This is a genomic window from Sorangium sp. So ce834 (assembly GCF_051521425.1).
GTDB classification, from domain to species: domain Bacteria; phylum Myxococcota_A; class Polyangia; order Polyangiales; family Polyangiaceae; genus Sorangium; species Sorangium cellulosum_D.
This window is the reverse complement of record NZ_CP150351.1, coordinates 11,221,411-11,278,489: the sequence shown is the minus strand read 5'-3', so window position 1 is coordinate 11,278,489 and position 57,079 is coordinate 11,221,411. Positions and strand designations below refer to the sequence as shown.

47 protein-coding genes (2 of these 47 running past the window's edge) are annotated in these 57,079 nt (G+C 73.5%); 28 read left to right on the top strand and 19 right to left on the bottom strand.

Annotated features, from left to right (window positions below):
* Both WMF20_RS41490 and WMF20_RS41485 read right to left on the bottom strand, forming a co-directional pair.
* A protein-coding gene (locus tag WMF20_RS41490) for a universal stress protein (RefSeq protein WP_437607208.1) crosses the window boundary here: on the bottom strand, positions 1-350 show its 5' portion. It extends 100 nt beyond the left edge of the window; 350 of the gene's 450 nt are visible here — the first part of the coding sequence; it begins with the start codon at positions 348-350; the stop codon falls past the left edge of the window.
* Positions 325-2,517 carry a DUF2079 domain-containing protein gene (locus tag WMF20_RS41485; protein ID WP_437607207.1) on the bottom strand — a complete coding sequence of 731 codons (2,193 nt, stop codon included), beginning with the start codon at positions 2,515-2,517 and terminating at the stop codon, positions 325-327. The genes WMF20_RS41490 and WMF20_RS41485 overlap by 26 nt, the downstream gene beginning before the upstream one ends.
* A gap of 116 nt (positions 2,518-2,633) precedes the next feature.
* Between WMF20_RS41485 and WMF20_RS41480 the strand changes: the two genes are divergently transcribed.
* On the top strand, positions 2,634-3,272 hold the full coding sequence (locus tag WMF20_RS41480) for a hypothetical protein (RefSeq protein WP_437607206.1): 639 nt from the start codon (positions 2,634-2,636) through the stop codon (positions 3,270-3,272).
* A 40-nt stretch (positions 3,273-3,312) separates the two neighbouring features.
* On the opposite strand, the gene WMF20_RS41475 is transcribed toward WMF20_RS41480, so the two are convergent.
* Both WMF20_RS41475 and WMF20_RS41470 read right to left on the bottom strand, forming a co-directional pair.
* Entirely contained in the window at positions 3,313-4,296 is a 984-nt protein-coding gene (locus tag WMF20_RS41475; RefSeq protein ID WP_437607205.1) for a lysylphosphatidylglycerol synthase transmembrane domain-containing protein, read from the bottom strand.
* 111 nt (positions 4,297-4,407) lie between these two features.
* Entirely contained in the window at positions 4,408-5,469 is a 1,062-nt protein-coding gene (locus WMF20_RS41470; RefSeq protein ID WP_237244585.1) for a glycosyltransferase family 2 protein, read from the bottom strand.
* Between the two features lie 207 nt (positions 5,470-5,676).
* Here WMF20_RS41470 and WMF20_RS41465 point away from each other — a divergent pair, with 207 nt between their 5' ends.
* Positions 5,677-6,480 (top strand): DUF434 domain-containing protein, encoded by an 804-nt coding sequence (locus WMF20_RS41465; protein ID WP_437607204.1) that lies wholly within the window; start codon positions 5,677-5,679, stop codon positions 6,478-6,480.
* A 72-nt stretch (positions 6,481-6,552) separates the two neighbouring features.
* On the opposite strand, the gene WMF20_RS41460 is transcribed toward WMF20_RS41465, so the two are convergent.
* Positions 6,553-7,500, bottom strand: coding sequence for an NAD-dependent epimerase/dehydratase family protein (locus WMF20_RS41460; RefSeq protein ID WP_437607203.1), 948 nt, complete (start codon positions 7,498-7,500; stop codon positions 6,553-6,555).
* Positions 7,501-7,848: 348 nt separating this feature from the next.
* On the opposite strand from WMF20_RS41460, the gene WMF20_RS41455 reads away from it, so the two are divergent.
* Positions 7,849-8,919 (top strand): sulfate/molybdate ABC transporter ATP-binding protein, encoded by a 1,071-nt coding sequence (locus WMF20_RS41455; RefSeq protein ID WP_129579430.1) that lies wholly within the window; start codon positions 7,849-7,851, stop codon positions 8,917-8,919.
* Between the two features lie 55 nt (positions 8,920-8,974).
* Positions 8,975-9,940: a cysteine synthase A gene (cysK, locus tag WMF20_RS41450; RefSeq protein WP_129579429.1), complete on the top strand. Its 966-nt coding sequence runs from the start codon at positions 8,975-8,977 to the stop codon at positions 9,938-9,940.
* Here cysK and WMF20_RS41445 read toward each other — a convergent pair.
* Positions 9,937-10,689 carry a hypothetical protein gene (locus WMF20_RS41445; RefSeq protein WP_437607202.1) on the bottom strand — a complete coding sequence of 251 codons (753 nt, stop codon included), beginning with the start codon at positions 10,687-10,689 and terminating at the stop codon, positions 9,937-9,939. The genes cysK and WMF20_RS41445 overlap by 4 nt on opposite strands.
* A 244-nt stretch (positions 10,690-10,933) precedes the next feature.
* A complete protein-coding gene (locus WMF20_RS41440; protein WP_129579427.1) occupies positions 10,934-11,479 on the bottom strand; it encodes a hypothetical protein in 546 nt (181 codons plus the stop codon).
* A gap of 237 nt (positions 11,480-11,716) precedes the next feature.
* Here WMF20_RS41440 and WMF20_RS41435 point away from each other — a divergent pair, with 237 nt between their 5' ends.
* The 7 genes from WMF20_RS41435 to WMF20_RS41405 all read left to right on the top strand — a co-directional run bounded on the left by WMF20_RS41435 (position 11,717) and on the right by WMF20_RS41405 (position 22,506).
* A complete protein-coding gene (locus WMF20_RS41435) occupies positions 11,717-12,781 on the top strand; it encodes an AAA family ATPase (protein WP_129579426.1) in 1,065 nt (354 codons plus the stop codon).
* Complete coding sequence (locus WMF20_RS41430; RefSeq protein WP_437607201.1) at positions 12,778-14,913, top strand: hypothetical protein; 2,136 nt, start codon at positions 12,778-12,780, stop codon at positions 14,911-14,913. Before WMF20_RS41435 ends, WMF20_RS41430 begins: the two co-directional genes overlap by 4 nt.
* A complete protein-coding gene (locus tag WMF20_RS41425; RefSeq protein ID WP_437607200.1) occupies positions 14,910-16,109 on the top strand; it encodes an ABC transporter ATP-binding protein in 1,200 nt (399 codons plus the stop codon). The genes WMF20_RS41430 and WMF20_RS41425 overlap by 4 nt, the downstream gene beginning before the upstream one ends.
* A complete protein-coding gene (locus WMF20_RS41420; RefSeq protein ID WP_437607199.1) occupies positions 16,106-17,857 on the top strand; it encodes an ABC transporter permease in 1,752 nt (583 codons plus the stop codon). The genes WMF20_RS41425 and WMF20_RS41420 overlap by 4 nt, the downstream gene beginning before the upstream one ends.
* Before the next feature lie 228 nt (positions 17,858-18,085).
* Positions 18,086-19,339 carry a serine/threonine-protein kinase gene (locus tag WMF20_RS41415; RefSeq protein WP_437607198.1) on the top strand — a complete coding sequence of 418 codons (1,254 nt, stop codon included), beginning with the start codon at positions 18,086-18,088 and terminating at the stop codon, positions 19,337-19,339.
* 961 nt (positions 19,340-20,300) lie between these two features.
* Positions 20,301-21,503 carry a hypothetical protein gene (locus WMF20_RS41410; RefSeq protein WP_437607197.1) on the top strand — a complete coding sequence of 401 codons (1,203 nt, stop codon included), beginning with the start codon at positions 20,301-20,303 and terminating at the stop codon, positions 21,501-21,503.
* Positions 21,504-21,558: 55 nt separating this feature from the next.
* Positions 21,559-22,506, top strand: coding sequence for a hypothetical protein (locus WMF20_RS41405; protein WP_437607196.1), 948 nt, complete (start codon positions 21,559-21,561; stop codon positions 22,504-22,506).
* Between the two features lie 23 nt (positions 22,507-22,529).
* Here WMF20_RS41405 and WMF20_RS41400 read toward each other — a convergent pair whose 3' ends face one another.
* The 5 genes from WMF20_RS41400 to WMF20_RS41380 all read right to left on the bottom strand — a co-directional run bounded on the left by WMF20_RS41400 (position 22,530) and on the right by WMF20_RS41380 (position 32,105).
* Positions 22,530-24,383 (bottom strand): hypothetical protein, encoded by a 1,854-nt coding sequence (locus WMF20_RS41400; protein ID WP_437607195.1) that lies wholly within the window; start codon positions 24,381-24,383, stop codon positions 22,530-22,532.
* 181 nt (positions 24,384-24,564) lie between these two features.
* Positions 24,565-25,077, bottom strand: coding sequence for a hypothetical protein (locus tag WMF20_RS41395; RefSeq protein WP_437607194.1), 513 nt, complete (start codon positions 25,075-25,077; stop codon positions 24,565-24,567).
* 345 nt (positions 25,078-25,422) lie between these two features.
* On the bottom strand, positions 25,423-26,580 hold the full coding sequence (locus WMF20_RS41390) for an alcohol dehydrogenase catalytic domain-containing protein (protein WP_437607193.1): 1,158 nt from the start codon (positions 26,578-26,580) through the stop codon (positions 25,423-25,425).
* 255 nt (positions 26,581-26,835) lie between these two features.
* A complete protein-coding gene (locus WMF20_RS41385) occupies positions 26,836-27,678 on the bottom strand; it encodes a hypothetical protein (protein ID WP_437607192.1) in 843 nt (280 codons plus the stop codon).
* A gap of 413 nt (positions 27,679-28,091) precedes the next feature.
* A complete protein-coding gene (locus WMF20_RS41380; RefSeq protein ID WP_437607191.1) occupies positions 28,092-32,105 on the bottom strand; it encodes a protein kinase domain-containing protein in 4,014 nt (1,337 codons plus the stop codon).
* A gap of 227 nt (positions 32,106-32,332) precedes the next feature.
* On the opposite strand from WMF20_RS41380, the gene WMF20_RS41375 reads away from it, so the two are divergent.
* Complete coding sequence (locus tag WMF20_RS41375; protein ID WP_437607190.1) at positions 32,333-33,760, top strand: serine/threonine-protein kinase; 1,428 nt, start codon at positions 32,333-32,335, stop codon at positions 33,758-33,760.
* A 119-nt stretch (positions 33,761-33,879) separates the two neighbouring features.
* On the opposite strand, the gene WMF20_RS41370 is transcribed toward WMF20_RS41375, so the two are convergent.
* The gene (locus WMF20_RS41370) at positions 33,880-34,620 is read right to left on the bottom strand and encodes a hypothetical protein (RefSeq protein WP_437607189.1); all 741 of its coding nucleotides are present in this window, start codon (positions 34,618-34,620) and stop codon (positions 33,880-33,882) included.
* Between the two features lie 839 nt (positions 34,621-35,459).
* On the opposite strand from WMF20_RS41370, the gene WMF20_RS41365 reads away from it, so the two are divergent.
* Entirely contained in the window at positions 35,460-36,218 is a 759-nt protein-coding gene (locus tag WMF20_RS41365) for a DNA methyltransferase (protein WP_408022450.1), read from the top strand.
* 45 nt (positions 36,219-36,263) lie between these two features.
* The gene (locus tag WMF20_RS41360; protein WP_437607188.1) at positions 36,264-37,223 is read left to right on the top strand and encodes a gluconeogenesis factor YvcK family protein; all 960 of its coding nucleotides are present in this window, start codon (positions 36,264-36,266) and stop codon (positions 37,221-37,223) included.
* A 21-nt stretch (positions 37,224-37,244) separates the two neighbouring features.
* On the opposite strand, the gene WMF20_RS41355 is transcribed toward WMF20_RS41360, so the two are convergent.
* Positions 37,245-39,131: an APC family permease gene (locus WMF20_RS41355; RefSeq protein ID WP_437607187.1), complete on the bottom strand. Its 1,887-nt coding sequence runs from the start codon at positions 39,129-39,131 to the stop codon at positions 37,245-37,247.
* A 796-nt stretch (positions 39,132-39,927) separates the two neighbouring features.
* Here WMF20_RS41355 and WMF20_RS41350 point away from each other — a divergent pair.
* Together WMF20_RS41350 and WMF20_RS41345 are read left to right on the top strand one after the other, a co-directional pair.
* Positions 39,928-40,314 (top strand): hypothetical protein, encoded by a 387-nt coding sequence (locus WMF20_RS41350; protein ID WP_129579410.1) that lies wholly within the window; start codon positions 39,928-39,930, stop codon positions 40,312-40,314.
* A 179-nt stretch (positions 40,315-40,493) separates the two neighbouring features.
* On the top strand, positions 40,494-41,117 hold the full coding sequence (locus WMF20_RS41345) for a hypothetical protein (protein ID WP_437607186.1): 624 nt from the start codon (positions 40,494-40,496) through the stop codon (positions 41,115-41,117).
* Here the strand turns inward: WMF20_RS41345 and WMF20_RS41340 are convergent.
* Entirely contained in the window at positions 41,050-42,336 is a 1,287-nt protein-coding gene (locus WMF20_RS41340; RefSeq protein WP_437607185.1) for a multidrug effflux MFS transporter, read from the bottom strand. The two genes, WMF20_RS41345 and WMF20_RS41340, sit on opposite strands and share 68 nt — an antisense overlap.
* A 99-nt stretch (positions 42,337-42,435) precedes the next feature.
* Here WMF20_RS41340 and WMF20_RS41335 point away from each other — a divergent pair, with 99 nt between their 5' ends.
* Complete coding sequence (locus WMF20_RS41335) at positions 42,436-43,092, top strand: alpha-ketoglutarate-dependent dioxygenase AlkB family protein (protein WP_437607184.1); 657 nt, start codon at positions 42,436-42,438, stop codon at positions 43,090-43,092.
* Positions 43,093-43,159: 67 nt separating this feature from the next.
* On the opposite strand, the gene WMF20_RS41330 is transcribed toward WMF20_RS41335, so the two are convergent.
* Positions 43,160-44,134, bottom strand: coding sequence for a hypothetical protein (locus WMF20_RS41330; protein ID WP_437607183.1), 975 nt, complete (start codon positions 44,132-44,134; stop codon positions 43,160-43,162).
* Complete coding sequence (locus WMF20_RS41325) at positions 44,131-45,033, bottom strand: SPFH domain-containing protein (RefSeq protein WP_437607182.1); 903 nt, start codon at positions 45,031-45,033, stop codon at positions 44,131-44,133. The genes WMF20_RS41330 and WMF20_RS41325 overlap by 4 nt, the downstream gene beginning before the upstream one ends.
* A 125-nt stretch (positions 45,034-45,158) precedes the next feature.
* Here WMF20_RS41325 and WMF20_RS41320 point away from each other — a divergent pair, with 125 nt between their 5' ends.
* Positions 45,159-46,559 carry a serine/threonine protein kinase gene (locus WMF20_RS41320; RefSeq protein WP_437607181.1) on the top strand — a complete coding sequence of 467 codons (1,401 nt, stop codon included), beginning with the start codon at positions 45,159-45,161 and terminating at the stop codon, positions 46,557-46,559.
* A gap of 34 nt (positions 46,560-46,593) precedes the next feature.
* On the opposite strand, the gene WMF20_RS41315 is transcribed toward WMF20_RS41320, so the two are convergent.
* Both WMF20_RS41315 and WMF20_RS41310 read right to left on the bottom strand, forming a co-directional pair.
* The gene (locus WMF20_RS41315) at positions 46,594-47,316 is read right to left on the bottom strand and encodes a polyprenol monophosphomannose synthase (RefSeq protein WP_437607180.1); all 723 of its coding nucleotides are present in this window, start codon (positions 47,314-47,316) and stop codon (positions 46,594-46,596) included.
* A 127-nt stretch (positions 47,317-47,443) separates the two neighbouring features.
* Positions 47,444-48,058 carry a hypothetical protein gene (locus tag WMF20_RS41310; RefSeq protein ID WP_437607179.1) on the bottom strand — a complete coding sequence of 205 codons (615 nt, stop codon included), beginning with the start codon at positions 48,056-48,058 and terminating at the stop codon, positions 47,444-47,446.
* Between the two features lie 241 nt (positions 48,059-48,299).
* On the opposite strand from WMF20_RS41310, the gene trxA reads away from it, so the two are divergent.
* The 10 genes from trxA to ychF form a co-directional block, all read left to right on the top strand.
* The gene (gene trxA / locus WMF20_RS41305) at positions 48,300-48,623 is read left to right on the top strand and encodes a thioredoxin (RefSeq protein ID WP_129579402.1); all 324 of its coding nucleotides are present in this window, start codon (positions 48,300-48,302) and stop codon (positions 48,621-48,623) included.
* Positions 48,624-48,941: 318 nt separating this feature from the next.
* On the top strand, positions 48,942-49,967 hold the full coding sequence (gene gap, locus WMF20_RS41300) for a type I glyceraldehyde-3-phosphate dehydrogenase (protein ID WP_129579401.1): 1,026 nt from the start codon (positions 48,942-48,944) through the stop codon (positions 49,965-49,967).
* A gap of 4 nt (positions 49,968-49,971) precedes the next feature.
* The gene (locus tag WMF20_RS41295) at positions 49,972-51,207 is read left to right on the top strand and encodes a phosphoglycerate kinase (protein WP_437607178.1); all 1,236 of its coding nucleotides are present in this window, start codon (positions 49,972-49,974) and stop codon (positions 51,205-51,207) included.
* Positions 51,204-52,046 carry a triose-phosphate isomerase gene (tpiA, locus tag WMF20_RS41290; protein WP_129579399.1) on the top strand — a complete coding sequence of 281 codons (843 nt, stop codon included), beginning with the start codon at positions 51,204-51,206 and terminating at the stop codon, positions 52,044-52,046. Before WMF20_RS41295 ends, tpiA begins: the two co-directional genes overlap by 4 nt.
* A gap of 118 nt (positions 52,047-52,164) precedes the next feature.
* Complete coding sequence (gene secG / locus WMF20_RS41285) at positions 52,165-52,437, top strand: preprotein translocase subunit SecG (RefSeq protein ID WP_129579398.1); 273 nt, start codon at positions 52,165-52,167, stop codon at positions 52,435-52,437.
* Positions 52,438-52,443: 6 nt separating this feature from the next.
* Positions 52,444-54,096 carry a hypothetical protein gene (locus tag WMF20_RS41280; RefSeq protein ID WP_437607177.1) on the top strand — a complete coding sequence of 551 codons (1,653 nt, stop codon included), beginning with the start codon at positions 52,444-52,446 and terminating at the stop codon, positions 54,094-54,096.
* Positions 54,093-54,767, top strand: a complete 675-nt coding sequence (locus WMF20_RS41275) for an acyltransferase (RefSeq protein ID WP_437607176.1) — start codon at positions 54,093-54,095, stop codon at positions 54,765-54,767. Before WMF20_RS41280 ends, WMF20_RS41275 begins: the two co-directional genes overlap by 4 nt.
* Positions 54,764-55,876 carry a DegT/DnrJ/EryC1/StrS family aminotransferase gene (locus WMF20_RS41270; protein WP_437607175.1) on the top strand — a complete coding sequence of 371 codons (1,113 nt, stop codon included), beginning with the start codon at positions 54,764-54,766 and terminating at the stop codon, positions 55,874-55,876. The genes WMF20_RS41275 and WMF20_RS41270 overlap by 4 nt, the downstream gene beginning before the upstream one ends.
* Positions 55,877-55,970: 94 nt before the next feature.
* Positions 55,971-56,921, top strand: a complete 951-nt coding sequence (locus WMF20_RS41265) for a LysR family transcriptional regulator (protein WP_437607174.1) — start codon at positions 55,971-55,973, stop codon at positions 56,919-56,921.
* Positions 56,922-57,015: 94 nt separating this feature from the next.
* Positions 57,016-57,079 carry the beginning of a redox-regulated ATPase YchF gene (gene ychF / locus WMF20_RS41260; protein ID WP_129579393.1) on the top strand. It continues 1,028 nt past the right edge of the window, so the window shows 64 of its 1,092 coding nt (coding positions 1-64); the start codon lies at positions 57,016-57,018; its stop codon lies off the right edge, out of view.

Genomic DNA, 57,079 nt, shown 5'->3' with positions numbered 1-57,079 from the left:
CCGCGCGTGTGCGTCCCGATCACGATCATGTCGGCGCCGATCTCGTCCGCGAGCCGGCAGATCTCCTCGTCGGGGACGCCGGCGCGCAGCGTGCCCGAGATCTCGACGTCGGTCACGGCGCGCCGGCGCTCGAGCACCTGATCGAGGCTCCGCTGGGCCGCCTCGGCGAGGCGCGCCGCGTCCTCGGCCGAAGGGATCAACGACGAGCCCTCCGGGAAGGTGTAGACGGGCACGCTGTACACGTGTGAAACGACGACCTTCGCGGGGAGCTTGCGGGCGAGCTCGATCGCCGTGTCGAGCGCGCGCTCCGAGGTCTCGTCGAAGTCATGGGCCAGGAGGAGGGTCTTCATCTTGCTCCGCGGTGCTGGTGGGCTCGGGCGGCGCGCCGCCGTCTTTTCTGTCCTGCTTTCGTAGCTCCGGAGCCGGGCCTTCGGTAGGGGGCTCGTCGCGCTCGGCCGGAGCTTTCGGCGGCTGCTTCGCCGCCGGCTTCACCCGCTTGAAGAGCGCCATCTTCTTCAGCCGGCCGAGCTCCGTGAGCTCGCCGCGCTTCACGGCCGCGTTGTGGCGCTCCAGGTCCTTGCCCTTGAGCTCCCCCTCGTCGAGGAACACGTACTGGACGATGGCGGCGCGGTCGCCCGGGTAGAAATAGGCTTCCTTCCGGTTGGACACGTGCGGCCCCATCTTGCTCGTCGCGCCGACGATCGCCCCGGGCGGGATCGACTCGACCTGCTGCCTGACCCACGCGTAAGTCGCCTCCTGCTCGGGCGTCAGCGTGCGCGCCACGCGGTGGAAGCCTCCCCTGAACGAGGCATTCTCGACGAGGCCGCCGAACTTCCACGACACGAGCGCGCTCGCCACGAGGGTCGCCGCGAGCAGCGCGCGCGAGAGCCGCCGCCCGTCGAGCCCGAAGTACGCCGCCGGCGCCGAGTCCTCGGCCCGCCTGAGCGCGATCGGCGTCAGCGCGAAGGCGATGGGGAAGAGGATCGACGAGTACTGGAAGTGGATCGAGAAGACCGCGTCGCGCGAGGCGAGCAGGCAGAACAGGAGCCCGTAGGCGAGCATCCACCGCCCGGGCTTGGCGAGGAAGGGCAGGAAGCAGAGGGGGACGAAGAGCTGGAGCAGGAAGAGGATCTTCGGCTCCTCGAGCATGACCTTGAGGGCGAAGACGGGGTTCGTGAGGAGGGAGACGACGAGGCCGCCGAGCCCGCTCCGGTTCGGCATGAGCTCCTCGTAGTAGTACGCGAACGAGTACGCGTCCTTGCCCGACATGATGATGCCGGCCGACGTCATGAAGAACAGCTTCACGATGACGAAGTAGACGAGGCTCGTCGCGATGGTCACCCAGCCGAGGCGCGTCCGGCCCGCGCGCCGGTCGAAGATGGCGTAGAGCCCGATGAAGCACATCAGGAGCGAGACGTCCTCGCGGCAGAGCAGCAGCGCGGCGAGGGTGACCCAGTACCACCGGTCCCTGCCGGTCTCGTAGAAGTAGAGGAGCCAGACGACGAGCGGCGAGATCAGCGCGAGCGAGTGGAACTCGTACATGTTCGCGCCGTGCAGGGCCGGGTAGAGGGCCCACACGGCGGCGAGCAGGACCGCCTTGCCGCGGTGCTCGAGCTTGTCGAGCGCGAGCAGGTACACCGGGATCACGCCGGCGCCGAGCCACACGGACTGGAGCACGAGGAGGAGCTCCGCCCGCGGGTAGATGAGGTAGAGCGGCGAGAGCAGGACGAGGATGGGATCGAAGTGCGCGGAGCCGTGGTAGCCGGCGCGGAGCCAGGAGCAGCCGAGCGGCCGCCCGTGGATCGACTGATAGAAGATGTTGTCGTAGTACCCGAGGTCCGGCGTCCGCGTGTGCAGCGCGTGGTGGTTGGTGATCGCGAGCCGGGAGAAGAAGAGGGCGTAGCCTGCCCACAGGGCGAGGACGGCGAGCGGCGCGAGCCACCGGCCGGCGCTGGCGAGCGGGCCGCCGCTTGCGGGCGGGTTGCCGCTTGCGGGCGGGTTGCCGCTTGCGGGCGCGTCGTCGAGGGCGGGCGAGAGCCGCGCGCTGCGGCCCCAGGCGTAGACGCCGGCGCCCACCGTCGCGGCGGCGAGGACGGCGTAGAAGATCGCGGTCTTCGGGCTGTCCTTCTCGATGTTCGGCAGCTTGAGCGCGGCGACGAAGGGGAGCGCGAGCAGGGGGGCGAGGGCGCGGTTGAGGCGGCCCACCGTGCCCACGACGTCCCACGAGCGGGTCAAGACGCGCCTCGCCAGCATCACGAAGAAGTAGGCGAGGCCGACCCCCACGATGGCGGCGACGGCGCCGCCGGCCATCCAGCGGCGCTCCAGCTCGGTCAGCTTGTTCGTCGAGAGCAGGGCGACGCGGCTCGGGTGGGTGAAGACCCACGCCGACACGGCGATGCTCATGCCGAAGAGGATCGGCCACGGCGCCAGGGTCACGGCGGCGCGCGCGAGCCGCTCGAGGGTGCCGTCGAGCTTCGCGAGCGCGCTGCTCAGCCTGGTGCGATGGGGCTCTAGCATGGAGGAGGCGGGTCCTCGGCTACTTGACCCTACCCCCCGCTGTCAAGGAACGGCAGGAATCGCGCGGGGGCGTGGGAAGGGCAGGCGCCGCGCGCGGCCCGCGGTAGAATGGGCCCATGTCGCACTACCGGGATCATCTCGATGCGGCTCGCGCGCGCATCGAAACCCTCGAGGCCAAGCTGAAGGAGCGGGAGGCGGCGCTCGCCGCACGGGACGCGGAGCTCGCGGAGGTCCGCGCCGAGGTCGAGCGGCTGCGCGGCGGCTCGGGCGACGACGGCCCGCTCGACGGCCCTCACGGCCGGGCCGGCGGGCAGCGCGCCCTCCTGGTGGCGCTCGCGGTGTGCGGCTTCGCCACCGCGACCGGCTACGCGATGGTGCGGCCTGTGCACTGCCCGCAGCGCGGCGCCTCGTACCCCGCGTCGGCCGAGGTGCTGCCGCGGTCGCACGACGGGCACGACGCCTGGTCGAGCCGGGTCGACGCCGCGCGGCTGCGCGTGGGCAGGGCCGCGGGCGCCGCGCTCGAGCACGGCCGGGTGCGCGCGCAGCGCTGCTGGCAGCCGGACGGCCCGAGCGGCGAGGGGAGCGTGACCGTGACCTTCGCGCCGGGCGGCGACGCCCAGGTGGAGCTGGACGGGCCGCCCTACGCCGGCACCGAGGTCGGCGAGTGCGTGGTCGACGCCTTCCGCGCGGCGGCCTCGCGGGTGCCGTCGTTCGACTGGGAGCCGCTCACGCTCACGACGCGGTTCTCTCTCTAGTCCAGGGTGACGCGGTATTGCGTGGCTCGAGGCTCGGCCGTCACGGCGGAGCCGGGGTCTGCGGAGCGGGGGCGGTGGGCGGGGGCGCCAGCTGCCAGCTCACGAAGCCCAGGGCGACGACGTTGAGGTAGATGACCGCGAAGACGAGGAGGCCGAAGCTCACGCCGTGCTCGGCGGTGAAGCCGAGGGAGGGGAACACCAGGGAAAAGAAGAGCTCTCGAACCCCGACGCCGGCGATCGAGATCGGCAAGAGGCCGAGGAGGTTCGCGATCGCGAGCAGGCAGGTGACGTCGAAGAGCGAGAGCGAGATCCCGAGGGCGCGCGCGATCAGATAGCCCTGCACGAAGTTGACGACGAACGTCGCCACCGTGACCGGAAGCGTGAAGAGGAGCCCGCGCCCGACGTGGGCCCGAAGCGCCACGAGGAACCGGCTCGCCGCCCCAGGCTCGGCGGAGTCTCCGGGGTCCTTCGCGATCTTGCGCGAGAAGGCGAGGAGGATGCGCTCGGCGAGGCCAGGGATGAGCAGCACCAGCGGGGCGAGGACCGTGAGCGCGATGCCGCCCCACGTCAGCCAGGCCAGCTGGCCGGCGATGACCGCGCTGTAGCGGGCGACGCCGACCGCCACGAACGCGGCGAGCACGTAGAGATCGCACAGCCGATCCATCACGACCGTGGCCAGGCCCTCCGCATAAGGGACACCCAGGTCGTGACGCAGGTAGCGGATCCGGAGGACGTCGCCGACCCGCCCCGGGGTCAACATGCCGACGTAGAGCGACGTGAGGTACGCGCTCCACGCCCGGCGAAGGGGGTAGACGATGTCACGGGCGCGGAGCAGCGCGTCCCAGCGGACCACCTTGAGGTGGATGTTGAGGACGTTGAGCGCCGCCGCGAGAGCGAGCGGGGCGGCCGAGGCCGAGGCCACGGCGCCGAGCACCGCGTCCCGGTCGTCCATGCGCGCGACCACGAGGACGAGCAGCAGCGGCCCGATCAGGCGAACGAGGGCGCGCAGGACGGTGCGGCGCATGGAGACGAGGCCCGCGGCGCGCTCAGCGCGGGGCCGCGAGGCGGGAGAGCCGGAGAGGAGCGAGGGCCCCGGGCGCGGGGCGCCCGGACCGAGCGGCGCGCGGGGCGGAGATCACTCGATCTCCTCGCGGACCGGCAGCTCCTCGGCCTGGTGCCGCTGCTGCATCTGGAAGGTGAGGAACTCGCCGATGAAGCCCATCGAGAAGAACTGGATGCCGAGGAGGATCATCAGCACGCCGAGCAGGAGCAGCGGGCGATCGCCGATCTTGTGACCGAGGAACCAGAGGAGCGTGAGATAGGCGTTGATCGTCACCCCGACCGCCGCGAACACGAGGCCGATGAGGCCGAAGAGGTGCATCGGCTTCTTCGAGTAGCGGGTCAGGAACATGACGCTGAGCAGGTCGAAGAAGCCGCGCAGGATGCGCTCCAGGCCGTAGCGGGAGCTGCCGTACTTGCGGGCGTGATGGCGCACCGGGATCTCCGCGACCCGGAAGCCCTGCCACGCGGCGAGCGCCGGGATGAACCGGAAGAGATCGCCGTAGATCGGGATGGTGCGGAGCACCTCGCTCCGGTACGCCTTGAAGCCGCAGTTCATGTCGTGGAGCTTCACGCCCGTGACCGAGCGGACCGTCCCGTTGAAGATGCGGGACAGGACGAGGCGGTTCTTGGGGTCGAGCCGGTTGACCTTCCAGCCGACCACGACGTCGAGCCCCTCCTCGACCTTGGCGATGAAGCTCGGCAGATCGGCCGGGTCGTCCTGGAGATCGGCGTCCATCGTGACGACGACCGCGCCCTTCGCCTTGCGGAAGCCGGCCGTCAGCGCCGTCGCCTTGCCGAAGTTCTTCCGCAGCCGGATGCCCTTCACCACCGGGTTCTCCGCGCGGATCCTGGAGATGACGGCCCAGGTGTCGTCCGTGCTGCCGTCGTCCACGAAGATGAGCTCATAGGTGAAGCGCCCCCGCAGCGCCTGGTCGATGCGCTGCGCGAGCTCGGCCAGGCTCTCCGCCTCGTTCAGCCCCGGGACGACCACCGAGACGTGCGGCGCCGCCGAGGTGGCCGGCGCAACCGAGGGCGCCATCAGGCTCGGGCGAGGGTCGAAGGCGGAGAGCCCGAACGTGACGCGGTCCTCCGGGACCTCTGTAGGGGCAGGTGTGGGGGGCTGGTCCACGATCACGGCGGCGGAGGATAGCAGGATCGTCGCGGAAGCGCGCGGTTCCGTCCATGGGAAGCGACCGGTGCGCCGGAAGGGGAGCCAGGAGCGCTCGCGCGTATCGTGCGTGGAGGAACGGGAAGCGCTGCCGGGGCGAGCGATCGCGGCGTGCTGGATCCGGGCTTGCTGGGCATCCCAACCGAGCATCCAAGGCACGTGGCGGTGAAACGAATGGCGGACGAACGACACGACCCACCGGCCGGCGAGCCGGCGCCGCGCGGCGGCCACCCCGACGACCCGCGGCTCTTCGGCCCCGAGGCCGTCGCGAAGCTGCGCGCCGCGTTCGAGGAGGTGACGTGGCTCCTCGGCCGCGGCTATCCGCCGCGCACCGCGATCCGGACCGTCGGCGACCACCACCAGCTCGCCGCCCGCCAGCGCCTCGCGCTGCAGCGGTCCGCCTGCTCGGACGCGCAACGCGCCTCGCGCCTCGCGCGCCGCGCGCCCGCGTCGTCGCTCCGGGGCGCGGAGGCGAGCATCGACGGCTTCAACCTGATCATCACCCTGGAGGTGGCCCTCTCGGGCGGCCTGCTCCTGCGCGGCCCGGAGGGGGCGCTCCGCGACCTCGCGGGCCTCCGCGGCAGCTACGCGCCGATCGCGCAGACCGACGCGGCCATCGATCGCCTCGGCGCCGCGCTGTCCGGCGCCGGCGCGGCGCGCGCGCGCTTCCTCCTCGACGCCGCCGTCCCCAGCTCGGGCAAGCTGCGCGCGCGGATCCTCGAGCGCCTCGCCGGCGCCCCCTTCGCGCTCGAGGCGACGCTCGTCCCCGATCCCGACCGCCTGCTCGTCGGGGCGGCGGGCGTGATCTCGTCCGACAGCGTCGTCCTCGATCGCTGCGCGCAGTGGATCGACCTCGCGGGCGAGATCCTGGCCGCGCGCGCGCCGGCGGCGCGCGTCGTCGACCTCGTGCCCGGCGGCGTCGACCTCGCCCCCGGCGGCGTCGACGTCGTCCCCCGCGGAGGAGCGCCCGGCTCCTGAACGGCGCAGAGACGCGGGGCCCTCGGGCCGCGGGCACCCCCCCGGCCCCCGGTAACGCGGGGCCCCGCCGCGCTACCGGTCGGGCCCGAGCCGCCTCGACTGCCACGCCACCTGGGCGGCGAGCCCCTCGCGCAGGGGCACCCGGGGCACATAGCGGAGCGCCGCCCGCGCCGCCGCCGTGTCGGCCCAGGTGTGCCGGACGTCGCCGGCCTGCGGCTCGCCCCGCTCCACGCGCACCGGCCCGGCGAGCTCCCCGAGCAGCCGGAGCGCCTCGTTCAGGCTCACCCGCGAGCCGCCGCCGATGTTGAACACGCCGACCGCGCCGCCCTCCATCGCCTCGACGTTGGCCTGCACGACGTCGCTCACGTACGTGAAATCGCGCGTCTGCTCGCCGTCGCCGTGCACGCGGACCGTCTCGCCCTTCAGCACGGCGGCGATGAACCGGTGGAACGCCATGTCGGGCCGCTGCCCGGGGCCGTACACCGTGAAGTACCGGAGCGAGACCGTGGGCAGGCCGAAGTTGCGCCGGTACAGCTCGCAGAGGTTCTCGGCGGCGAGCTTCGTCACCCCGTAGGGCGAATGCGGCGCGGTGCGGCGGGACTCGTGCATGGGAACGTCGTCCGCGTCGCCGTACACGGAGGACGACGAGGCGTAGACGAGCTTGCGCACCTGGCCGTGCGCCCTCGCCGCCTCCAGCAGCCGCTGCGTCGCCAGCACGTTGTCGCGCAGGTAGCCCTCGAAGCTCTGCCCCCAGCTCGGGCGCACGCCGGCCTGCGCCGCCTGGTGGAAGACCACCTCGCACGTCGAGAGCAGCGCGCGCAGGTCGGCGGTCGCGAGATCGGCCGTCGACAGGGAGAAGCGCGGTTCACCGAGCAGCCGGGCCAGGTTCCCTTCCTTGATCTCGCGGCCGTAATAGTCGGTGAAGCGGTCCACCCCGAGCACCTCATGCCCGAGCTCGATCAACCGCTCCGCCAGGTGGGCGCCGATGAATCCGGCCACCCCAGTCACCAGACAACGCATCCGTCTCCCGTCCTGGTCCCGCCGCGCCGCGCGGCCCGCCGTCCTCGCCGTCCTGCCGCCCCGCGGCCTCCGTCCCGGTCCTGCCGCGTCGCGGCGCGGCGGATGCTAGCACTTCGGCCCGTCCCTTGGACCGGCACCCGCCGGCAGCCACCCGCGCGCCCGCCGCCCGGCGAGCCCCAGAGGCCGGATCGCGCCACGGGCTTTTTGCAAAAATACCCACCTTTCCGATGTATCTTCTGAATCCGGTTGCGCCTCCCCGTCCGGCGGGCGACGCTGGGCCGCGCTCGGGCGCCCTGGTTTTTTCTGTCCGAGGCGCGCGCGGGGCGGGCAGAGGGTTAGCTGTCGCTTATGGGAATCGTTGTCGAGCAGCTCACGAAGCGGTTCGGTCCGAACAAGGTCGTCGACGACGTCTCGTTCGAGATCGAGAGCGGCGCCCTTGTCGCGCTGCTGGGGCCGAGCGGAGGGGGCAAGAGCACCGTCCTGCGCATCATCGCCGGGCTCGAGAGCCCCGACTCCGGCGAGGTGATCCTGAACGGGAAGAACGCGACGCACACCCGGGTGCAGGACCGGAACATCGGCTTCGTGTTCCAGAGCTACGCCCTGTTCCGGCACATGACCGTGCGCGACAACATCGCCTTCGGCCTCACGATCCGGAAGCGGCCCCGGAAGGAGATCGAGGCCACGGTCGACGAGCTCCTCGGCCTCGTGCAGCTCGAGGGGCTCGGGAGCCGGTTCCCGCACGAGCTGTCCGGCGGCCAGCGGCAGCGGGTCGCGCTGGCGCGCGCGCTCGCCCCGGGGTCGTCGCTGCTCCTGCTCGACGAGCCGTTCGGGGCGCTCGACGCCAAGGTGCGCCTCGAGCTGCGCGAGTGGATCCGCAGGCTCCACAAGGAGCGCGGGATCACGAGCGTCTTCGTGACCCACGACCAGGAAGAGGCGATGGACCTCGCCGACCGGGTCATCGTGCTGCACAAGGGGCGGGTCGAGCAGATCGGCACGCCCGAGGAGATCTACGACCGGCCGGCGACCGAGTTCGTGGCGAGCTTCGTCGGGTCGATCAACGTGCTCAAGGGGGAGGTCCGCGACGGCCAGGCCGCGCTCGGGACCCTCGCGGTGCACGCTCCCCCCGGGACGGGCGACGGCGCGAGCGTGCGCGCTTTCGTGCGGCCGCACGACATCGAGGTCCACACCCGGATCGACTCGTCGAGCTCACCCAGCGCCGACGACGCCAGCGTGGCGCGCGTCGAGCGGCTGTCGCGGGTCGGATGGATGGTCAAGGCGGAGCTCCGCCTCTCCGACGGCCAGCCGCTCTCCGTCGAGCTGACCAAGGACCGCGTCGCCGAGCTCGCCCTGTCCGAGGGGGACCGGGTGCTTGTAAATCTCCGAGACGCCAAGATCTTCGTGCAAGATTACTCCATCTAGCCACCTGGCCGGCGCTTCCGTCTGGCCCGGGGGTCAGTCAACACGGAGGCGGCACGTGGGTTCAATCTTCGACAACATCGCGGCGACGATCGGGCGCACCCCCCTCGTTCGCCTGAGCTCTGCGGGCAAGGGGCTGCGTGCCGAGCTGATCGGCAAGGTCGAGAGCCGGAACCCCGGCGGCAGCGTCAAGGATCGCATCGGCCTCGCGATGATCGAGGACGCCGAGCGGCGGGGCAAGCTGACGCACGGGAGCGTCCTCGTCGAGCCGACGAGCGGCAACACGGGCCTCGCGCTGGCGATGCTCGCCGCGGCGAAGGGCTACCGGTTGATCCTCACGATGCCCGAGTCGATGAGCCCGGAGCGGGTCGCGCTGCTCCGGGCGTTCGGGGTCGAGGTGCTGCTCACGCCCGGGTCCTTGATGGTGCAGGCCGTCGCGCGGGCGCGCCAGATCGTGGAGGAGACGCCGGGCGCGGTGATGCTCCAGCAGTTCGAGAACCCGGCGAACCCCGCCGCGCACCGGATGACGACCGCGCGCGAGATCTGGGAGGACACGGACGGGGCGGTCGACGTCGTGGTCGCCGGAGTGGGGACCGGCGGGACGATCACCGGCGTGGGCGAGGTGCTCAAGGAGAAGAAGCCGGGCGTGAAGATGATCGCGGTCGAGCCGAAGAACGCCGCCGTGCTGAGCGGCGGCCGCGTGGGGGCGCACCTCATCCAGGGCATCGGCGCGGGCTTCGTCCCGAAGATCCTCCGGCGCGAGCTCATCGACGAGGTGGTGCCCGTGACCGAGGACGAGTCCTTCGACGCCGCCCGCCGGCTCGCCAAGACCGAGGGGATCCTCGTCGGCATCTCCGGCGGCGCGGCGATGGCGGCGGCGCTCTCGATCGCGGCGCGCGACGAGATGCAGGGCAAGAAGATCGTGGTGATCCTGCCCGACGGCGGCGAGCGGTACGTCACCTCGCCGCTCTTCAAGGAGCTCGTCGGCTGCGCCCGGGGGGCCGCGCCCCGGCCGAAGGGCTAGGGGAGGCAGCCGCACATCGGGTCGCCTTCCCTGCAGACGCACTCCGCCTTCCTGGGCGCCGGCTGCGGCTGGGGCCGCGCGACCTTGCCCTGGAGCGCGTCCCGGTCGCGCTTCGCCGCGAGGAGCTTGCGCTCGAGCTCCGCCTTCTCCGCCTCGCTCCGCACCGTCTGGTACGCGAGCGTGAGCTCGCCGATCTGCCGCTCGCTCGCGGCGAGGTCGCTCTGGAGCGCCGCGAGCCGCTGCTCGTACGCGGCGCGCGCGGCCGTCTGCTCGGCGAGCGTCTGCTCGGCCTCCGGCTTGATCTTGCCGAAGTAGGCGCCGAGCGTCGCGGCGAGCGCGGCGACGAAGAGCGCGCTCCCCCCCGCGATGAGCCGCACGAGGCGCCGCTTCTGGGCGTCGCCCGCGAGGGCCGCGAGCCTGCGCTCGTGGTCTCGCTGCTTCTCGAGGGCCTCGACGCGGGCGCGCTGCTCGGCCTCGACGCGGGCCTTCTCGACGGCCGCCGCCCGGATCCCCTCGAGCCGCGCCGCCTCCTCGCGGGCGAGCTCCTCCTCGCGGCGGGCCCGCTCCTCCTCGGCGCGGAGGCGCGCCTCCTGCTCCGCCAGGGCGCGCTGCTCGAGCGCGCGCCGGGCCTCCTGCGCCGCGAGCGCGCGCCGGCGCGCGGCCTCCTCCTCCTCGCGCACCCGCTGCTTCTCGAGGCTCATGAGCTGCTTGAGCGAGAAAAGAACAGAGCTCTCCTGGATCTCGGCCATGACGGATCGACCTCCTTGCCCGCGCCGGGGTGCGGCGCATGGCGCGCGATGGAGAGCGCGCCGCCGGCGGATGGAGTCCACCCCTCCGGCGTCGCTCCTCGCGCGCGGTGCGCTCGCGGTTCGCACGTTCGACCGAGCGAGGAGACGGAAGCTTGGATGGTTCAGGGGACGTTCGGAGGACGAACGAAGGGGCGCCGGGGAGGCGCCGCGGAGCATGGAGAAGGAGGGAGGCGCGGCGGCGCGATCACTCGACGCGGACGGCGACGATGACCTTCATCCAGACGCCCTCGGGCGGGATCTTCTTCGTGAGATCGACCTCACCGAACCAGTCGACGTGCACCGTGTAACCGCCGTTCTCCTCGTCCGGATAGAAGAATTTCCGGATGTCGCCATGATACTTGCGATCCAGCGGGACGATGCGCTCGCCGGCGGGCATCGGCGCCTTCTTGGCGATCAAGGTCGACTCGCCGTCGACGACGGCCTGGGCCGTGATGCTCTTGATGAACGTCAGGTCGGGCACGTTGTTGTCGCGCGCCTCGAGCCGGATGAACATGAGCTCGGCGCCGTCGACGGAATTCGGGTCCTGCGAGATGGAGACCTCGCTCCATCCGGAGAAGGTCGACTGCGAGGTCGGCTTGACGAGGAACTTCGTTTCCGCCTCATGCTCGCCGGCTATCGTGGCGCAGGCGCTCGCGCCGAGCGAAAGAGCCGCGGTGAGCGCCGCGCCGGCGCGCGCGGAGAGACAGAGCGAGGCAACTGCACGGCGACAGGTCCGGATAAGCATGTTCATCCGAGAAAGATAGCATGGCGGCGCCCCTCGCCGAGGCGATCGACCTGTCGTTTCCGTGCATTACGTGCGTCCGCAGCGCCTCCGGAGGGGCGCTCGGCGCTCCGGCGCGGCCCCGTCGATCTCGGTCCGACACGAGACGTCGAGTCTTCTCGGCGGCGCGGCGGCGCGGCGGCGCGCTGCGGCGCCGATCGACGCCCGGCGCGCGGCCGGCTATGGTCGTGCCCCGAGGGCGACCGGATGGCGGCGGAATCAGGCGCAGGTATTGACGGAGCAGAGGGATCGGCCCCTGCCTCCTTCGAGGCGAGGCTCGAGCTCGCGCAGCAGACGAGCGCGCGGCTGCGCGAGGCGATCGGGCAGGCCGTCGTCGGCCAGGGCGACGTCATCGAGCAGACGCTCTGGGGGATCATCGCGGGAGGGCACGTCCTCTTGGAAGGGGCGCCCGGGCTGGGCAAGACGCTCCTCGTCAGGACCATCGCCAGCTGCCTCGATCTCAGGTTCTCCCGCATCCAGTTCACCCCGGATCTCATGCCGAGCGACGTGATCGGGACGAACGTGCTCGTCACGGCGGAAGGCGGCTCGCGCCACTTCGCGCTGCACAAGGGGCCGATCTTCGGGCAGGTGATCCTGGCCGACGAGATCAACCGCGCGACGCCGAAGACGCAGAGCGCGCTGCTCGAGGCGATGCAGGAGCACGCGTGCACCATCGCGGGCGCGCGGCACGCGATGGAGGAGCCGTTCTTCGTGCTCGCCACCGAGAACCCGATCGAGATGGAGGGCACGTACCCGCTGCCGGAGGCGCAGCTCGATCGGTTCCTGCTCAAGGTGCTCGTGCCGAGCCCGACGGAGGACGAGCTGACCGAGATCCTCGCCCGGACCACGGGCCACGACCGCGGCCCGCCGCCGCGGGTGCTCACCCGAGACGACGTGCTCTCGCTGCGCTCGCTCTGCCGCGACGTCGCGGTCGCCGAGCCCGTGATGCGGTACGCGTCGCGGCTGACGCGGGCGAGCGATCCGGCCGCCGAGGGGGCGCCCGAGATCGTGCGGAGGGCGCTCCGGTTCGGCGCCGGCGTGCGCGGCGCGCAGTCGCTCGTGCTGGCCGCGAAGGCGGTGGCGCTGCTCCAGGGCAGGGCGCACGTCGCCTTCGCCGACGTGCAGCGGGTGGCGAAGCCGGTGCTCCGCCACCGCATGATCCGGTCCTTCGAGGGCGAGGCGGAGGGGATCACGACGGATCAGGTGATCGCCGCGCTCCTCGCCGCGGTCGAGCCGCGGCCCGAGCCCGTGGCCCAGGCGATCCGGCGATGAGGCGCGGCGACGAGGCGCGGGAGCCGGCGCTCCGGATCGCGACGCCGAGGGGCGCGAAAGGCGCGGCCGGCGCGGCGTGGCTCGCGGCGCTCCTCGCCGCGGGGCCTGCGTCCGGGCAGGCGCCGCCCGCGTTGGCCTCGCCGGAGCTCGTCGTGGACGCGGCGCCGGTGTTCGGGACGAGCGGCGCGATCCCCTGGGGGTGGAACCAGGTCGTCGTCCGCATCCAGAACCGCGGCGGCAAGGCGGCGCGGGGCGCGGTCGAGGTCGAGTCGAAGCGCTACTCCGAGCAGCGCGTCTTCGTCGCGTCGGCGCCGTACACCGTCGGGGCGGGCGAGTCGGTCAACGTGCGCGTGCCCGTGCAGGTGGCGCCCTTCGGCGACGTGCAGGTGCGCGCGCTCGACGAGGGCGGCGCGACGGTGTCCTCGCACGCGCTCTCGTCGACCTCGCAGCGCGCGGTGGTGCTCTTCGACGTCAGCGAGACGTCGCTCCTCCGCGCGGGCCTGCACGAGGCGCCGGTCGCGCCGCTGTACACGCCGACCGGCCGCGGGCCCGGGTCGTCGCCGGCCGCGGTCCTGTGGGTCGGGCAGCCGCGCTACGACGGCGCGACGGGCGATCCGCTGCTGCCCGATCGGGCGGCCCTGTACAGCGCGGCGGACGCGGTGCTGATGCGCGGCGACACGCTCTCGATGTTGAACGGCGCCGAGCTCGACGCGCTCGCCGGCTACGTGCTCTCCGGCGGCACGCTGGCGCTGTCGATCGGGCGCCCCGAGGCGCTGCGGCACCCGACGCTCGCGGCGCTCGTGGGCGGCGAGGTCTCGAGGGCGGGCGTCGCGCCGCCCACCCTCGAGGAGATCGTGCCGCCCGGCGCGCCCAGCGGCTTCGGCAAGCAGGGCAACGTGCTCCTGCCCGCGCCGAGCGCGAGCCCCGAGGTGGCCGAGGCGCTCGCCGGCTGGTCGGGCGGGAACCTGCGGCCGAGCCCGTATGGCAGCTCGGCGTTCTACGGCCTCGGCGAGGTGCACCTGCTCGCGTTCGACCCGACGCAGAGGCCCGCGGCCGGCGACCCGTGGGTGAAGATCCGGATGGCCGATCTCGCGCGCCGCGCCCACGACCGCCGCTCCACGGTCGCGTTCCGCCCGGGCGAGGAGGCGATGGGCCTCGAGCTGGATCCGGTGCGGCGCGAGCTCGATCCGAACGAGAGCGCGCGCTGGGCGATCGGGGTCTCGGCGCTCTTGCTCTGCATCTACGCGGTGCTCGCCGGCCCGATCAACTTCTCGCGCGCCGCGCGGCAGGGGCGGCCGCTCCGCGCGCTCCGTCACCTGCCCGTGTACGCGGCGGTGACGTTCGCGGCGATCGTCGGCGTCGGCCTGCTCGCGAAGGGCGTGCGCGGCAGGGCGCGGCACCTCACGCTGATCGAGGCCGGCGCCGGCATGGCGAAGGGGGCGGTGCGCCGGTTCCGGGGCTTCTTCGTCGCCAGCGCGGAGGAGCTCACCGTCCGCACGACCGACGCGAGCAGCGTCATCAGCACGGCGGTGCTCGCCGAGCTCTCGGAGCGGCGCGACCGGCTCCTCGTCGATCGCGACGGGGCCCGGCTGACGAAGGTCGCCGCGCTCCCGTGGCAGACGGTGGTCGTGCGCGAGGACGGCGTCGCGCCGCTCGGGGACGGCATCGCGATCGTCGCCGAGCCGAGCGGCGACGTGGTCGTGAGCAACCGGAGCGGCCGCGATCTCCGGGGCGGCGTCCTGTGGCTGCCGGAGGGCGCGGCCCGCTACTTCGCCCGCGTCCGTGACGGGGAGAAGGTCTCGTCGCGCGCGGGGGTCGATCTCGCGGCGCGGGCCGAGGCGCAGGGCTGGCTCTCGCACGTGGGCTTCGGCCGGCGGGTCGGCGGCATCGACATCCACGACCTCGGCGGGAGCCTGCTGGTCCCCCTGCTCGAGCCCGACGCGCCGGGGCTCGGCGCCGCGTGGCTCGCGATCGAGGAGGCGGCCGGCGACGCGGTCGACTGGTTCCCGGCGGGCGTGCCCGTCCTGCTCGGGCAGCTCGACGGCGGCGAGGGGCGCGCGGTCGACTCCGGGCTGCGGATCGAGAGCGACCGCGTGCTCGTGCGGATCGTCGGCTACGGAGGTCGGCCGTGAGCGCCGCGTCCGGCGGCGCCCCGCCCCCCGCGGCGCGGATCGAGCGGCCTGCGCCGACGATCCGCGTCCGCCACCTCTCGCACCGCTTCGGCGCGCTCGACGTGCTCCGGGACGTGACCTTCGACGTCGGCCCCGGCGAGATCTTCGGCTTCATCGGTCCGAACGGCGCGGGCAAGACGACGACGATCCGGGTCATGGCGACCTTGCTCGAGCCGATGGCGGGGCGGGTCGAGATCGACGGGGTCGACGTCACGATCGACCCGGCGGCGGTCCGCCGCAGCATCGGCTACATGCCGGATCACGCGGGCGTCTACGACCGGATCACGGTGCGCGAGTACCTCGAGTTCTTCGCGGACGCGTTCCGCGTGCCGTCGCTCGACGTGGTCGACGCGGTCCTGGAGCTGACCGACCTCGGCAAGATCCAGGACCGAATCGTGGCCACGATGTCGAAGGGCATGAAGCAGCGCCTCCAGCTCGGGAGGATCCTGCTGCACGATCCCAAGGTCCTCATCCTGGACGAGCCGGCGAGCGATCTCGATCCGCGCGCGCGCATCGAGATCCGCGACCTCTTGCTCGAGCTCCGCAGCCTGGGGAAGACGATCTTCCTCTCCTCGCACATCCTCACGGAGCTCTCCGACGTGTGCACGTCGATCGGCATCCTCGAGAAGGGCCGCCTCGTCGTCGCCGGGCCGATCGGCGAGATCGCGGCGCGGCTCGAGGCGCTGCGCGCCGCGCAGGCCCACGGGCACGCGCCGCCGCGCCACGCCGCCGCGCCGGGCGCGCACCCGGCCGAGGCGGGCCACGCGGCCGCGCACGGGCCCGGGGCGCCCGGGGATCCGGCCGCCGTCGGTCCTCAGCAGGCCGAAGGTGCGTACGGCCCGCACCCGCCCCACGCCGCGGGGCCGGGGCAGCCGGCGGCCTACCCGGGGCTGTCGCCGCTCTCCCGGCGCAAGGTCAAGGTGCGGGTCCTCGGAGATCCCGAGGCCGCGGCCTACCTGCTCCGGGGCGGCCCCGGGATCGCCGACATCGAGATCGTCGCGGGCGCCGTGCACGTCGGCTACGTGGGCAACGACGTGAAGATCGCCGAGATCGTGCAGCACCTCGTGCGGAGCGGGATCGGCGTGATCGGGGTCGAGCCGGAGCGCAACGAGCTCGAGCGGATCTTCCTCGAGGTCACGCAAGGAGAGGTGCAGTGAGCGCGCAGACTGGCTCATCGCCGCCCGCCGGCCCGTCGTCGCAGCGGCTCGTCGATCGGGCGCGCCACCGCGTGGCCCGCCTCCTCGGCGAGCCGAACCCGATCTGGATCCGCGAGCTCAAGCAGGCCGCGCGGCTCGCCCGCACGCCGATCATCCTCCTCGTGCTCGCCGTGCTGATGACGCTGCTCGTGGCGTCGATCGGCGGCATGGTGTCGAGGGACATCGCGCCCGCGAAGGCGGGCGTGATCCTGTTCCAGGTCTTCTTCTCGCTCGCGTACTTCGTGGTGGCGCTGGTCGGGCCGGCGGTCGCCGCGAACAGCATCGCGTCGGAGCGCGAGGGCCGCACCTGGGAGGCGGTGCTCCTGACGGGCATCCCGCCCGGCGAGATCGCGCGCGGCAAGTTCCTCGCCGCCTACACGGCGATCTCGATGTACGTGGCCATGCTCGCGCCGGTCGGGGCGCTGCCGTTCCTGTTCGGCGGGATCACCGCGATGGAGGTGGTGATCGCCTTCCTGTTCCTCTTCCTGATCGCGCTGCTCAGCGTCGCCTTCGGCCTCGCGATCAGCTCGAAGATGGCGAGCCTCCGCACGGCGATCCTCGTCACGCTGCTGCTCGCGTTCCCCCTGTCGATCTGCCTGTTCATGGCGGGGGGCACGGGTCTCTCGTACGCGGCCCACCTCGCCTGGCCGGAGGTGCCCGAGGGCCCGCCCATCTGGCTCCCGGTCGCCTACCAGCGCGTCCCGCTCGGCGTCGATTACGCGCTCTTCCTGGTCCTCCTGCCGATCGCGGCGGTCGTCGTCCCCGCGTGGTTCCTCTACCAGGTGACCGTCGCGAACCTCACGAGCGAGAGCGACGATCGCTCCTCCGGCCTGAAGACGTGGTTCGCGGTCTGCACGCCGGTGGTCGCCGCCGCCGCGGTGGTGCCGGCGTTCTCGGTGGACCCGCCCGAGCGCCTGGCCGCGATCCTCGCGGGCCTGTGCGCGACGCTCTCGTACCTGACCTTCTGCGTGTTCCTCTTCGCCGGCGATCCGGTCGGCCCGTCGCGCCGCGTCGAGGTGCACTGGGCCAGGAGCCGCGCCGGCCGGCTGCGTCGCTTCTTCGGCCCCGGCGTGGCCCGCGCGGCGTACCTCCTGCTCGCGGCCGGCGTCCCCGCCGTCGTCGCGCTCTGGGCGGTCGGCCACCAGCTGCTCCTCGACGCATCCGTCGGCACGCCGGAGAGCCAGACGCGGCAGCTCCAGTACTTCGCCGTCTACGCGCTCGCCTTCTATGTGTTCCTGGTCGGGCTCGGCGCCTTTCTCCGCGCGCGGATCGCCGCGCCGATGGTGGCGCGGGTGCTGCTGCTGACGCTCCTCTTCTCGATCGCGGTCGGCCCGTGGATCGTCGCCGCCATCGCCGGCCTCGTCACGGAGTTCAGCACCAGCGAGAGCGCCCTCCTCGTCGCGGCCCCCTCGCCGTTCTACGCCTTCGTGATGCTCTCCAAGGCCGCGCAGGGCGATCCGGGGCCCGTCGTGGTCGCCGGGCACGCGGCGGCCGCCGCCTGGGTCGCCGTGGGGCTCGGCCTGCTCGCCGCGGCGCGCGCGCGCTGCGCCGCCCTCATCGCGCAGCGGGACGCGGCGCTCGCCGTGACGGACGCGCTCCTCGCCCAGGAAGACGAGGCCGCGCGCGCGGCCGAGCAGGCGGCTCCGGCGCAGGCTGCCGCGCCGGAGCGCGCCGAGCCAGGGGGGAGCGCCGCGGGCACCCTCGCATGAGCGCATCGCCGCGGGCGCGCTGAAATCGTACGTGTGCGCGTTGTCGTGTGGAAATTTGGATCGTCTCGAGGGAATGCTTCATGATGCGCCTGCGCGCGGATCTGTCGAAATCTTGAGCGCTCCGGGACGGCGTGTGAAAAGGGCGTGCGCGCTCGAGGTCCGGGAGCGAGAGGGGATCTGGATCCTCGCGTCGCGTGGCGACGGCGGTGCGACCTCGACCCGCGGGGGATGGCCTTGCCTTCGCACGACGACTGCCGGTGCTCGGCGTCCGAGCTGAGCGATACGCTGTTGTACGGAACACCGTACCGGCCGGTGCGTCGGCTCGGGCGAGGCGGGATGGGGGAGGTGATCGAGGCCGCGCACGTGGGCCTCGACAAGCCCGTGGTGGTGAAGCTCCTGCACCGCGATTTGAACCGCGAGCCGCGGCTCGTGGAGCGGATGCGCGTCGAGGCGCAGTCGCTGGCGCGGCTCGCCCATCCCAACCTGGTGATGGTCACCGATTTCGGGCGGACGGCCGAGGGGCGGACGTTCCTCGTGATGGAGCGGCTCTACGGCCGGACGATGCGCGAGGAGCTCGCGGCGCGGGGCGCGCTGCCGCCGCTGGAGGCGGTCGACCTGGTGACGCAGACGCTGGCCGGCCTCGCCGCGGCGCACGGCGCGGGCATCGTCCACCGCGACGTGAAGCTCGAGAACCTGTTCGTGTGCGACGCGGACGTGCAGGGGCGTCGCGTGGTGAAGGTGCTGGATTTCGGCATCGCCAAGGTGGTCGCTCCGCGGGGCGACAGCCGCGCGCCGGCGCCGTCGCTCTACCAGACGGAGGAGGGGGTGCTCGTCGGCACGCCGCGCTATCTCTCGCCCGAGCAGGCGTGCGGGCTCGCCGTCGACGCCCGCACCGACGTGTATGCGGCCGGCGTGGTGCTCTACACGCTGCTCGCCGGCCGCGGCCCGTTCGAGCACGTGAGGCGCGTCCCCGATCTCGTGCGCGCCCACGCCAGCGAGGTGCCCGCGCCGCCGTCCTGCCACGCGCCGCGGCCGGTGCCGCCGGAGCTCGACCGCGCCGTCATGAGGGCGCTCGAGAAGCGCCCGGAGCTGCGCTTCCCGGATGCCGCGGCGTTCGCGGACGAGCTGTCGCGCATCGCCGCGGCGCTCTCGGGGGGAGGGGCGGGGCCGGCGCCGGCCTTGCCGACGGGGGCGTGCTGGGAGAGCACGGCGCCGCTGACGGTGCCGCCGGTCCGCGCGCTGGTCGCACCGACGTTGAGCGCGACGGTGGAGGCGTTCGGCCTCACGGCGCCCGGCGGGGCGGCGCAGCCTGCCTCGGGACGTGCGCTGCCGCGCGGTCCGGAGGCGCGGAGGGGCGGGGCGAGGCGCGCGCGACGGCGCCCGGCGCGCGCGGAGTCCAGCGTGGCGGCCATGGTGATGCTGGTGGTGAGCGTGGTGCTGTTCGGCTTCGCCGTGGCGCTGCTGGTGAGCGTCGTGGGCTGACGGGCGGCCGCGACGCCATCGCCGCGGTCGCGAGGAACCTCACCCGGGGCGACGAAACCGGTACCATGCGGGGGTGGGATGGATGGGCAGCGCTGGCGCCGGCGGGAGGCTCAACCTGGGTGGGGGTCAGCCTGGGTCGGGGCAGCTCAACCTGGGTCGGGGGCAGCTCAACCTGGGTCGGGGGCAGCTCAACCTGGGTCGGGGCAGCTCAACCTGGGTCGGGGGCAGCTCAACCTGGGTCGGGGGCAGCTCAACCTGGGTCGGGGGCAGCTCAACCTGGGTCGGGGGCAGCTCAACCTGGGTCGGGGCAGCTCAGCCTGGGTCGGGAGCCGCTCAGCCTGGGTCGGGAGCCGCTCAGCTCAACCCGGGTGGGGTGCCAGGTGCAGGGTGGATGCAATAAATCGAGGCTGCGGCATCACAACAGACACGACAGCGTAGCCATGGACGTCTCCCTCAAATTCCAGGAAGGCAGCAGAAGGATGGCCAGCGTCAACTTCGCGCTCGGTCGGCCCGCAGGGCCGCGCCTCGCCCGAGGCCATGTTCCGGGGCATCGATGCGCGCGGCCATCGAGCGCCTCCGTCACGCCCGCGACGGCAGCGGCTTCCGATCCAGGTGCATCCCTGGACGCCGTCGTTGTATCGCTGCGGAGGGGTCGTGATGCTTGGGCGCGTGGTGGCGACGGCTGGGTGGGGTATCTTCGGGGCTATGCCGTGGCCCTGCCCCCGAGCGAGCTCCGAGGTGTCGCGCACCGGCCAGCGCACGTTCGACGCTGGCCCGCGGCGCACCCGCGCTGGCCGGAGCGCTGCCGCGGCGCCCGCCGCACCGTCGGCAGAGCAGCGGTCGAGGCCGCTCGCCTCGGGAGCACGCCCATGACAACGCGGAGCCTTGGACCGGGTGCTCGATGCGCTGCTGCCCACGCGGGGCAGCAGCGCGCCTTACGCACGTGGCGAGAGGGGCAGGCATGACCAACAGGAACGCGAACAAGAGCTCGCCAGGGCAGCCGGCGGGGCAAGGCGCTGCGGGCGACGCCGCGCCGCAGCCGCAGCCGCAGCAGCCGCCGCGCGGGTACGAGGCGCCGAGCTTCGCACCGCAGGAGCACCCTTCGCTGGCGCAGCAGCGGGCGCTTTCCCAGGATCCGCGCCGCAGGCCCGACGAGGCCGCGCCCGCCGCCGCCGCGCCGCCTGCCGAGCGAATGATGCAGTGGGGCGAGCCCAGGCCGCGGCGCCGGCAGGATCGCGAGGCGGGGCCCAGCGACAAGCAGGTGTACGTTCCCCCGGTCACCCTGCCCCCGAACCGGGAGCACCAGGCGATGGACCTGCAGAAAATCCAGGTCGCGCCGTCGCTGCTGAAGGGCGTCGACGAACGGAACCGCCCGACGATGCGCCGGATCCCCGTGCACGGCATGCCGGGCCCTCCGCAGGCGATCCCCGAGGGGCCAGGCAGCGCGCGCACCGGCGTGCGCACGGCCCGCGTCGGCGTGGGCAGCGGCGTCTGGCCGCCGCCCGAAGAGCCGACCCGCAAGCAGCGGCTGGTTCCTGCGCCCGCTCCCCAGCCCGCCGGCGCCGCTCCTCGAGCGGGCCTGCCCCAGGACGCCGCGCGCCCCGACGCCGCCGTGGCCGCCGCTGCCTCCGCCGCAGCGCTCGCGGCGCGCCGCCGCGTGGCCCCGCTGGGCCTGTTCGCGCTGCTCGTGTTTCTGGGCAGCGCGACCGTCGCGGGCTTCTGGGTGCTGTGGCGCGCCGCCAACCCTCCGGCCACTCCAGACGCCCCGGTCACCGCCGACGGCCGCGCCCCGGCCCCCGAGCCCGGCCCCGCGGCGCCCACGCCGAGCGCGATGCCCGAGCCGGCGCCGACGCCGCCTCCGGTGGCGACCGGTGAGCCGCCGCCTCCCGTGCCGGAGCCGGCCCCTGCCGCATCGGACGCGCCGCCGACGCCGCCTGCGGCGGAGCCGAGCGCGCCGTCCGCGCCTTCCGGAGCGGTGGCCGCCCGCCCGTCCACGCCGCGCCCTGCGGCGCAGGCGAAGCGTCCGCCCAGGCCTGCCGTGCCGGAAGATGTCTACGAATCGTCGTCCGTGAGCCCTCCGCTCCCCCCACCGCTGCCGTCCGTGACCTCTGCGTTGCCCACGACGCCCCCGGGGACGACCGCGCCCCCGCGCCCCTTCCCCTGAGGCGTCGTCCTCTCCGGAGTGCAATCCCCCGGCAGTCACCATGCGAAAGCCATTCTTGAAATACGCGCCTCTGTTCCTCCTGTGCTCCATGGTCGTCCTGGCGCCGGGCGTCGCGACCGCGACCGGCAAAGCTCGGCTCGTGCCCACCTCTCCGAGCGACGCGCCGGCTGCGACGTCGAGCGCGGGCGAGCGCGCCGCGCAGCTCTACCGGGAGGGGAACAGGTTCTATGACGAGGCGCGGTTCGTCGAGGCCGAGGCGCGCTATCAGGCGGCGTGGGACCTCCAGCAGAGCTTCGACGTCGCCGGCAATCTCGGGAACGTCGAGCTGGAGGTGAACCAGCACCGCGAGGCGGCCGAGCACCTCCTGTACGCGCTCAACACGTTTCCTCTCGGCGAGAAGGAAGAGAAGAAGCGCTTTTTGGAGCAGCGGCTCGCCGAGGCCAAGGCGCACGTCGGCACGCTCCGCATCCGCGTGAACGTCGACGATGCCGAGGTGCTCATCGACGGCAAGCTCATCGGACACTCGCCCCTCGAGGCCCAGGTGTTCGTCGATCCCGGCAAGCGCACCATCGAGGCGCGCCGCTCCGGCGCCCGGACATCGACCTCGCTGCTCGTGGCCAGGGGCTCGGACCAGAGCATCGCATTGAGCCTCGACGCCGGCTCGAACCTCCCGCTGGTGGTCGCGGGCGGAGCGGTCGGGCTGCTCGGGGTCGCTTCGGGCGTGACCTTCGCGATCCTCTCCACCGCGAAGGGCAAGTCCGCCGCGGCGGAGCCGTCCCCGAGCCAGCGGCGCAGCGACCTGCGCGACAGCCAGACCACGCTCGCCAACATCTCCTTCTGGAGCTTCATCGGCGGCGGCGTGGTGCTCGCCGGGACCGCCGTGTACGCGCTCAGCACGTCGAGCCGCACGCTGCCGGCCCCGCGGACCGGGCTCACCCGCATCCACGCCGTGCCCCTCGTGACCGCCGACGCGAAGGGCTTGCTGGTCGGCGCGAGCTTCTGAGCCCACCGCCACCCACGCCGGGCTCACCGGGGTTGGAAGTAGCGCCCGACCTGCTCGCGGTACTCTTCCGGGACGTCGCTGCGCTCGACGCCGCCGATCTCCTGGGGGCCCACGACGCCGAGCGCGCCCTCGCCTTGCACGTTGGCGGTGTCTCCGGCGCGCCCAGCGGTCCGGCCGATCACGATCCCTGGCATCGGCCTGCCCGGATTCATCCGCGCGTCGGCGCGTGAGCGCAGCTCGCCCCCCGCGATCGCGCCGGTCTGCCCCTCGTGGCTGCCCGGCCCGCCTCCCTGCGAGCGGCCTGGCTGCCCGGGCCCTCGCCCTTGCTCGCCTGCGCCGCCCGCTCGCGAGCCCTGGCCGCGCTCTCCGCCGCCGGGACCCGCGTTGCCCGACCCACCGGCGATCGGCGCCGGAACCGGCGTCCCCCCGAGCTGCCCCTCGGCCTCGCCCGCCCCGCGCTGCGCGTCGTCGAGCGCGCGCTGGCGCTCCGATTCCTCGCTGCTCGGGCCTCCCTCCTGGGCCATCCGGCGCAGCTGCTCCTCGAGCTGCCGCTGGCCCTCGGGCGTCGCCAGCTGCCGCGCGAGCTCGCGCAGCTGCTCCTCCGACGCGGCCTCCCCGGGCGCGCCCTCGGGCGACCGCGCCACCTGCCGCTTGAGGCGCTCGGCGAGCTGCCGGCGCTCCTCGGGGCTCAGCTTCTCGAGCGCCTTCTCGAGGCTGTCGGCGAGCCGCCGCGCGTCCTTGCCGCTCCCGGTCCGACCGAGCTCGCCGAGCGCCTCGCGCCCCTCGTCGCCGAGCGCCTCGCCGAGCGCCTCCGCGAGCTCCCTCAGCTTGTCGGCCTCCTGGCCGCGCCGATCCAGGAGCTCGCGCTGCTCCTCGAGCGCCCTCGCCACGCCGGGGGCGCCGGCCCGCTTCGCGGCCTCGGCGGCCTCCTCGAGCGCCTTTCTGGCCCGCTCGCGATCGGTCTTCTCGACCCGGTTCGCGAGCCGCTCCATCTCCTCGTCGAACGCCACGAGGTCGCGGTCGCCGAGCGCCTTCGCCGCCCGCTTCAGCTGCGGGTCCTCCCCGAGCTTGCCGAGCGCCGACTCCATCCCGTGGCGCTGCTCGCCCTCGCCGAGCGACAGCCGCTCGGCCGTGATCGCGTCGCGGAGCCTGCCGAGGTCGGCCTGCGCTTCGCGGCGCTCGACGCCGCTCCTCAACTTTTCGCGGAGCCGCTTCGCGTCGTCCGCGAGCCGCTTCAATCGATCGCGCTGCGCGGCGTCCCGAGCGTCGACCTCCGCCAGCTGGATCACCCGTTCCAGTCCGGCGAGCTCGGCCATGCGCACCTGCTCGGCCCCGGGCGGGGGCGCCGCGCTGGCGGGGGCAGGCGGCAGCGGAAGCCAGCTGAGATAGCCGATGGCCGCCGCCGCGAGGGGCGCTCCGGCGTGCCAGGGGCGCCACAGCGGCGCGCGGACCTCCTGGGCGGTCGCCCGGTCGAGGGCCGCCGCGGCGTGCGAGAACACCACGTCGCGGGCCAGAGGCGCGCCGGCGCGGGGCGCGCCGTCGACCGCGCGCTCGGCCGCCGCGAGCTCCACGGCCGTGGAGACCGACTCGGACGCGCCGAGCTTGCCGTCGAGGAACAGCGCGACGTCCGGATCCGACCACCGCCGCCGCCGCGCCGCCGCTGCGCCGGCCGCCGCGCCGAGCAGGCCGCCGCCCGCCATCCAGGGGCGCAGCGCGCCGTGCCGCGCCTGCCAGGCGGCCGCTGCGCCCGCCGCGCCGAGCATCAGCCCCGCGGCGGCCCCGGTGAGGATCAGCTCCAGCGCGAGCCGCCGCCGGACGCGGCGAGACCAGCGAGCGAACGCGGCGCTGAACCGTCGCCGGGGGGACGCATCCACCATGGTTCGATGTTTACCCGTGGGCAGACGCGCGGGCCAGCGCTGCCTCGGGCGCACCGAACGCCGCGGCGCGCCCGCCGTGCCCCGCCGCGAGCGCCTCGCGCGCCCTCGGCGACGATCCGCGAGCGGGTCGCCCGGCGCCGCAGGGGGCGCTCTCCTCAGAGCGCACCGCGGGCGCGCCCGCTCACGGGACGAAGCACCATTTCAAGTGGAATGACGCGCGCTCGAGGCGCGCCTGGGTACCGTCCTGGGCACCGTCGAACAGGCGCAAATCGCACCCGGCGAAAGCGAACGTGCATTCATGCGATCCCTGCTGTGACGTCCTGAGCGTGGCCGGACACGCGCCGTCAAAAAGCTCATCGTCGACGTACATTCGCATGCTCACGACAGCGGCGTCGCCGTCCTGGCGCTCGCTCCCGAGCAGATGGAGATCGAGGTAGTAGAAGCCCTTCCTGCTCTTCGAGCGATCCACCAGCTCCAGATTGGTCTCGCCATTGACGATGGAGCAGTCAACGTCCCAGCTGTCATCGAATCTGGGGACAGGCAGCTTGCCGTCATCGCCCGTGTCGAGCACCAGCTCCTCCCCGTTCAGGTTCATGATCGCCTTGCCGTACGCTTCAGGAATTTCCGGGCTAGCAGAGCACCCGAACGGCGCGAGCGATAGCACGAGGCCTTGGGCGAGGAGGGATCGGTGCATGGGAGCTCTCCAGCGGCACGGAGGGCGAGAGTATCGCACGAGTTCGACAGCCATGGACGCGCGCAGTGTGGTCGATCCATGCGCCGTGGCGGATGTCAACCGGAAACGGAGGGCTCCGCGAGACGACCTTGTTGGGCCTGATCCACGCTGCGTGAGGGCCGGGGGCCCGACCCACGCTGTCCAAGGCTCGCGCCAGCGGGGCCGGCAGCGGCAGGCGGAAGGACCGCCATTGCGGGTTCGATTGCGCGCGATAAGGCGACGAGAATATGTCAATCGTCTGCGCCTGCGCGCATGATCTCGCGCCTGGACCTCCGCCTCATTGCCGCGCCTCGGTCGGCCGGGCGTTCAGGCCTTCAGCACGACCTTCACGCAGCCGTCTTTCTTCCCATTGAAGAGATCGTATCCACGCGCGGCCTCGGCGAGCGGAAGTCGGTGCGTGATGACGTCGTCCGCGCGCAGCTTGCCCTCCCTGATCCACCCGAGGAGCTTGTCCACGTGCTTGTGGACCGGAGCCTGGCCGAAGCGCACGGTCACCCCTTTGTCGAAGAGCTGCCCGAGCGGGAAGTTGTCGTACGGCATGCCATACACGCCGACCACGCTGACGACCCCGCCCCGGCGGACCGCGCTCACCGCCAGCTTGAAGGCGACGAACGAGCCGATCTGCCCGTGAACCATGTTGGAGATCTTCTCGAGCGGCGTCCGGTGCGCCTCCATGCCGACGGCGTCGATGCAGACGTCGGCGCCGCGGCCGCCGGTCGCCGCTCGGATGAACTCCGGCGCGACCCCCGAATCCACGTTGACCGTCTCGGCCGAGGCGATCTCGCGCGCTTTTTCCAGCCTGTACTCCTCCCGGTCGACCCCGATCACGCGCGCGGCGCCGCGGAGCCAGGCGCACTTCATGGCCATGATGCCCACCGGCCCGCAGCCGATGACCGCCACCGTCTCCCCGCCCTGCATCCCGGCCCAGTCGACGGCGGTGTAGCCGGTCGGGAGGATGTCCGTCAGAAACAACACCTGCTCGTCCGCCAGGTCGTCATCGACCTTGCGCGGCCCCACGTCGGCGAACGGCACGCGGACCCTCTCGGCCTGCCCGCCTGCATATCCACCATACAGGTCGGTGTACCCGAAGAGCCCGCCCCCCTTCGAGCTGATGACGTTCCCCTCGGGCCCGTAATGCCCCGGATTCGAGCGCTCGCAGTGCCCAGGCAGGTCCCTCTCGCAGAAGAAGCAGCTCCCGCAGGCGATGGCGAAGGGCACGAGCACGCGATCGCCCGGGCGGAGCCTCTTCACCTCGCTCCCCACCTCTTCGACGATCCCCATGAATTCGTGCCCGAGGACGAGCGGCTTCGCCTGCGGGATCAGCCCATTGAAGATATGCAGATCCGAGCCGCAGATGGCCGTGCTCGTCACCCGCACGATCGCGTCGGTCGCCCGCAACAGGACCGGCGCGTCGACGGTGTCCACGCTGACATGCTTTGGGCTGTGAAACACAAGAGCCTTCATTCGCCCTCCTCGCCTTCGTGCCGTGGGACCGGGGCGAAATATCTGCAACCTGTATGCCCCTCTGCCGCGTCCGGCGACGCGCGCGCCGAGGGTGCGCCGGCAGCAGGGCGTCAAAGCGCACAGCGGGGACGAACGAAGGCCAGTATACGGGCGGGCTCTGCGATGGCGTGGCGCGGAACCCCCGGAGACGGAGCGGGCGCGGCGCCGCGCTGCCTCGCGGATGCCGCGGCGGCGCGGCGTGGCAGGCAGGCGCGCTCAGGGGAACAGCGGCGTGCAGAGCGGATAGAACGCCGAGAAGTCAGGCCGCTGCAGAAACACCGTGACGACCTCGTCGTAACGGGTCTTCATGGACTTGCCCCCGGGGGTGCTCGTCGCGGCCTCGCAGCCCTCGTAGCCCTCGAGGGAGGCGTTCTTGCACACGCTGTCCTTCGCGTCCGCCAGGTCGCGGCACGGGCCCAGGAACTTGAGGCTGCAGTCGTCCTTCGACGCGCACGTCCGCTCCGGCGCGAAGTTGGTCTCGTGGCCTGCGCACGAGAGCTGGAGCAAGGCGCCGCCGCAAGCGTACATCCGCGAGCCGATGTCGCCGAGCTCGTCGCGCTTGCCGAGCGGCTGGAACACGTTGCCGAAGAAGGAGATCTCCTCCTGCTGATAGTCCCGCCGCTCCGCGCTGTCCGTGGCCAGCGCCGGGTTGCGGCCGCGCAGCGAGATCGCGACCTCGACGCCGTACCCGTTCACGTGCGCGAGCAGGCACGCCGTGATCCAGCGCTGGGACTTCTCGGGGAGCGGGGCGCGCAGCCAGTCGGGCGCGAGGCCGATCCGCCCCTCGAACTTGTACATCGTCCCGTCCGCCTCGCCCGCGAGCGACTTCCCCGCGGGGAGCGCGCAGGCGATGGTGTAGCGGAGGAGCTCACGGCCGTCCGCGTCGCGCAGCAAGTCCGTGGTGGCCACCGTGCGGCCGTCCGCCGTGAGGCGGTTCATCGAGAGGCTGTTCATCGAGAGGCGGTTCATCGAGAGGCGATTCATCGACAGCCGGTTCGTCGATACCACCTCTTCTTCCGACGTGCCCACCGCCTCCTCCGAGCCCGGATCGGCGCTCATGACACAGCCGAACAACGCAAGGCAGGGAATCGCGACGACCGTCCGTAGCGCGGTAAGTGTCATGGGGTGCCTCTCTCTTCGAGTGCGGTGGGGTTTGCTGAAAATCGCTGCAATCGTCGGGCCATGCCTGACCGCTCCCGCCCGCGTCGCACCGACGTGGAACGCCGCACGGTCGAGCTCCGCATCGCACCCCGGTCGACGTCCGCGGTAGCCCCTACATCGTCGTCATGCCCGCTACTGAGGCGAAATGCATCAGCAAGAGGGCCCGCCGCCCCCGCGCCCCTCGCATTGCGCGCTTTCAGCCCGGATTCTCGCCCCCGGACGCGCGCCCGAAACGCCGGCGCCGCGACACCCTCTCGCCACGCTGAGGCGATTTGCATCGGGGTTCGGCGCTCACCCGGGCGCAGCTTTCGTCACTCCCCGCGCGCGAGCGCGCCGGGGGGCGCATCGCCCTCGGACGGCTCGGCAGGCGCGGGCAGCAGCGCCGCCACCGCCTCGAAGCGGGGCTGCCACATGCGGCAGCCGGCGAGCACGGGCCGCGCGCGCGCGAGCGCCGCCGACGCCTCGCGGTGACGCCCGGCGGAGGCGGCCACGCGCGCGCGGAAATAGAGCACCTCGAGCAGCTCCTCCACCGGCAGGGCGCGCTCCGCGAAATCGGTGAGCGCCTCCCAGCTGTCCCCCGGCTCCTCCGCGCCCGCGGGGAGCTCGAGCCCCTCGGCCGCGAGCACCAGCTTCAGCGTCCGGAACAGCGCGAACAGCGCGGGCGCCGAGGCGTCGGGGCTGCACCGCTCGGCGACCCACGCGACGAGGCGCGCCGCCTCCACGAAATCGCCGCGCGCCGCCTGGATGCGGGCGATGAGCAGCGCGTCGTCCGGGGCGTCGCGCTCGCCGAAGCGCTCGTCGAGCACGCGCGAGCGGCGCGCCAGCGCGAGCGCCTCGTCCTCGCGCCCGCACCAGTGCAAGAGCTCGGCGAGGTTGTGCGTCGCGACGTGCTCGGGCCCGGGATTGCCGATCTCGCGCGCGAGCTCCACCGCGCGGCTCAGATCCTGGAGCCCACGCTCGGGCGCGCTCAGCGCAGCCCACAGGTAGGCGCGGTTGGCGTACGCCGAGCAGAGGTGCAGCTGATCCTTCCGCTCCTTGGAGAGCGCGATCACCTCGCAGAAGCGCGCCTCCGCGTCGGCGAGCCGGCCCGCGATCACGAGCGCCATCGACAGGAGCAGCAGCGAGATGACCCGCGTCTCCTGGTCGCCCTCGGCCGCGGCCCCGGCCGACGCGCGGCCGAGGAGCTCGATCGCCTCCGCCACCCGCTGCTGCCGCCAGCACGAGCGGCCGAGCGCCATCCGCAGGCGGTTGTCGAGCCGAACGTCCCCGAGGCGCTCGACGATCGCGCGCGCCTCGGACGCGCGCCGCGCCGACGCCGCGTAGTCGGTCGCGTGATCCAGCGCCGTCGCCTCCTCGAGCAGGAGCTCCGCGGTGAGCCGGTCGTCGCCGAGCTCCCGCGCGAGCTCGCGCGCGAGCGCGAGATCCGCGAGCGCCTCGGGGATCCGGTGCAGGCAGTACCGCGCCTTGCCGCGGCCGGCGAGCGCGCGCGCGCGCCCCCGCGCGTCGTCCTCGGGGAGGAGCGCGAGCGCGGCCGTGTAGCGCTGGTCGGCCTCGACGTCGCCGTGGGTCGCCGCCGCCCGGTCGCCGAGCGCGAGGTGGGCCGACGCCGCCGTCGCGCGCTCGCCGCACGCGGCCGCGTGCCGCGAGAGGTGCCCGAGCCCCCGCAGGTCCGGGGCGCGGGGGTCCACGCGCGCCCGCCAGAACGCGAACGCGTGCGCGTGGATCGTCTGGCGCTGGAGCGGCGCGAGCGCGTCGTAGACCGCGTCGCGGAACGTCGCGCTCTCGAACGCGTAGATCCCCCGCTCGCCGCGCGCGAGCAGGCCCAGCGCGGCGAGCGCGCCCAGGCCGACCCCGGCGTCCATGGGCGTGCTCGCCCCGCCCGCCTGCTCGATCGCGTCCTGGATCGCCTCGACCTCCTCCCGGGTGAAGTCGGGCCCGAGCGCGGAGCAGAGCCGCACGCAGGCCGCGAGCTCGGGCGAGAGCGCGTCGAGCCGGCGCGCGGCCAGCCACTGCCACACGGGCAGCGGCGGGAGCTGATCGAGCGCGGCGGTCGCCACGTAGAAGGCCCCGGTCGGGCGCCGCTGGACCGCGCCGGTGCGCTTCAGCGCCCGGACGAGCTCGGTCAGGGTGGACGGGTTGTACCCGGACCAGCTCGCGAGCTGCCGGAGCGCGGCCTCGGGCGGGTACTCCGCGGGCAGGAGGAGCTCGGCCGCGAGCCGCATCGCGTCCTGCTCCGAGAGCCGCCCGAGCGCCGCGCGATCGTGCCGCTCGGCGCGCGCGCCCCAGCTCCGCCGCATGTCCTCGAACCTCGGGTGCGCCGCGACGAGCACCCAGAGCGGGCAGCCCGGCGCGTCGAGCGTCGCGAGCTCGAGCGCGTCGAGCGCCGCGTCGTCGGCCCAGTGCGCGTCGTCGAGCAGGACCGCGACCGGCGCCTCGCGCGCGCGGCGGCGGAGCCCCTCGGCGATCGCGCGCATCGTGCTCTGCCGCAGCGACCACGGCGACGCGTCGGCGGCGTCCGGCGGCGCCCACCCGAGCGCCGCGGCCACCGCCGTCCACGCCTCCTCGGCGAGCGCCTCGCCGAGCCGCTCCGCGCAGCGCGCCCGCACCTCCTCGGGCGGAGCGGCGGCGTCCACGTCGAGCACGCGGGCGAGGAGCTGGCCGGACACGCGCTCGCCCGCGAGCGGCTGGGCCGCGCGCAGGGCGATGAGCCGCGCCCCCTCCTGCATGCGCCGGACGAGCGCGGCCGCCTCGTCGAGCAGGCGCGATTTGCCGAGGCCGCCCTCGCCGATGAGGGTGAACAGGCCCGGGCACCCGCCGGACAGGCTCGCCTCCATGCTCACCGCGAGCGCGCCGACGATGTCGTCGCGGCCGACGAGCGGCGCGGCGCTCGCGGAGCCCGGCGGGGGGTGCGAGCGCTGGGCGAGCCGGTAGAACGCCGCGGAGGGCGCGGGCGAGAGCGCGGCGTCGCGCGAGACCCCGCGGAGCTCGCCCTCCGGCAGGGCGCGCACGAGGTCCGCGGTGAGCACGACGCCGCTCCAGTCGCCCCGCGGCATCCAGGCGTCGGGCTGCTCGACCGGCGCGCCGTAGACCGCGGGCGGCCCCTGCTCCTTGCGGCGCACGATCAGCCCGGCGATGTGCACGGCCGCGCGCCCGGCGCGCCGCTCCTCGACCTCGCGGGCGACCGCGATCGCGGCGCTCACCGGATCGTCGGCGTCGAGGCCCGAGAACACGCACACGAGCCGGCCCCCGCGCTGCCTCGCCACGAACCCCTTGCGCGCCGCGACGGCGCTCATCACGAAGGCGGCCGCGCCCCTGGCCTCGACCACGAGCACGACCGCGGGCTGGCGGCCCTCGGTGAGCAGCGCGCCGCGCGCGGGCTGCGCGTTCGGCGCGGGCTGCGCGCCGCCCGGGCACGCCTGCTCGAGCGCGCGCCGCAGCGCGGCGACGTCGGGCGGGCGGCGCTCGGGCTCCTTCGCGAGGCAGGCGAGGACGAGCCGCTCCAGCGCGTCGGGCACGGCGGCGAACTCGTGGGGGCGGTGCGGGCGGAGCGCGAGGTGCCCGTGCTCGATCTCGCCCCGATCGCCGGTGAACGGGGTCCGCAGCGTCAGGAGCTCGTAGAGGATCACGCCGAACGCGTAGATGTCCGTGCGCTCGTCCTGGATCGGGTCGCCGCGGATCTGCTCCGGGGCCATGTACTCCGGGGTGCCGATGACCGTGCCGCGGGGCGTGAGACCCTCGTCCTCCGGCGCGCGCGCGTGCTTCGTCAGGCCGAAATCGAGGAGCGCGAGGCGCTGCCCCCCCTCGGCCAGGAGCAGGTTCTCCGGCTTCAGATCGCGGTGGATCACGCCCTTCGCGTGCGCCGCCGCGAGCGACTCGAGGATGGCCGCGCCGAGCGCCACGACGGCTTCGGCGCCCGGCGGGCCCTCGAGCTCGGCGAGCACGTCGGCGAGCGTCCTGCCGCGGATGAGCTCCATCGCGATGAACGGCCGCCCGTCGCGCAGCGCGCCGTGCGCGACCACCCGGGGCACGTGCGGCGGGCCCACCTGCTCGAGCGCCTCCGCGTCGCGGCGGAATCGCTCCACCATCATCGGGCTCGCCCACCGCCCGACCTTGAGCGCGACGGGCTCGCCGCCCTCGTCCCGCGCCGCCTCCCACACCGTCGCGAAGCCGCCCGCGCCGATGCGCCCGAGCGGCGTCACCCCCGGCAGCGATGGGGCGGGCTCCTGCGCCGCGTCGAGGGGGTCGCCCGGCGGCGGGAGCCAGGCGTCGCGCGGGCAGGGCTTCGTGCCGGAAATGCGGCGATGGCAGACCTGACAGCGCGGCAAGCTGCCTCCTTGGGCAAGAGCTTAGCCGGTTCGACGGCCCGGACGAAGGCATCCTCCGCACTGGCCATCTCAATGGAACGGGGTGTGCTTCTTCCGCGAGGGTGTGGCAAGAGACCGTTCGCTCGGTGGACCCGACCCAGGACGAAGCGGCGCAGAGGGCCGTGTCGGATGGGCGGGACGCGCTCGACACGGCGTGCGGCGGCGGCGCGGGTGAGGCGGTTTTGTGCATGGACACTTGCGCAGCGCCCGCGTCGTCGGGTCGCCCGCAGACGCTCCCCGCGGGCAGCCGGGTGGGCGACTACCTCGTCGAGCAGAGCATCGCTCACGGCAGCTTCGGCGTCGTCTACCGCGCCGTGCACGCGGAGAGCGGCGCGCGCGCGGCGGTCAAGGTGCTCCACCCGGAGCTCGTGTTCACCCGAGAGGCGGTCGTGCGATTCGAGCGCGAGATCCAGGCGATCCGGCGGATCGACCATCCCAACGTCATACGCATCCTCGATTGCGGCGAGATCCCCGGGGGCCGGCCGTTCTTCGCGATGGAGCTCCTCCGCGGGGTCGATCTCCAGTCGTACATCATCTCGCGCGGCAGGCTCTCGCCGGAGGAGGCGCTCGACATCCTGGAGCCGGTCTGCGAGGCGCTGTCGGCGGTCCACAGGAGCGCGATCGTGCACCGGGATCTCAAGGCCTCGAACGTGTTCATCGTCGACGAGGGCGGCCCTGCGCGCGTAATCCTCCTCGACTTCGGCGTCGCCAAGGTCCTCGACGACGCGGGGCCGGGCATCACGGCGCCGACGCACCTGCTCGGCACGCCGGCGTGCATGGCGCCCGAGCAGATCCGGGGGCAGGCGGCGGACCCGAGGACGGACGTCTACGCCCTCGGCGCGCTCGCCTATTACATGCTGACAGGCAAGCTCCCGTTCCTCGACTCGATGCTCGCGACGCTCCTGCACATGCACCTCTGGGTGCTCCCGCCGAGCCCGAGCCGCGAGGCGCCCGTGAGCCCCGAGCTCGACGGCGTGGTGCTCCGCGCGATGGCCAAGGACGCCGCCGCGCGGCACCAGACGGCGGCGGAGTTCATCGAGGAGCTCCGCGCGGCCGTGGCCGCGGCGCGCAAGAGCGTCGCGCCGCGGTCGGGGAGCCCGGAGGAGCGAAGGGTGGGCGCGATCCACGTCGAGGTGCGCGCGGCGTGCGGCGCCGCGGACGAGCCCGACGACGCGCTGCTCGCCGACATGGATGAGGTGCTGCCGCGCGCGTCGCGCTTCCTCGCGGCGCGGGGCTTCGGCGCGGCGATGGAGACGGGCAATACGCTGCTGTTCTTCAAGGAGCTCGCCGCCCCGGCGCCGTCGGACCGGGCGTCGCGGCGGGAGATCGTCGAGGCCGCGCTGCTGCTCGAGCGCGAGCTCTCCGAGCGCGGGGGGCGCGACGCGCGGGTGCACGTGAACCTCTGCCTGCACGCGGGTCGGGCGCTGATGCGCGCGTCGGAGGTCGTCGGCGGAGAGGTCATGGATGTCGAGGCGTGGGCGCCGGAGGCCGAGCTGCCCGGCGTGCTCGCGACGGCGGAGATGCTCGACGGCCTCGATGTCGACGCCGAGCCGCTCGAGCGCGCGCCGGAGCTCCTGCGGGTTGCGCGCCTCTCGGCGGCGCCGCGGTCGCGCTAGCTCCGCCCACCGGAGCTCCTGGCGAGGCGCGGGGTCGGGCGGCGCGGCGGCGGCCCGCTCGGCGCGGGAGGCGCGGGAGGCGAGAGCGCGCCGCTATTGCGGCACGGGGAGCGCGGCGCTCAGTCCGTGAGCCTCCCGATCACGATATCGCGCATCTGCTTCGAGTAGTACGTCGAGCCAGCTTGCGGGCTCCAGGTGTATCCCACGATCGCGCCGGTGCTGTTGCTCGCATAGAGGCGCATGTCGCCCCGCCCGACGCCCGGGTGCCAGGAGCCGTCCGACTGGCGCCGGGTGTCCGTCATCCCGTGGCCCGTGGTGCTCGCGTCGAGGACGGTGAGCTCGTACTGGGTCGTGCCGGCGAGGATCGGATAGGTGGCCGAGCGCGGCACCGCGGCGCCCGCCGCGAGGGCGACGTGCCCCGAGGCCGTGGTCCCCGGCGGATACTCGATCGCGATGATGTCGCCCGCCTGGATCTGGTCCACCGTCAGGATCTCGTCGAAGCCGTCCCCCTCGACGATCCTGTCGTGATAGAGGACGGCGTTGGGGCTCGTGCTGCCGAACCACGCGGAGATGTCGTAGGTCGACAGGCCATAGGCCCGCTTGAGGACGTGGGTGACGAACGAGGCGCACAGGCTGCGGCTCCGGTACTCGGTCGCCCCCTCGACGCCGGCCCAGTGAACATAGCTCGTGCCGCTGCCGTATTCGTTGTTCTCCGGGGCGATGTGCGCGACGAGGGTGTCGGCCCAGTAGAAATGGCTGGGCGCCTCGATCGACTGGCCCGCTGCCGGGAGCGGCGCGAGCAGGCTCAATCCCGCCAGGGCGACGGCTGGAAGCGCGCGAACGACGGATCGTGAGCTCATGCACTTCATTGCACTCATGGTTTCCTCCCGTGTGGAATCGATGGTTCCGCGTGGGGTGATCTCACCCGGTGCCGGCGGCTCGGCGAGCGTCGCGGCGGAGCTCCGGCAAAGCGAAGTGGGGTACGAAGCTACCCAACATACGCCGGTCGCTCGGCCGCCACAATCGCCGTCTCAGCAGTCGCAGCCGTCGCAGTAACGCCCACGCGCGGCGCTCGGCTCCGCGCGACTCGACGCATCGCTCGTCCACGCGCCACTCGCCACGCGCTACTCGCTACATAGGGTTCCATTCGAACAGCGTTCCCTCCATTTCCACAGCGCGCCTTCTCCGGACGACATCCGTGCACGTCTTCGTAGGGCCGCGCGGCGGCGCCCACCGCGGGCGCGCGGAGCGGCGGTGATGCGGCGATCGCGGCCGGCGGCCCTCGTCGAGCGCCTCTTTCACGAGGGTAGGGGGGACGGCCGCGCGCGCCGGGGCGCGCCGGCGGGTCGCCGGGGCGCGCCGGCCGGCCCGCCGGCGGGGCCGCCGGCGCCTATTTCCGCCGTTTTGTTGACAGATCCGCGCAGTTCGATTGGATGGCCGCGTGCCCCCCGTGAAGCGCGCATCGACCGACCTCCACCCCGTCCTGACGCTCGGCGACTCGCTGGAGCACTATGCCTCCTGGCCGAGGCCCACCGTGATCGTCTCCGACGGCGCGTATGGCGTCTCCGGCTTTCCCGGCGACCCCCCGACGCACGAGGGGCTCGCCGCGTGGTACGCGCCCCACGTCGCCGTCTGGTCGGAGCGCGCCTTGCCGTCGGCCACCCTGTGGTTCTGGGGGACCGAGGTCGGCTGGGCGACCGTGCACCCGCTGCTCGATCAGCACGGCTGGGAGTACCGGAGCTGCCATGTGTGGGACAAGGGGATCGCCCACATCGCCGGCAACGCGAACACCCGGACGCTGCGCAAGTTCCCGGTCGTGAGCGAGGTGTGCGTGCAGTACGTGCGCAAGGTCCTGCTGGAGAGCGGCGGCGCGCGGCTGCCCCTCAAGGCCTGGCTGCGGCACGAATGGGAGCGCTCGGGCCTCCCGCTGCGCCAGACGAACGAGGCGTGCGGCGTGAAGAACGCCGCCACGAGGAAGTATTTCACGCGCTGCCATCGCTGGTATTACCCACCCGCCTCGGCGTTCGAGCGGATCGTCGCGTTCGCGAACGCGCACGGCCGCCCCGAGGGGCGGCCCTACTTCTCGGTCGACGGCAAGCGGTCGCTGACGGGCCATGAATGGTCGAGCCTGCGCGCCAAGTTCCATTGCGACGTCGGGGTGACCAACGTCTGGCACGAGCCCGCGGTCCGCGGCGCCGAGCGCTTCAAGGAGGAGACTCGCTCCGTCCACGGCAACCAGAAGCCCCTCAAGCTGCTCGATCGCATCATCCGGGCGTCGTCCGATCCGGGCGATGTCGTCTGGGAGCCGTTCGGCGGGCTCTGCTCGGTCGCGGTGGCGGCGTTCGCTGCGGGGCGGCGCTGCTACAGCGCCGAGATCGCGCCCGCGTACCACGCCGTCGCCTCGAGCCGCCTCGCGAAGTGCATGCCGCAGCCGCGCGTCGAGATCTCGGCGGCGTGACGGCCAGTGTCGGCCCCGCTCGCCCGCGTGGTACCCTGCTCCGCCATGGCGACGCCGAAGATCGTGACGGTGGGAGGAGGAACGGGCCATTACACGCTCCTCACGGGCCTGCGCGACCTGAGCGCCCGCATCACCGCGATCGTGACCATGATGGACTCGGGCGGGAGCTCCGGCAGGCTCCGGGACGAGTACGGCCTCCTGCCCCCGGGCGACTTCACGCGTTGCCTCGTCGCCCTGTCCGAGCACCCGGAGGCGCTGAAGGAGCTGCTCAGCCACCGCTTCCGCTCGGGGAGCCTCGGCGGGCACACCCTGCGCAACCTGATATTCACCGCGGTGCAGGAGATCACCGGCGCGCTCCCCCTCACGGTCGAGCGCCTGCACGAGATCTTCTCCGTCAAGAACCGCGTCCTCCCCGTCACGATGGACCAGGTCGATCTCGTGATGTGCCTCGAGAACGACCGGACCATCCGCGGGGAGGCGTCGATTGACAACCTCTCCGACATGCTCGATGCGCCGGTGCTCTCGGTCTATCTGGACCCGGAGGCCCAGGCCTATCCAGCCGCGCTCGAGGCGATCGCGGACGCGGATCTCATCATCCTCGGGCCGGGCGATCTCTACACGAGCCTCGTGCCGAACCTCCTCGTCAAGGGGGTGCGCGAGGCGATCGCGGCGAGCCGCGCCCGCGCGCTGTTCGTGTGCAACCTCATGACAAAGCCCAACGAGACGCCCGGCTACACGGTCGAGGACTTCGTGGGGACCATCGCGATGTACCTCGGCGAAGCCCGGCTCGACGCGGTGCTGTTCAACGACGTGTGGCCCTCGGCCAGCCTGCCGGAGTACGCCTCCGCCGGCTCCGAGCCGGTCGTGACCTCGCCGGACCGGCGGCTCGCCTCCGATCTCCTCGTCCCCGCCGATCTGCTGTTCGGCGGCAAGCTGATCCGCCACGACCCCCACAAGCTCTCGTCCGCGATCGTGTCGCTCGCCAAAGAGCGCGCGTGGTGGTGAGCTCCGAGGGCGCGCGGCCCGTCAAGCCGCCTTCGGCGCGTCGTACAGGTAGAAGGGCGTGTTGACGATCACGATGCCCTTCCCGCCGCGGAAGAGCAGGAGCCATTTGAGGATCGAGGCGGTGTGGTTGTGGAGCAGGTAATGGTACCAGTGTGACTCGACCACCTCGGGCACGACGACCGCCACCTGCCGGTCCGGGTGGGCGTGCGCGACGGTGGTGACGAAGCGGAGCAGCGGCCTGAAGAGCCGCCGGTAACGGGACCGGACCACCACCAGCCGCGGCGCCGCGATCCCCTTCGCCCGCGCGGGCTCCTCCACGAGCTCGCGCCACTCGCCGCTGAGGTCCTCGACGCGCGGGTCGTCGAGGATCACCTGGAGCGCGTAGACCTCGGGCGAGAGCTGGAGCGCGAAGCGGAGCCCGTTCTGCGCCACGAGGTCCCAGCGCCGGATCGGCACCACCACGATCGGCGGGGGCGGCGGGGTGAGGTCGAGCGGCTGGTGGGCGCGGACGGCCTCGTCGAGCTGCTCGTAATGCGCCCGCACGCTGCGGAAGATGAGATAGGCCGCGATCACGAGCAGGGTCGAGATCCACGCCCCCTCGGAGAACTTCGAGGCGATGATGACGACGAGCGTCGCGGCCGTGGCCGTGGCACCGGTGGCGTTGATGGCGAGGTGGAGCCGGAAATGCTTGCCGCGGATCCTGTTCCAGTGCGCGACCATCCCCGCCTGCGACATCGTGAAGGCGAGGAAGGCGCCCACCGCGAAGAGCGGGATGAGGGCGTCGGTGATCCCGTGGAAGGCGACGAGCAGGATCGCCGAGAGCCCGGCGAGGACGCCGATGCCGTAGGAGAAGGCGAGGCGCCTGCCGCGGTGGATGAACGGCTCTGGCAGGAAGCGATCGATCGCGAGGAGCTGGCAGAGGCGCGGGAAGTCGGCGAAGCTCGTGTTCGCGGAGAGCAGGAGCACCGCCACGACCGCGGTCAGGGTCGCGTAGTAGAACGGGCCGCGCCCCACGACGGCGGCCACGACCTGCGAGAGGATGCTCTGATACCCGCTCTTGCCGGGCTCGGTCGCGGTGATGCCGTAGGCCTGCGTGAGGATCGCGACCCCGGCGAGCAGGATGCCGAGCGAGGCCACGATGTACGAGAGCGTCCGGCGCGCCTGAAGGCTGCTCGGCTTGCGGAAGGCGGGGACGCCGTTGCTCACCGCCTCCACGCCGGTCATCGCGGTGCACCCGCTGGCAAAGGCGTGGCAGAGCAGCGCGAGGCTCGCGGTGCCGAGCGTGGCCGGGTGCGAGGGCGGGGCGACCACGGGCGCCGGGTGCCCGCCCTGGAGGAGCGTCTTCCCGACGCCGATCGCGATCACCGCGAAGAGGCAGCCGAGGAACGCGTACGTCGGCGCCATGAACACGAGGCCCGCGGTGCGGAGCCCGCGCAGGTTGGCCGCGGTGAGCAGGACGAGGACGCCGAGGCAGAGGCCCAGCGTGTGGGGCAGCAGCGAGGGCGCCGCGGAGACGAGCGCGCCGACCCCCGCGGAGATGGCGACCGCGACGTTGAGCACGTAGTCGAGGAGCAGCGCCGCCGCCGCGACGAGGCCTGCAGAGGTGCCGAGGTTCTCCTTCGCGACGATGTACGAGCCGCCGCCGCTCGGGTAGGCGACGATCGTCTGGCGGTACGAGAAGTAAACGATCGAGAGCAGCGCGATGATCAGGGCGCTGAGCGGCACGATGTGGCGAAGGCCGAGCGTGCCGAGGGGGAGGAGCACGGTGAGCGCGGCCTCGGGCCCGTACGACGCAGACGCGAGGGCGTCGAGCCCGAGGACCGGGATCCCGGAGAACGGGCCTATCTGTTCCTTCTCCTCCTCATCCGAAGCCAGCCGCCGGCCGAACAGGAGCGTCGTGAGGGACATGCGCGTGAGGGCCGAGCAAACGATATGCCCGGGAGAGCTCCCTCGCGCGCGCGTCGCCGGGCGCGGCGTGCACACGCTGATCGCCGCGCGCTCCGCGGTATTTCAGCGAAGTAAGCGCAATGCTGGTCGAGCACGCGCGCTGCTCCATGCGAGCGGCCGGCAGCGACCGAATCGATGCCGGACTGACCGCTGCTCGCGGCGCCTCGCTCGCGGCCCGATCGAGCACAGGCGCAGGCGATCGCGTTCGAGTCGACGACGCGCGCGACTACGCTCTCGGCGTCGTGCGGAACGCTCCACGCGAGCAGGAGACGACCCCGCGATCGTGCCGCGCCGCGGACGCCCTCGGTGCTCTCGTCGTCGCCTTCGCCGTCGGGTCGCCTGGTGCCGGCCGGCCGGCAACGTCATCGACCGCGCAACCTCGTTGAGGGTGTGGCAATGTAATGTAAATCACTGATTTCGAGGTGCTTTTCTGAACCGCCGAGCGCTCGTCGGGCCTTCGCCCACATCGCCCTCGCGCTCGGAACCGCCGCCGGGCTCCGTCCGCGTCCCGGTGTCCTCGTCGGAGCGCCGCGGGCGCGTGAGCCCTTGAGGCGAGATCATTTGCCACGCCCGGCCAAGTTGCCTCATCGTCGTCGAGCGCCCGCGCACGCGATCGCCCTTGCTGCTGGCGCAGGCAGCGCGACGCGGCGTCGCTGCGCCGCCCGTTGCACGATTCTCCAGACTGGTATGTGCTTCGCATAGAGCCGGGAGCTATCGCCATCTCAGAGGCTGATCATTCAGGACGAGGTAGAGCGCTATGAGCACCATCGGTAACGACCAGTACACTTCGGCCGGGTACAAGAACGGGATCTACGAGGGCGGCTCGCAGGAGGCCGGCTCGCAGGAGTCGAGCTCGCAGCAGGCGCAGGGCGGCGACGGCGGGATGAGCCTCGACATGCTGCTCAAGTTCGCCAAGGACGTGCAGGGCAAGGTCAAGGACGTCCCCTACATCGTCCCGATCGCGATCGGCGGAGCGGCGTTCGCGATCGGCGTGCTCGCGAGCTCGAAGATCCTGCGCCAGCTCACCCTCCTCGCCGGCGGCTACGTGGTCAAGTACGCGATCCAGAACGCCCCGAAGGATCAGATCATCGACTTCGCGAAGAAGGTCGTGTCCGACTCGTTCCGGGCCTCGTCGAGGGCCTGATGCAGCGACCCACGGCGGTGTATGCAGGGTCGCTTGCCCGGAGCGCGCAGCTCCCGGTGACGGTAGCCTGAACCGGCCCTGACCCAGCCTCCGCCGCGCCGACGACGCACGCGCTCCCGTCTCCTCCCACGAAGCGATGGGGGCGCGCGCGCCGCCTGCGTACGGGTCGGGAGGACGCCATGCATCTCTACGAGAGCTTCGAGGTCCGCTGGTTTCTGCCCGCCGACGACGCCCGGGTGCAGCGGCTCACGTCGTGGTTTTCTGGCGCGTCGTCCCCCGAGCCGCCGCGGACCGACCGCTACCTCCGCGTCCAGCGCGCCGATCTCGGGATCAAGGTGCGCGGCGGGGCGGCGAGCCTGGAGACGAAGTTCCGGCGCTGCGCCTTCGGCCCCATCCACTTCTCGCCCACGATCCTGGGCGAGCTGGAGCGGTGGACCAAGCTGTCTCACCGGTCGCGGGACGCCGATGACGGGGGGCGCGGGTGGACGACGCTCAGGAAAGAGCGCCGGGTGCGGGTGTTCGGGCTGGCGAGCGGCCGCGTCGCCGAGGCGACGGGCGGGAGGATCCCCGGCGCCGGCTGTGCGGTGGAGCTGACCCGCGTCGACCTCGCGGACGGCGAGGGCGACGCCGCGCCGGCGGCGTGGACGCTGGGGCTCGAGGCGTTCGGCGCGGAGGAGACCCTCCTCGAGGCGCTCTACGGCGTGGGCCGGGCGGTGTTCGCGGAGCAGCCCGACCTCACGCTGGCGGCCGCGGACTCGAAGGGATATCCGGCGTGGCTCGCCGAGAGGTCGGCGGAGCGGTGAGGAGGTGCGCGGCCGACGCGGCGCTCGCGTCGAGCCGCCGGGCCGCCGCGCCCGCGAGCCATGAGGCCGCGCCGCAGGCGGCCATGACGGCCGCCATGGGCCGCATGGTGCCGTCGTTCAGGAGACCGACCAGCGACGAGGCGCAGGCCGCGATCGCGAACTGAACCGAGCCGAGCGCCGCGGAGGCGAGCCCCGCGCGCGCCGCTTGCCCGTCCATCGCCAGCGCCGTCGCGTTGGCGTTGATGAAGCCGAGGCTCGCCACGAACGCGAAGATCGAGCCGACCACGGCGGCGAGCCCGCCCCCGCGGCTGACCGCGACCGCGAGGAGGACCACGCCGATCGCCGTGGTCGCGGCCGTCGCCCGCGCGAGCAGCGAGGCGGGCGACCTCCGCGCGAGCAGGCGGTGGTTCAGCTGGGAGGCGGCGATGAGGCCGAACGCGTTGGCGCCGAAGATCCAGCCGTAGTGCTGGGGCGAGACGTGAAACAGCTCGATGAGCACGAACGGCGAGCCCGAGATGTACGCGAACATGCCGGCCTGGCCGAAGGCGCCCGTCAACGTGTACGCGACGAAGGCGTGATCCCGCCCGAGGGCGCGCAGGTGCGCGCCGATCGCGCGGAGGTCGAGCCGCTCGGCCCGCGAGGCCGCCGTCTCGGGCAGCGCGGCGGCCATGAGCGCGAGGCAGCCGAGGCCGAGGGCCGCGAGCAGCGCGAAGATGGCGCGCCAGCCGGCGACGAGGAGCATCCAGCCGCCGAGGGTCGGCGCGAGGATGGGAGCGGCGCCCATGACGAGCATGAGCAGCGAGAGCAGCCGCGCGGCGGCGGCCCCGCCGTAGAGGTCGCGGACCACGGCCCGCGTCACGACCTGCCCCGCAGCGCCGCCCGTGGCCTGGAGGAAGCGGAGCGCGATGAGCGACTGCACGTTCGGCGCGAGCGCGCACCCGAGCGACGCGAGCACGTAGAGCGCGAGGCCGACGTAGAGGGGGCGCTTGCGGCCGAACCGATCGGTCAGCGGCCCGTAGGCGAGCTGCCCCAGCCCGAGCCCCGCGAAGTACGCGGCGAGCGTGAGCTGCACCGCGGAGGCGGTGGTGCCGAGCTCGCGCTGCAGCGTCGGCAGGCTCGGCAGGTACATGTCGATGGAGAGCGGGCCCAGCGCCATGAGCGCGCCGAGGATGAGGGCGAGGAAACCGGGGCTCCTTCGCGGGATGGGCGAGCTCGGCATCGTTGGCGGACGAGCTATGTAGGACACGCGGCTTCCCTCGGCCAGAGGCGCTCCGCGGCCGGCCTGGCGCGCGCGCGGCGAGCGCGCTAGTCGGTCCCCGTGCGCACGCGGATCGAGCACCTCATCGAGGGCGGCTGGTTCGCCCTCCTCGATCCGTGGCTGCCGCGCGCCGAGGCGGACGCGCTCTTCGAGGCGCTGCGGGTCGGCGTCGCGTGGCGGCAGGACAAGATCAAGCTCTTCGGCGGCGAGTTCCTCCAGCCGCGGCTGTCGGCGTGGTACGGCGACCCGGGCGCGATCTACACCTACTCGGGGCTGACGCTCTCGCCCGAGCCGTGGTCGCCGCCGCTCGCCGAGCTCAAGGCGCGCGTGGAGTCGGCGTGCGCCGAGCTCCCCGTGGCCGAGCCGCCGCGCGCGTCGCGCCCGGCGTTCAACAGCGTCCTCGTGAACTACTACCGCAGCGGCGACGACTCCATGGGCTTCCACGCCGACGCGGAGAAGGAGCTCGGGCAAAATCCGCTGATCGCCTCCGTGTCGCTCGGCGCGCCGCGCCGCTTCGTCATCAAGCCCGCCCGGAAATGGAAGGACGCTCCCGCGATCGAGCTGGAGCTCGGCGGGGGGAGCCTCCTGGTGATGGGCGGGACCACCCAGCACCACCACCGCCACGGCGTGCCCAAGCAGCGCGGCGCGGGGCCGCGCATCAACCTGACCTTCCGGCGCATCCTCGGGCAGGGTCAGCGCGCCGGGGCGGGGGCGTAGCGCGGCAGCGCGCCGCCCTCGCGAGGACGCGCCGCGAGGCCGGGCGTGCTCCTGGCGCCGCGCCCCGTCAGGCGAGGTCGCCGCCGCCGAGGAGCAGCGCGGCGAGCTCCCCGGCCCGCTCCGGCGTCGCCGCGTCCTGGGCAGCGACCGTAATTGCGCGGATCTCCTCGGTTTTCCATCCACCGTGGCCGCGCTCGGGCCCGGGGCTGGACGCGGCGATCCGGACGCGCAGGAGCTCTCCGGACGCCACGACGGCGAGCTCCACGCCCCCGCCGCCCGGCCCGCCCTCGTCGCGGGAGACCGGCACGACGACGGCGCCGCGCGCCTCGAGCGCCCGCGCGAGCCGCGCGCCCGGCGCCTCGGCCGGGCCGAGCGGCGGCGACCCGCCGAGGGGGGCGAGCGCCGTGGCGAGCTCCACGGAAGCGACCGCCTCGGCCGCGCGCGCGCCGGCGCTGCGCACGGCGCGCTGCAGCCGCTCCGCGCGCTCGCCGTCGCGATCGAGCGCGGCGCGATCCGCCGGGTCGAGCCGCACCACGCAGCGGACCAGCGCGACCCCGCCGCCGCTCGGGACCTGCGCCGTCTCGAGCCGCGCGCGGCGGAGCATCGCCGCGCCGCGCGCGTCGCCCGAGGCCTCGAGCAGCGCCGCCGCCCCGCCGAGGACCGCGTCGGGGGGCGGCCGCTCCGTCGCGGCGGGGAGCGCGGCCTCCCGGTAGACCTGGTTCCAGCCGCGCCCGACGCCGGGCAGGCGCAGGACCAGCGTCAGATCGGCGAGCTCCGTCTCCGGGGTGCGCACCGCGCTCGCGAACGCGTCCTTCGCCGCCGCGAGGCGGGCCCCGTCCGCCGTGAGCGCCGCGAACGCGGGCGCGTCGACGGCGAGCGAGAGGCGCAGCGCGCTCACCTCGCGCGACCCCATCGTCCACCGCTGGGGCGGCCCGGCGAGCGCGAGCTCGGCGCCCGCGACGAGGGCCGACACGCCGCGCTCGCCGCGCGCCTCGAGCAGCGCCAGGACCGCGGCCTTCAGCGCGGTCAGCGCCGGGATCACGCCCCGCCCATGCGCCCGCGCCGCGCCGTCCGCTGCTCCTCGAGCGCGGCGTCCGCCTCGAGGGCCGCCTCGGCCTCGCGCTGCGCCTCGGCGTCGACCGGGTGCTGCCCCTCCCGGACCCGCACCGGCTGCGCCTCGGTCACGGCCGCCTCCGCCATGGCCGCGGCCGTGTGCCGCACGTCGTCGTACGGCTTCGCCAGGTCGAAGATCACCTTGGTGTTGCCCTGGCTCAGGTTCGCCAGCGCCTCGAAGCGCCGGAGCTCCATCGCCCCGGGCGAGCGCGCGAGGATGCTCGCCGCCTCGGCGAAGTTCTTCGCGCTCTCCACGTCGGCCTCGCTCTTGATGATCACGTACCGCCGATCGCGCTCGGCGATGGCCCCCTTCGCGAGCACCTCCTGCATCTGCGGCGGCAGCGCGATGTCCTGGAGGCCGATCATCTCCACGTGCAGCCCCCACGCCTCCGCGACCGCCTCGACCTGCGCGCGCACCTTGGCGGCGACCTCCTCGCGGTGGGCGAGCAGCTCGTCGAGCCGCGTCTCGCCCACCACGTCGCGCAGCACGACCTTGGCGCGGTCCTTCATCGCCGTCTCGTAGTTCTCGACGGCCAGCGTGGCCTTCTCCGGATCGACGACGCGGTAGTAGACGACCGCATCGACCATCGTGGTCACGTTGTCGCGGGTGATCACCATCTGCCGGAGGAGATCGCGGTTCTTCATCCGCATGTCGATGCGCCGGAGCTCCTGGAGCCCCGGCAGGTACATCGTGATGCCCGGGGAGACGCGGCCCGTCAGCTTGCCGAGCGTGAAGCGCAGCGCCGCTTCCCACTGGTTGATCTGCCGCAGCCCCGAGGCGAGGTAGACGACCGTGAACGTCGCGAGCAAGGTGAGGATCAGGGACATGGCCCGTCGACTCTAGCAGAGCGCTCCGCGGCGGCGGCGCGCGCCGGACGCGGGGGACGCCCGCGGTCGCGCCGGGCGGCTTCGCCCTGGTGCCGCTGCGCGGGCGGTGTACCCTCGCTCCCGCGATGAGCACCGAGCAGAGCCAGGCGTTGCGCGACGGGCGCTACGTGGTCACGCGCGCCCTGGGCGAAGGGGCTCAGGGGCACACGCTCGAGGCCGTCGACAAGCGGCTCGGCAAGCTCGTCGCGATCAAGCGGTTCCAGATCCGCGGCGCCTCGAGCTGGAAGGGCGTGGAGCTCGCCGAGCGCGAGGCGCGTGTGCTCGCCTCGCTCTCGCACCCGAGCCTGCCCGCCTACCTCGATCATTTCGAGGAGGACGGAGCGCTCTACCTCGTGATGGAGAAGATCGACGGGGAGAGCCTCGGCGCGATGCGCGGCCGCCGCGCGGTGCTCGGGCGGGACGAGATCGTCCGGTTTTTGCGGGACGCCTCGGGCGTGCTCGACTACCTCCACGGCCGCGCGCCGCCGGTCATCCACCGCGACATCAAGCCGAACAACGTGATCCGCAGGCCCGACGGCTCCTTCGCGATCGTCGATTTCGGCGCGGTCCGCGATCGCCTGCGCCCCGAGGGCGGGAGCACCGTGGTCGGCACCTTCGGGTACATGGCGCCGGAGCAGTTCCAGGGCCGCGCGCTGCCCGCGTCGGACGTCTACGCCGTCGGCGCGACCGCGCTCTGCCTGCTCACCGGCGAGGAGCCGGAGAACCTGCCGCACCGGGGGCTCGCGATCGACGTGGCCGCGGCCCTCGGCGGCCGCGCGGACCCGGGCCTCGTCCGGGCCCTCTCCGCGATGCTGGAGCCCGATCCGGAGCGCCGCGCCGCGCGCATCGCGCCGCTGCTCGCGAGGCTCGACGCGGGCGGCGGCCCCTCGGAGCGGCCGCGCGCCGGGCGCCCCTCGGAGCACGACGCGCGCAAGGCGTACCGCGACGCGCGCAAGGCGGAGCGCGACGCGCGCAAGGCGTACCGCGACGCGCGCAAGGCGGAGCGGCGCGCCCGCAAGGAGGATCGGCGCGGGCGCGGGCACGACGAGGCAGCGGCGCCGTGGCGCGGCCTCGACGGCCTGCCGCTGGCGGGCGCGCTGTTCGGCCTCACGGTCGCGCGCATCGCGGTCGGCCTCGCGCTCGGGGTGATCGTGCCGACGGTGCTGACGCTGCTGTCGCTGGTGTTCGGCCGGGTGCTGCGCGAGCAGGCGGCGCCGAGCGTGCGCCGGGCCGGCCGCGTCGCCGAGCTCGCGCTGCGCCGCGCCGCCCGCGCCGTCCGCGGGCGCCCCCCGCCGGAGGGCGCCGCCCAGCGCGATCAGGGCGCGGCGGCGCGCGTGCGCTTCGAGGACCAGGAGGCCCCCGGGCGCTCGCGCATCCACGACGCCGACGCCGACGAGGCGCTGGACGAGGAGCTCGACGATCCGGTGGCCGACGGGCGGACCCGGTCGGCCGCCGCGTCGAGGCCGCCGAGGACGGGCGGCGCTTGACGGCGGGTCGCGCGCGCTCCTGCGGGCGCGGGGGTCAGAGGCGCCCGCGCGCGGCGTCGAGCCTCAGGCGGAAGACCTCGACGATCGCCTCGGCGAAGATCCTCCGGCTCATCTTCGAGTGGCCGGCGCGGCGGTCGACGAACACGATCGGCACCTCGACGACGCGGAGCCCTTTGCGGAGCGCCCGGTAGGTCGTCTCGATCTGGAAGGCGTAGCCGTTCGAGCGCACGCTGCCGAGATCGAGCGCGAGGAGCGCGCGCCGCGTGAACGCCTTGTAGCCGGTCGTCATGTCGCGGACGCCGACGCCCAGGATGGTGCGCGCGTAGAGCGAGCCGCCCTTCGAGAGCACGTGCCGCCCGAGGCCCCAGCCCTCGACGCCACCCCCCGGCATGTTGCGCGAGCCGAGGACCACGTCCGCGCCCCCGGCGATCGCGTCGAGGAAGGCGGGCAGGTGGCCCGGGTCGTGCGAGAGGTCCGCGTCCATCTCGAACGCGACGTCGTAGCCGCCGTCGAGCGCGCGCTGGAACCCCTCCAGGTAGGCGGTGCCGAGCCCGAGCTTGGCCGGTCGGTGGAGCACGCGGACGCGCTCGTCGCGCGCGGCGAGCGCGTCGCCGAGGGCGCCCGTCCCGTCCGGCGACGCGTCGTCGACGACGAGCACGTGCGCGTCCGGGACCGCCGCGAGGACGGAGCTCACGAACTCGGCGAGGTTGTCTCGCTCGTTGTACGTCGGCGTGATGACGAGGATTCGGGGGGCCATCCTGGCTCGGCGCTGCGCGAGCGGGCGCTCGTGCGGCGAATCGTGCGGTAATCATGCGGCAGTCGCGCGGCAGTCGCGCGGCGAACCGTGCGCCTCGTGCGCCGCGTCCGCGGGTGTCCGCCCGCGCTCAGGCCTCCGGTTCGTCGGCCGGCACCGGCACCGGCGCGATCGAGAGCACCGCCGGCGCATAGACCGCGACCGTGGTCGCCTCGTCGGGCGCGCGCGCCTGGCCGTCCGCGAGGCGGTGGAGGATGTACGGCCGCGCCAGCTGCTGATGCTTCGCGGGGAAATGCGCGCCGAGCAGGTAGCCGTAGAGGCGCTTCAGATCGTCGAGGCCGCGCGGCGTGGTCGCGGCGAGGTGCATGCCGCCGTCGATGCGCAGGACCGTCACGTCGCCCTCCCGCCTGGCCGCGCCTCGGATCGGGAGCACGGCCTCGTAGCCCCACCGCGCTGGCGGATCGTTCTCGGGATCGCCTCTCAGGCCGAACAGCGGATCCTCGGCGATCGTGAGCTTCTGCCGCGCGGCCACCGCGGTCAGCCGCGCGAAGGCGGCGCGGAGCGCGGGGAGCGTGAGGGCGCGCTCGAGCGGCACGACGAGCGCCCTGGCCGTCTGGCGCCACGTCTCCTCGACGTCGTAGCCGCCGGTCGTCGCCGCGGCCGCCGCGGCCGTCGCGGCCGTCGCGGGAGCGCCGCGGCCTCGCGGGCGGCCGAGGTGCTTCGGGGGGGGCTCGTCCGACGACATCCGGGTCGGTCGATCTACCAAAACGGCGGCGCAAGCGGAAGGTTTCGCCGGGCGCGCGCCCGGCGCCGTGCCGGTTGGCGGTTGCCGGAGACGTGCGCGCCAGTTACTTTCCTTGCCCGACAGGGCGTCCGCTCTGCATCGGGCCGACCGGCTGGAGCAGCCTCGGTCAACTCGTGGGGTCGCACCCTCGGCACAGGGGGCGGCCCGGAACCTGAACAGCGCGGCACCGACGGAGACAAACATGGCGAGCCAGAACGTCCACACCCTCACCGACCAGAATTTCGAGGCCGAGGTCCTGAAATCCCCCGTCCCCGTTCTCGTGGATTTCACGGCCACCTGGTGCGGGCCCTGCAAGGCGCTCGCCCCGATCGTCGACAAGATTGCGGACGAGCTCCAGGGCAAGGTGAAGGTCGCCAAGCTCGACATCGACGGCGCTCCGGAGACCACCCGCAAGTACGGGGTGCGGAGCGTTCCGACGGTGATGGTGTTCCAGGGCGGCGAGAAGAAGGGGCAGCAGGTCGGCCTCACGACCCGCGAGAAGCTGATCCAGCTCCTCGGCGTCTGAGCCGGGCGCTCCCCGCCTGGAGGCCTGCGCGACGAAGCCCCGCCAGCGCGCCGACCGAAGCGCCGACCGAAGCGCCGACCGAAGCGCCGACCGAAGCGCCGACCGAGCGCCTCGCCCACCCGACGAAGCGCCGCCCCACCGAAGCGCCGACCGAACGCCCCGCCCGATCGCACGCCTCGTCCGACCAACCGGCCGCGGCGCGCCCGCGCCGCGGCGAGAGGCCGCTTCATCGCCCGCGCCGCGCGCGCTGAGGCTTTGCTTGACCGTCGCGCGCGAGGTGACTACGTATCGCGCCGGCCACTTTCCCAGGAGTTCGTGATGGCGACGAAGATCGCAATTAACGGTTTTGGGCGCATCGGACGCTGCATTGTCCGCGCGCTCTACGAGCGCGGCGTGAAGGATATCGAGCTGGTCGCCATCAACGACCTGACGGATCCGAAGACCCTCGCCCACCTCTTCCAGTACGACTCGATCCACCGCGAGTTCAAGGCGGCGAAGGTCGGCGCCGGCGACAAGCACATCAGCATCGGCGACCAGAAGATCGAGGTCCTCGCGCTGAAGGACCCGGCCGAGCTGCCGTGGAAGAGCCTCGGCGTCGACATCGTCCTCGAGTGCACGGGCCTCTTCACGGACAAGGCGAAGGCCGCCGGCCACCTGAACGCCGGCGCCAAGCGCGTGATCATCAGCGCGCCGGCCAAGGGCCACGACCTCACGGTCGTCATGGGCGTGAACGACGAGCTCTACGACGCGCAGAAGCACACGGTCATCTCGTGCGGCTCCTGCACGACGAACTGCCTCGCCCCCATCGCCAAGGTGATGCTCGACAACTTCGGCATCGTCCGCGGCCTGATGACGACGGTGCACTCGTACACGAACGACCAGCACCTGCTCGACATCCCGCACCGGAAGGGCGACCTGCGCCGCGCGCGCGCCGCCGCGGTCAACATGATCCCCTCGAGCACCGGCGCCGCGAAGGCGCTGTCCGAGGTCATCCCGTCGCTCAAGGGCAAGTTCGACGGGCTCGCGATCCGCGTCCCCACGGTCGACGTCTCGCTCGTGGACCTCACCCTCGAGACCGAGAAGCCGATCACGAAGGACAGCATCAACGCCGCGATGAAGCAGGCCGCCGAGCAGGGTCCGATGAAGGACATCCTCGACTACACCGACCGGGAGCTCGTCTCGGGCGACTTCATCGGCTCGCCGGCCTCCAGCACGTTCGACGCCACCATGACGTCGGTCCTCGGCGACCGCTTCGCGAAGATCTTCTCGTGGTACGACAACGAGTGGGGCTTCTCGAACCGCATGATCGACCTCGCGCGGCTCGTGGCGAAGAAGGGCGTGTAGCGCCGTGAAGCTCACCGGAATCCGCTCTGTCGAGGACCTCGCCGCGGCCGGCGACGCTGGCGGCCTCAGCGGCAAGCGCGTCTTCATCCGCGTCGACTTCAACGTCCCGCTCGACAAGAAGACGGGCAAGATCACGGACGACTCGCGCATCCGCGAGGCGATCCCGACGATCAAGCTCGTCATGGAGGCGGGCGCGAAGGTGATCCTCGCGTCGCACCTCGGCCGCCCGAAGCCGGGCAAGACCGAGGGGCTCTCCCTGGAGCCGTGCGGTGGGCGGCTCAGTGAGCTCACCGGCTACGAGGTCCACCTGCCCGACGACTGCGTCGGCGACTCGCCCAAGAAGGTCATCTACGACCTGCGCGCGGGCCAGATCTGTCTCCTGGAGAACCTCCGCTTCCACGAGGAGGAGGAGAAGGACGACGAGGGCTTCGCGCGCCAGCTCGCCGAGCTCTGTGACGTCTACGTCGACGACGCCTTTGGCGCCGTGCACCGCGCTCACGCGTCGGTGCACGCGCTGCCGCGCCTCGTGCGCGAGCGCGCCGCCGGCCTGCTCCTCCTCAAGGAGCTCAAGGCGCTCACCCGGCTCACCGATCGCCCGGAGAAGCCGTACGTCGCCGTCCTCGGCGGCGCCAAGGTCTCCGACAAGATCGACGTCGTCGAGGCGCTCCTCAACGTGGTCGACACCCTGTGCATCGGCGGCGCGATGGCGAACACCTTCCTCGCCGCGCAGGGCAAGAACGTGCAGAAGAGCCGGATCGAGGAGGACAAGCTCCCGCTCGCGCGCACGATCATGAGCAAGGCGCGCGATCGGGGCATCCAGCTCCTGCTCCCGGTCGACGCCGTGGTCGCCTCGGGCATCGACGCGACGCAGGGCGAGGCCGCGTCGGTCGACGCGATCCCCGAGGGCACGATGGCGCTCGACATCGGCCCCCGCTCGGTCGAGCTGTTCGGCAAGGCGATCGAGAAGGCGAAGACGGTGTTCTGGAACGGCCCGATGGGCCTCTTCGAGACGCCCGCCTTCTCCAGGGGCACGTTCGACGTCGCGCGCATCATGAGCGGCGCGTCCGGCTTCACGGTGGTCGGCGGCGGCGACAGCGCGGCGGCGGTCAAGCAGGCCGGCGAGCAGATCGCCAAGGGCTTCGATCACATCTCGACCGGCGGCGGCGCTTCGCTCGAGCTCATCGAGGGCAAGCGGCTGCCGGGCGTCGAGGCGCTCCGGTCGGCCGAGGTGAGCGAGTGAAGCCCGTGAACGACGGGGGCGCGCCCGAAGCCACGGGCGCCGCCCCGCGGGCGGGCTCGCGTCGTCCGCTCATCGCCGGCAACTGGAAGATGAACGCCGGCGGGCAGGACGCCTGCCCGCTGGCGGCGGCCGTCGCTAAGGCGACCCGCGAGCTCAATCGGGCCGAGGTGGTGGTCGCGCCGCCGTTTACCGCGATCGCCGCCGTGGCGCACGAGCTCGCGGAGGCGAAGAGCGAGGTCGGCATCGCCGCGCAGAACATGAGCGCCGAGGTCTCCGGGGCGTTCACCGGCGAGATCTCCTCGGGCATGCTCAAGGACGCAGGGGCGACCTGGGTCATCCTCGGCCACAGCGAGCGGCGGCAGCTGTTCGCCGAGACCGACGAGTCGGTGGCCCGGAAGGTCGCCTCGGCGATCGCGGCCGAGCTGCGCCCCATCGTCTGCGTCGGCGAGACGCTCGAGGAGCGCGAGGCGGGCGACACGCTCGCCGTGGTCGAGCGCCAGGTCCGCGCCTTCCTCGACGAGCTCGCCAAGCAGCCCGGCTTCGGCGTCATCGCCTACGAGCCGGTCTGGGCGATCGGGACGGGCAAGGTCGCGCGCGCCGAGGACGCCCAGGAGGTGCACGCGTTCATCCGCGGCCTGCTCGCGAAGGCCTCGGAGGACCTCGCCGGCGTCACGCGCATCCTCTACGGCGGCAGCGTCAAGGCCGACAACGCCGAGGGGCTGCTTGCCCAGGACGACATCGACGGCGCCCTGGTCGGCGGGGCCTCGCTCGACGCCGCCGGCTTCGCCAAGATCGTCGACGCCGCGCACCGACTGGCGGAGCGCGCCGAACAGGGGTAGATCGGCGGGCCGCCCCCGCCTCACCGCGGTGGCGCCGGCCTGCCCTCTCGCACCCCTCTCGTACGTTTGCCCCCTGGGCCCGTCGTGCAGGCCAGAACGACCCAGCAGAAAGACGCCGATGCTTCACACGTTCCTCAACATCGTGCACGTGTTCGTCTGTCTGTTCCTGATCCTCGTCGTGCTCCTCCAGCAGGGCCGCGGGGGCGGGATGGGCTCGGCCATGGGCGGCGCGACGGTCCAGGTGTTCGGCGGCCGCGGCGCGGGCAACTTCATGACCCGCCTCACGGCCATCTGCGCCGCCGTCTTCATGACGACGAGCGTGGCGCTCGCCTATCTCTCGTCGGCGGGCGACCGCGAGCTGCGCGAGTTCGAGCGATCCCAGGAGAAGTAGGCTCGCGTGCTGCGGCCCGCTCCTGCGTCGGGGAGGGAGGCTGGCAGGGCGCTCGACGCGGGGTCGATCGCGGGTGGGGCCGTGGCCTCCGCCGTCCCTCTCGCGCGCGACCTTGCCCTCGTCGCTCTCGCCAAGGCTGCAGTCTCCGCGCTGGTCCTCGCGCTCGGCTTCCGGGCGGTCAGCGACGACGACTTCGCGCGCGTGGTCCTCGCCCAGGCGTGGGCCCACGCGCCCCGGCTCGACCCGACCGGGACGAGCTGGCTCCCCGTCCCCTTCTGGCTCAACGGCGCGCTCTTCCGCGTCTTCGCGCCGACCCTCGAGGTCGCCCGCGCCGTCGCCTTCGTGCTCGGCGTCGCGTCGGCCGCGCTCATCTACATCTCCGCCCGCTGGATCACGGGCGACCGCCGCGCCGCGCTCGCCGGCACGCTGCTCGCCGGCGCCTTTCCGTGGAGCGCCTGCCTCGGCGTGGCGACGGTCCCCGAGCTGCCGACCGCGGCGCTCACGCTGTTCGCGGTGGCGTCGCTCGTCACGCCGCCGGCCGGGCCTGCGCCCCCGGCCGGCCGCGCCCTGCTCGGCGCGCTCGCGCTCGCGCTGGCGACGCTCTCCCGGTACGAGCCCTGGCCCGTCGCCGCCGTCTTCGCGGCGATGGCGCTTCTCTCGGCCGCCCGCCTCGGCCAGGGCCGCGCCGCGCAGGCGACGCTCGCGCTCGCGGCGCTCGCGGCGCTCGCCGGGCCCGCCGCGTGGATCGCCTGGAACCGCGTCGCCCACGGGGAGGCGCTGCACTTCCTCGCCCGCGTCGCCTCGTACCGCAGCGCGCTCGGCCCGGGCAGCGACGGCACCCTGCTGCGGCTCTTCGCGTATCCCGCCGCGATGGTCCGCGAGGAGCCCGAGCTCTTCCTGAGCCTCATCGCCCTCGCCCTCGTCGCCTGGCGCGCCCGCCGCGGCGCCGCGCCGGGGGCCGCCCGCCCGTTCCCGCCGCTCCTCCGCGCCGCCCGTCCATACGCGCTCCCCGGCGCGGTCGCCGCCTTTCAGATCGGGGCGCTCTCGCTCGCGCTCGTGCGCGACGGCGCGCCCACGCATCACCCCGAGCGCGCCGCCCTCCTCGCCTTGCTCCTGCTCGCGCTCGCCGTCGGCGATCTCCTGGCGCGCGCCTTCCGCGGCGCCTCGTCCGGGGCGCGGCGGGCGCTCGGCGGCGCGCTCCTGGCCGTGCTCTGCGTCGGCCTCTTCTTCCGCCCCCACCTGCGCCGCGAGCATTTCAACCCGCGGGCCGACGAGGTCGCCATCGGCCGCGCCGCCGCGGAGCTCACGCCGCCCTCGGCGCCCCTCCTGATCGAGGTCGTCGACTATGGCCACCTCGCGACGCTCGCCGCCCTGGGCCGCCCGTGGGGCGCGCACCCGGATCGCTCGATCGATCCCCGCGATCCTCCGGTCCGCTCGAGCTTCGACGACCCCGCGTCGCTCGCGCGCCGCGCCGCCGGGCTGGGCGCCGTCTACCTCATCGGGCGCGTCCGGCCGCCCGTGCTCGACGTCGCCGGCCCGCCGCTCGCGACGCGCGGCGCCTTCGGGCTCTGGGCCGCGCCCTCGGCGGCCGGCGCGCCGGAGGACCGCGCCCGGCGCCCCGCGCCTCCCGCCGACCCGGCGCCGGAGGCGGCGCCGTGAGCCAGCCCGCGAGGCCGTTCTTCGCGCACGCGTCGGCGTGCATCGACGAGCCGTGCGACATCGGCGAGGGCACGCGGATATGGCACTTCTGCCACGTCTCCGCGGGCGCGCGCATCGGCCGCGACTGCGTCCTCGGGCAGAACGTTTTCGTCGCGGGCACCGCCGTCATCGGCGATGGCGTCCGGATCCAGAACAACGTGTCTGTCTATGATGGCACCCTGGTCGAGGACGACGTGTTCCTCGGCCCCTCCGCCGTCCTCACCAACGTCGTCAACCCGCGCGCGCAGATCGACCGCCGCGCCTTCCTCGACAGGACGCGCATTCGCCGCGGCGCCACCGTGGGCGCGAACGCCACCATCGTCTGCGGCGTCACGATCGGGCGCCACGCGTTCATCGGCGCCGGCGCCGTGGTCACCCGCGACGTCCCCGACTACGCGCTCGTCACCGGCGTGCCGGCCCGGCGCACCGGCTGGATGAGCCGCCACGGTCACAAGCTCGTCGCCTCGCGCGACGGCCTGATGCGCTGCCCCGAGAGCGGCTACCGCTATGAGCGCCGCGGCGAGATCGTCCGTTGCCTCGACCTCGACGAGGACGCGCCGCTGCCGGCGCCCCGCGCCGCGGCCGCGCGCCATTACCGCGATCTCCCCCCGGCGGAGGACGTCGAGGGATGACGCCGCCGGTCCCCTTCTTCGATCGCGCCCGCGGCGATCTCGCCATGCAGGACGAGCTCACCGCCGTGTTCCAGTCGGTGGTCCAGAGCGGCCGCTACATCCTCGGTCCGGAGGTCGAGGCCTTCGAGTCGGAGTGCGCCGCGTACCTCGGCGTCCGGCACGCGATCGGCGTCTCGTCCGGCACCGACGCGCTGCTCGCCGCGCTGATGGCGCTCGGCATCGGCGTGGGCGACGAGGTGGTGTGCCCCGCGTACACCTTCTTCGCGACCGCGGGCGCCGTCCATCGGACCGGCGCGCGGCCGGTCTTCGCGGACGTGCTCCCCGGCTCCTTCAACCTGGATCCCGCCGCCCTGGCGCGCGCCCTGACCGCGCGCACCCGGGCGGTCGTCGCCGTCCACCTCTTCGGCGCCTGCGCGCCCATGGACGAGCTCCTCGCCGTCGCGCGGGGCGTGCCGGTCCTCGAGGACGCGGCCCAGGCGTTCGGCGCCGAGCGCGCGGGCCGCCGCGCGGGCGCGCTCGGGCTCCTCGGGTGCTTCTCGTTCTTCCCGACCAAGAACCTCGGCGGCTTCGGCGACGGCGGGCTCGTGACCACCGACGACGGCGACCTCGCCGAGCGCGTCCGCGCGCTGCGGGCGCAGGGCGCTCGCGAGAAGCACCGCCACACGGTGGTCGGCGGCAACTTCCGGCTCGACGCACTCCAGGCGGCGCTCCTCCGGCGCAAGCTGCCGCGGCTCGGCGCGCTCCTCGAGCGGCGGCGCGGCCACGCCGCGCAGTACGCGTCGCTCCTCGGCGGCGCGGGCCTGCCGATCTCGCTGCCGGACGCCGACGCCGCCGGGCACACGTTCAACCAGTACGTGATTCGCCTGCACGACGCGTCCCTGCGCGACCGCTTGCGGAGCTTCCTCGCCGCGCGGGGCATCGGCACCGAGATCTACTATCCGGCGCCGCTCCACCTTCAGCCCTGCTTCGCGCCGCTCGGCCCGCCCGCCGGCGCCCTCCCGGTCGCCGAGTCCGCGGCGCGCGAGACGCTCGCGCTCCCCATCTTCCCCGAGCTCACGGGGGAAGAGGTCGCCCGCGTGGCGGCCGCGATCCGCGCGTTCTTCGGCTGACGGTCGGCCTTCCCGCGCGCGAGCAGGAGCGCGCGGGACATCTCGAGCGAGCGCCGGACGGCGAGCCCCGGCGGCCGCGGCGTACAATCGGCGCGTGGAGACGAGGATCCGTGAGCTCGGTTCATCCATCGACCCGAGCGAGGCCGCGCACGCGCTGAGGCTCCTGGTCGCGATCGCGGATCTGCGCTCGTTCTCCGCGGCGGCGGAGCGGCTCGGGCTCACGCCGTCGGCCGTGAGCAAGGCCGTCTCCCGCGCGGAGGCGCGGCTCGGCGTGCGGCTCGTGCAGCGCACGACGCGCCGGGTCTCGCTCACCGACCTCGGCGAGGCGTACGTCGCGCGCGGCCGGCAGCTCCTCGCCGACGTCGAGTCGCTCGAGCGCGACATCGCCGCGCGCGACCAGGCGGTGCGCGGTCCGCTGCGCGTCGCGGCGCCGGCGGTCTACGGCGCGTGCCGCGTCGCCCCGATCTGCGCGTGCTTCCAGGCCGAGCACCCGGGCGTGACCGTCGATCTCCGCTGCGGCGACCGGCTCGCCGACCTGGTCGAGGAGCGGATCGACGTCGCGGTCCGCATGGTCACCGCCCCGCCCGCCGAGCTCGTCGCGCGCCCGCTCGAGGACGACCGGCGCGGCCTCTACGCGAGCCCGGGCTACCTCCGCCGGCGCCGCGCCCCGCGCGACGCGACCGAGCTCGGCGCGCACGCCGGGCTCCGCTACGGCCCGGGCGGCGCGTCGCACGTCGTCTTTCGCCTCGTCGAGCCCGGCGGCGCCGAGGCGCCGGTGCGGGTGCCCGCGGTCTTCTCGAGCGACAGCGTCCTCGCGGTCCTCGAGGCGACGCGCGCCGGCCTCGGCCTGGCCGAGCTCCCCGCGTACCTCGTCGCGGACGACGTCGCCGCCGGCCGCCTGCGCGAGGTGCTCGCCGGGTGGCTGCCGGTGCGCCGCCGGGTCGTCGCGGTGTACCTCCCGTCGCGCTTTCTGCCCGCGCGCGTGCGCGCGTTCGTCGACCACCTCGCCGGCGCCCTGCGCGCGCCGGACCGACCGCGGCGCTGACGGCGGCGAAGCATCGTCGGGTCCGGAAGCCCCTTAGGGCGGATCTACCGCGGCGCCGGGCCGCGCGACCCTGCCTGTGCTAGACGTGCGCGCCATGAGCGTCGAGGTCGGCATCGTCGGACTGCCCAACGTGGGCAAGAGCACCCTGTTCAACGCCC

Excerpts from the sequence above, each read along its gene's own strand:
- WMF20_RS41485 (WP_437607207.1), bottom strand. The coding sequence starts at position 2,517 with ATGCTAGAGCCCCATCGCACCAGGCTGAGCAGCGCGCTCGCGAAGCTC.
- WMF20_RS41480 (WP_437607206.1), top strand. The coding sequence starts at position 2,634 with ATGTCGCACTACCGGGATCATCTCGATGCGGCTCGCGCGCGCATCGAA.
- WMF20_RS41475 (WP_437607205.1), bottom strand. The coding sequence starts at position 4,296 with ATGCGCCGCACCGTCCTGCGCGCCCTCGTTCGCCTGATCGGGCCGCTG.
- WMF20_RS41465 (WP_437607204.1), top strand. The coding sequence starts at position 5,677 with ATGGCGGACGAACGACACGACCCACCGGCCGGCGAGCCGGCGCCGCGC.
- WMF20_RS41460 (WP_437607203.1), bottom strand. The coding sequence starts at position 7,500 with ATGCGTTGTCTGGTGACTGGGGTGGCCGGATTCATCGGCGCCCACCTG.
- WMF20_RS41455 (WP_129579430.1), top strand. The coding sequence starts at position 7,849 with ATGGGAATCGTTGTCGAGCAGCTCACGAAGCGGTTCGGTCCGAACAAG.
- WMF20_RS41445 (WP_437607202.1), bottom strand. The coding sequence starts at position 10,689 with ATGGCCGAGATCCAGGAGAGCTCTGTTCTTTTCTCGCTCAAGCAGCTC.
- WMF20_RS41440 (WP_129579427.1), bottom strand. The coding sequence starts at position 11,479 with ATGAACATGCTTATCCGGACCTGTCGCCGTGCAGTTGCCTCGCTCTGT.
- WMF20_RS41435 (WP_129579426.1), top strand. The coding sequence starts at position 11,717 with ATGGCGGCGGAATCAGGCGCAGGTATTGACGGAGCAGAGGGATCGGCC.
- WMF20_RS41430 (WP_437607201.1), top strand. The coding sequence starts at position 12,778 with ATGAGGCGCGGCGACGAGGCGCGGGAGCCGGCGCTCCGGATCGCGACG.
- WMF20_RS41415 (WP_437607198.1), top strand. The coding sequence starts at position 18,086 with ATGGCCTTGCCTTCGCACGACGACTGCCGGTGCTCGGCGTCCGAGCTG.
- WMF20_RS41410 (WP_437607197.1), top strand. The coding sequence starts at position 20,301 with ATGACCAACAGGAACGCGAACAAGAGCTCGCCAGGGCAGCCGGCGGGG.
- WMF20_RS41400 (WP_437607195.1), bottom strand. The coding sequence starts at position 24,383 with ATGGTGGATGCGTCCCCCCGGCGACGGTTCAGCGCCGCGTTCGCTCGC.
- WMF20_RS41395 (WP_437607194.1), bottom strand. The coding sequence starts at position 25,077 with ATGCACCGATCCCTCCTCGCCCAAGGCCTCGTGCTATCGCTCGCGCCG.
- WMF20_RS41390 (WP_437607193.1), bottom strand. The coding sequence starts at position 26,580 with ATGAAGGCTCTTGTGTTTCACAGCCCAAAGCATGTCAGCGTGGACACC.
- WMF20_RS41385 (WP_437607192.1), bottom strand. The coding sequence starts at position 27,678 with ATGAGCGCCGATCCGGGCTCGGAGGAGGCGGTGGGCACGTCGGAAGAA.
- WMF20_RS41375 (WP_437607190.1), top strand. The coding sequence starts at position 32,333 with ATGGACACTTGCGCAGCGCCCGCGTCGTCGGGTCGCCCGCAGACGCTC.
- WMF20_RS41370 (WP_437607189.1), bottom strand. The coding sequence starts at position 34,620 with ATGAGCTCACGATCCGTCGTTCGCGCGCTTCCAGCCGTCGCCCTGGCG.
- WMF20_RS41360 (WP_437607188.1), top strand. The coding sequence starts at position 36,264 with ATGGCGACGCCGAAGATCGTGACGGTGGGAGGAGGAACGGGCCATTAC.
- WMF20_RS41355 (WP_437607187.1), bottom strand. The coding sequence starts at position 39,131 with ATGTCCCTCACGACGCTCCTGTTCGGCCGGCGGCTGGCTTCGGATGAG.
- WMF20_RS41350 (WP_129579410.1), top strand. The coding sequence starts at position 39,928 with ATGAGCACCATCGGTAACGACCAGTACACTTCGGCCGGGTACAAGAAC.
- WMF20_RS41345 (WP_437607186.1), top strand. The coding sequence starts at position 40,494 with ATGCATCTCTACGAGAGCTTCGAGGTCCGCTGGTTTCTGCCCGCCGAC.
- WMF20_RS41340 (WP_437607185.1), bottom strand. The coding sequence starts at position 42,336 with ATGCCGAGCTCGCCCATCCCGCGAAGGAGCCCCGGTTTCCTCGCCCTC.
- WMF20_RS41325 (WP_437607182.1), bottom strand. The coding sequence starts at position 45,033 with ATGTCCCTGATCCTCACCTTGCTCGCGACGTTCACGGTCGTCTACCTC.
- WMF20_RS41320 (WP_437607181.1), top strand. The coding sequence starts at position 45,159 with ATGAGCACCGAGCAGAGCCAGGCGTTGCGCGACGGGCGCTACGTGGTC.
- WMF20_RS41315 (WP_437607180.1), bottom strand. The coding sequence starts at position 47,316 with ATGGCCCCCCGAATCCTCGTCATCACGCCGACGTACAACGAGCGAGAC.
- WMF20_RS41310 (WP_437607179.1), bottom strand. The coding sequence starts at position 48,058 with ATGTCGTCGGACGAGCCCCCCCCGAAGCACCTCGGCCGCCCGCGAGGC.
- trxA (WP_129579402.1), top strand. The coding sequence starts at position 48,300 with ATGGCGAGCCAGAACGTCCACACCCTCACCGACCAGAATTTCGAGGCC.
- gap (WP_129579401.1), top strand. The coding sequence starts at position 48,942 with ATGGCGACGAAGATCGCAATTAACGGTTTTGGGCGCATCGGACGCTGC.
- secG (WP_129579398.1), top strand. The coding sequence starts at position 52,165 with ATGCTTCACACGTTCCTCAACATCGTGCACGTGTTCGTCTGTCTGTTC.
- WMF20_RS41270 (WP_437607175.1), top strand. The coding sequence starts at position 54,764 with ATGACGCCGCCGGTCCCCTTCTTCGATCGCGCCCGCGGCGATCTCGCC.